Origin of the sequence: Mycolicibacter sp. MU0083 (assembly GCF_963378075.1) — a bacterium.
Taxonomy (GTDB): domain Bacteria; phylum Actinomycetota; class Actinomycetes; order Mycobacteriales; family Mycobacteriaceae; genus Mycobacterium; species Mycobacterium kokjensenii.
Genome location: NZ_OY726394.1, coordinates 2349694 through 2407096, shown reverse-complemented (window position 1 = coordinate 2407096; position 57403 = coordinate 2349694). Strand labels below are relative to the sequence as shown.

Sequence of the window (57403 nt, the reverse complement as noted above, 5' to 3'; positions counted from 1 at the left end):
GGGGTGGACCAGGCCGAAGACGACCTGGCCGAACGCTCCACCCCGCTGACCATCCCGCGTCGGGACCGCCACAACGACGACGTCGGCGTCGCGGTGCCCGGGGCCACCGGGGTGCTGACCAAACTGGCCAAGTGCTGCACCCCGGTGCCCGGCGACGAGATCATGGGCTTTGTCACCCGGGGCGGCGGGGTCAGTGTGCACCGCACCGACTGCACGAACGCCGACTCGCTGCGGCAGCAGGACGAGCGGCTGATCGAGGTCAAGTGGGCGCCGTCGCCGTCGTCGGTGTTCCTGGTCGCCATTCAGGTCGAGGCGCTGGATCGGCACCGGTTGCTGTCGGACATCACCAAGGTGCTCGCCGACGAGAAGGTCAACATCTTGTCCGCGTCGGTCACCACCTCCAGGGACCGGGTGGCGATCAGCCGGTTCACCTTCGAGATGGGCGACCCGAAGCACCTGGGCCACCTGCTCAACGTGGTCCGCAACGTCGAGGGCGTCTACGACGTGTATCGGGTGACCTCGGCGGCCTGAGGACTGCCGCGGCGCGGATGCCCTCGCGTTGAGACGTCATCGCCTCGACGACGCGGTTCGGGGCGGGGTCACCCCGATGCCTTGAGCCGAATATTTTCTGGACTTGCCGGTCCATTTTTGGATCGGCACCATCGCAGTTGCCGGGGTACCGCAACAGGAGGTCGCGATGAATCTGGGAAAATTCGGCGTCTGGCAACCGGGCTATGCCACCACGCCGGCGATGGCGAATCAGCTGGAAAATCTGGGCTATAGCGCGTTGTGGCTGGGTGGCCCGCAGCCCGACCTGGCCGGCATCGACGAACTTCTGGCCGCAACCGACCGGTTGGTGATCGCCAGCAGCATCTACAACATTCACAGTGCCGACGGGGCCGTCGCAGCCGCCGCCTACCGACGGATCGCCGAGACGTACGGCGATCGCTTCCTGCTCGGCATCGGGGTCGGCCACCGCGAGCAGGTCGACGGATACCGGGCACCCATGGCGTCGATGAACGGCTTTCTCGACGAACTCGACGCCGGCGGTGTGCCCGTCGACCGCCGGGTACTGGCTGCGCTGGGGCCGAAAATGCTTGCCACCGCGCGTGATCGGACAGGCGGCGCTGTGCCCTATCTGGTGACGCCGGAACACACCCGTCGTGCCCGCGCCGTTCTCGGTGCCGGCAAGCTGTTGGCGCCCGAACAGAAAGTCGTCGTCGAGCCGGATCCGCATCGGGCGAGAGCCCTGGCCCGGCCACGGATCAAGCATCCCTATCTGGGGTTGGTCAACTACACCAACAACCTGCGTCGGTTGGGATTCGGCGACGACGACCTGGCCGGTGACGGCAGTGACCGGTTGATCGACGAGTTGGCCGTCCACGGCGATGCGGAATCGGTGGCCGACGGTCTGCCGGCCCACTTCGCCGCGGGCGCCGACCACGTCCAGATCCATTTGATCGGTGCGGATTCCACGCCGCACCCCACCATGCCCGGCGTCCTGCTGCAGGACTACGGCGAGGCCGCTTTCCGCAGCTACGAGGTGCTGGCCGATGAGCTGGGCTTGTGACGGGGACGGCCCGCGCCCCCTCCCGCGACGTGGCCACTCGATTCGGGGAGGATGTCGCCGGACTCACCGACGAACTCGCGCGGATAGCGCGTGGGTACGTGCGGCAACCGGGTGATGTCGAAGATCTGGTGCAGGAGACACTCACGCGCGCGTGGAAGGCCTATCCGGCGCTCGGTCCGGACGTCAATGTGCGCGCCTGGTTGATAACGATCATGGTCAACACCTGGGTCAGTGCCCACCGTGCCAGAAAGCGACGCCCGGCGGAAACGCTGGTCGGTGACCGTGTAGACGGCTATGCCCCCAGGCAGGCGGCGCCCTCGGCGGAAGCCCAGGCGTTCAGCGGTATTTATGCGCGCGAAGTCTGGTCGGTGTTGGCCTCGCTACCCTCGGCGCAGCGGTCGGTCGCCTACTACGCGTTCGTGGCGGAACTGTCGAACAAGGAGATCGCCGTTCGGCTCGGGATACCGCCGGGCACCGTGATGTCACGTCTGTATCGGGCCCGGCGCACGTTGCGGGCCGGTCTGGGGAAGGCCGCGGTCCGGGCCGCGTAGTGCCCGCGAACCGCGGCCTTCCCGGCACGGTCAGGACGCCAGTAATAGCTCCGCGCCGCGCTCGGCGATCCCATACACGGTGGCCAGCGGGTTATTGGACGGCAGTGACGGCATCACCGAAGCATCGACCACCCGCAATCCGGTAACGCCGCGAACGCGCAATGCGCTGTCGACCACGGCTTGATCGGTCTCGCCCAGCGCGCAGGTTCCGACCGGATGGAAATAGGAACTGGCAGTCGCTTTGATGTACTCGCGGAGCGCCGTCTCATCGGTGGTGGTCGGCCCGGGGGAGATTTCCGCCCCGCGCCATCCGTCCAGTGCCGGGGCAGCCCCGATCTCCCGGGCGACGGAAAGGCCGTGCAGCATCGTGCGCATATCGCGTTCGTCGGCAAGATAATTGGGGTCGACGACGGGTGCCAGGTCCGGCTCCGGGCCGGCCAGGCGCACCGTCCCGCGACTGAACGGCTGGATCGCGGAGAACCCGACGAGATACGTATCGGGGGCGTCGAGCCCGATCACCGTCGCGGAATCGACGAGGATGATCTGCAAGTCGGGTGCGCCGGCGTCGCCGGTGGTCTGGATCAGGCCCAGGACTTCGCCGTGATTGTTCTGCGCCGGTGGCAGCGGTTGTGCGGCGCGGTAAACCAGGCCGGTCAGCGCGTGATCCTGCAGGTTTGCGCCGACCGCGGGCAGATTGGCCACCACGTCGATTCCCATCGAGCGCAGCTGATCGGCCGCCCCGATACCGGACAGCATCAGCAGCTGGGGTGAACCGATCCCGCCGGCGGACACCACTACTTCGCGGGTGGCGTATTGCTGCACGACTTCACCGGTCCGGTCACGGTACTCGACACCCAGCGCCCGCCCACCGGCCAACAGGACCCGGTGAACCAGCGCCTCGGTGACCACCTCGAGATTCGGTCGGCTCAGGGCCGGAATCAGATAGGCGTCCGCCGCGCTGATCCGACGGCGGTCCGCGATCGTCAGATCGGTAGGGCCGAAACCGATCTCCAGGCCGCTGCTGACGTCGGTCGCCCGGCGGTATCCGACCTGCTCTGCGGCGCTGAGGCCCGCGGACAGCACCGGATGGGGCGACGACGCAGGTGCTACCCGCAGCGGGCCGGTCCGCCCCCGATGATCCGGATCGCCGTGTGGGGCCGTCTCGCTGCGCATCAGATAGGGCAGCAGGTCGTCAAAGCTCCACCCGACGGCGCCGAACTGTGACCAGTCGGCGTAGCTGTCGCGATGTCCGCGGGCGAACACCATCGCGTTGATCACCGACGATCCGCCGATGCCGCGCCCTCTGCCCAAGTGCATGGAGGTACCGGTCGCAGTTTGCACGGTGGTCGGTACGCCCCAATCGGCCGTTCCGTGAAGCAGTCGCGGCCAGTCCGGCGGATTGCCGCTTTGGGACGGTGGACTCGCGCCGCCCGCTTCGACGAGGAGTACCCGCACGTCCGGGTCTTGTGAAAGGCGTGCGGCGAGAACGGATCCCGCTGTACCGCCGCCCACCACGACGTAGTCGTATGACATCTGATCACCCTCTTATTCTCGAAGGACACGCGAGCTTGTTGCATCGCTCGCAGGAGAAGACGCCTAAGGGCGCGGTGTCATTCGGTGGATGTGGTGAGGGTCACGTCGACGAACGGTGGGGAGAGCGGGCGCGAACGTGCGCAGTTGCACGCTGATCGCGGCGTGTCGCGGTGCAGACACGCACGCTCGCGCCAGAGGAAGGGGCTCGCGCCAGGTGGGCCGAACTTAGTCGGCGCGCACCGACTTGACGGTCACCTTGGTCACCGGGGTGCCGTCCTCGCCGCCGCCCTGCACACCGGCCTCGGCGATCTTGTCCAGGGTGGCCAGGCCGTCGTCCTGGATCTTGCCGAACACCGTGTACTGCGGCGGCAGCATCGAATCCCGGTAGACCAGGAAGAACTGGCTGCCGTTGGTGCCCGGGCCGGCGTTGGCCATCGCGACGGTGCCGCGCGGATAGACGACCGGCTGCTGGGCGGCGGGGTCGGTGGAGGCGTACTGGTCGGTGGGGTACTCGTTGTCGAACTCGTAGCCCGGGCCGCCGGTGCCGTCGCCGGCGGGGTCACCGCACTGCAGGACACTGAGCGTCTGCGAGGTGGTGAGCCGGTGGCACTTGGTGTCGTTGAAGAAGTCCTTGGCGGCCAGGCTAATGAAACTGTTGACGGTGCAAGGGGATTGACCGTTGGTGAGCATCAACCCGATCGGCCCCTGATCGGTCATCATCGACACGCTGACCTCGGCCGGATCGGTCGGCACCTTGCCGGACCGCGGCAACTCGACGGCCTTGGTGGCCGAGCGCGGCGTCTTCTGGTACTGGCAGTCGGCGCCCAGCTGCGGTGACGCGGTGAACGTCGGCAGCTTGCCGACCGAACCCGCCGGGAACGCCTCCGAGTCCGCGGACTCCGAGGTGTCGGTGGTCGCGTCCTTGGCGTTGACGTTGCCCGGGTCCTTGTCGTGCAGCACCACGAACCCCACACCCGCGAGCACCACCACCGCCACCAAGGCGCCGACCAGCATCAACAGGTTGCGTTGCTTGCGGGCCGCCTGGGCACGCTGCTCCACCTGCTGGTCCAGCGCGCGCTTGGCGGCGGCGCGACGTTCTGAGTTCGTGGACACCGGCGGTAACCTCCCTGGCTCGTCGATCAAGTCGGCCTCCAAGTCTGCCAGAGCGCGCCCGGGCCGCCCGCGTCACCGCCGCACGGTCGGCCAATGGGAAACTGGTGGACGTGTTGGTCACCGGATTCCCCGCTGGAATGCTGGCGTGCAACTGCTATGTACTGGCGCAACGGCAGGGTGCCGACGCGATCGTCGTCGACCCGGGCCAGCGCGCCATGTCCCGGTTGCAGCGGGTGCTCGACGAGAATCGGCTGACCCCGTCGGCGGTATTGCTCACCCACGGCCACATCGACCACATCTGGTCGGCGCAGAAGGTCTCCGACACCTACGGCTGCCCCACCTACATCCACCCCGAGGACCGCTTCATGCTCACCGACCCGCTGCGCTCATTCGGCACGGTCCCGGGGCAGGCGTTGTTCGGGATGCTGAGCAAGGTGATGTTCGCCGAGCCCAAGCAGCTGATCGAACTCGATCGCGACGGAGACAAGCTCGGTCTGGGCGACACCACCGTCACCGTCGACCACACCCCCGGGCATACCCGCGGCTCGGTGGTCTTCCGGGTGGAAGGGGACGCTGCCGAGGTGGTCTTCAGTGGCGACACCCTGTTCCAGAACTCGGTCGGACGCACCGACCTGCCCGGCGGCAGCGGGCGTGATCTGATGAACTCGATCGTCGACAAACTGCTGTGCCTCGACGACGGATGCGTGGTGCTGCCCGGCCACGGACCCCAGACCACCATCGGCGCCGAGCGCCGTAACAACCCATTCCTGGAAGGGCTTAGTGCGTGAGCACGTTCACCGCACCCAAAGGGGTGCCTGACTACATTCCCGGCGTACCGCCGATGTCCTCGGCCGGCTTCGTCGCGGTGCGTGACGGGCTGCTCGCGGTGGCTCGCCGCGCCGGCTACGGCGACATCGAACTACCGATCTTCGAAGACACCGCGTTGTTCGCCCGCGGAGTGGGGGAGTCCACCGACGTCGTCTCCAAGGAGATGTACACCTTCGCCGACCGCGGTGACCGCTCGGTGACGCTGCGGCCGGAGGGCACCGCGGGAGTGATGCGCGCGGTGATCGAGCACGGCCTGGACCGCGGCCAACTGCCCGCCAAACTGTGCTATGCGGGGCCGTTCTTCCGCTACGAGCGCCCGCAGGCCGGCCGCTACCGGCAGCTGCAACAGGTCGGGGTGGAGGCGATCGGCGTCGACGACCCCGCGTTGGACGCCGAGGTGATCGCGGTGGCCGATGCCGGCTTCCGATCCCTGGGCCTGGACGGCTTCCGGCTGGAGATCACCTCGCTCGGCGACGACACCTGCCGGCCGGCGTATCGAGAGTTGTTGCAGCAGTTCCTGTTCGGGCTCGACCTCGACGAGGAGACCCGCCGGCGCGCGGAGCTCAACCCGTTGCGGGTGCTCGACGACAAGCGCCCGGCGGTGCGTGAGATGACCGCTGATGCCCCGCTGATGCTCGATCACCTCTCCGAGGGCGCCCGCACCCACTTCGACACCGTGCTCGCGCACCTCGATGCCCTCGGCGTCCCGTATGTGGTCAATCCGCGGATGGTGCGCGGCCTGGACTACTACACCAAGACCACCTTCGAGTTCGTGCACGACGGGCTCGGCGCCCAGTCCGGGATCGGCGGCGGCGGCCGCTACGACGGGCTGATGCGTCAACTCGGCGGCCAGGACCTGTCCGGGATCGGCTTCGGGCTGGGGGTGGACCGCACCCTGTTGGCGCTGGCTGCCGAGGGCAAGACGGTGGGCAGCACCAGTCGCTGCGACGTGTTCGGGGTGGGCCTGTCGGAGGCGGCCAAGCTGCGGTTGGCGGTGATCGCCGGCCAGTTGCGGGCCGCCGGGGCGCGGGTCGACCAGGCCTACGGAGACCGCGGGCTCAAGGGCGCGATGCGCGCGGCCGATCGCTCCGGGGCGGCGCTCGCCCTGGTCGCCGGGGACCGCGACCTGGAGGCCCGCACCGTCGGCGTGAAGAACCTGGCCACCGGCGAGCAGGTAGACGTGGCGTTCGACGACGTCGTCGCCGAAGTCCTGCGCCGAGTGTCGACTTGATGCGCGGTTATCCACAGAACGCGTGAGATAAGCCGACACTCGGCACACGGGCGTCGGTCCGCGACGGCAATGTGACGGTCATGTCGGAGTCCGCGTGGCCATTCCTGGGTACCGAGGCGTTGGCCGTCGGACGCGTGACCCGGCGGACATTGCGCAGTCGACATCAGATGATCTACCGCAATGTCTATCTGCCGAACGGCCACGAACTCACTCCGGTCACCCGCGCCGTGGCCGGCTGGTTGTGGTCGGGCCGGACTGCGACGGTGTCGGGGCTCTCCGCAGCGGCATTACACGGATCGCGTTGGCTTGATGCGCGGACGCCGGCCGAACTGAACCGCGAAGCCGCCTCCGACGCCGACGGCATCGTCATCCATCGTGAGCGATTGGGCCCCGATGAAACGTGCGTGATCCGTGGGATGCAGACCACCACCGCCGCACGGACCGCTTTCGATCTGGGCCGCAGGAAGGGACTGGTCACCGCCGTGATCAGGCTCGATGCGCTGGCACGCGCGACGGGTGTGGCCGCAGACGACGTAGCCGCGGTGGCCGAGCGGCATCGGGGTGTCCGCGGCCTGGTGCAGCTGCGGCGCGCGATCACGTTGATGGATGCCGGCGCTGAATCCCCTCAGGAATCGCGGACGCGGTTGTTGCTGATCCGCGGTGGCCTGCCCGCTCCGACGACCCAGATCGTGGTGCGCGACGATTTCGGCCGTCCCTTCGCCCGGATCGACATGGGCTGGCCCGAATACCGGGTCGGGGTGGAATTCGACGGGGCCCAGCACTGGACCGATCCGCGGCAGCGGAGCGCCGACATCGATCGTTACGCCGAGTTGACCGCACGTGGCTGGGTGATCGTTCGGGTCAGCAGTGAGCTGCTTCGGTATCGGCCCCAGGTGGTGCTGGCACGGGTCAGGGCTGCGTTGCTAGACGCGACCGGGGTGTGTCCCGACTCCAATGTCGTGTTGTGGCACGCCCAGCGTGCCGGGGCGTGAGATAAGACGACAGTCGACAACGCCTGGTGCTCCGGTAGCGTGACTCGATATGACGATCATTCGGAAAGCGACAGCCGGCCTGGGTGCGATGCTGCTGATGACGGCGGCCGGCGCGCAGGCACCGGTGTGGGCGGCCCCGGAACCCTCGACGGAATCGTCGGCGCCGACTCCGACGGAGAACCCGACCGAGCCGGCCACCGAGACCCCGGCCGAGACCCCGGCGGCCGCCGACGCCACCGAGCCGACCACCGAGGCCCCGGCGTCGGAGACTCCGGCTTCGGAGGCGCCGAAGAAGACCGCCGCCGGCGGCCACGAGGTCACCTACACTGTCACGGCGACCAGTGAGCTCAATGTCGACGTGCAGTACATCGCCACCGATCCGCCCAGCAAGGCCGCCTACAACGCCGACGCCGACAAATATCTCGTGACGCAGCGCCGGACCCCGCTGAGCCCCGGGGCCCCGCTGGTCTACACCGCCACCCTGGAAACCCCGGGCCAGTGGGCGCTGGTCACTGCGAGCGGGGGACTGCGGATCAACCCCGAACTGCACTGCGAGATCGCCGTCGACGGCGAGGTCGTGGTGTCGCAGCAGGGCGGCAGCGGCGTGACCTGCTCGACGCAGCCCTGGTGAGACTCGGCTAGGAGCCACCGTGGACACGCCATTCGACGGGTTCGACGCATCCAAATCCGAACTGATGCGGCGCGCCCAGCAGCAATTGGCCCAGGACGTCGAGCCGAGCCGGTGGTCCACCCGGCAGAAGCTGGCGCTGACCTGCCGGGCGCTGTTCGACCGCGGCCACGACTCGGGCCTGGCCGGGCAGATCACCGCACGCGCCGAAGCCCCGGGGACCTACTACACCCAGCGGCTCGGCTTGGGCTTCGATGAGATCACCGACGCCAACCTGCTGCTGGTCGACGACGATCTCAACGTCCTGGACGGCCCCGACGCCACGGCCATGGCCAACCCCGCCAACCGGTTCCACAGCTGGATCTACCGGGCCCGGCCGGACGTGCAGTGCATCGTGCACACCCACCCGTTCCACGTCGCGGCGCTGTCGATGCTGGAAACCCCGCTGGTGGTCTCGCATATGGACACCACTCCGCTCTACGACGACTGCGCGTTCCTGGCGAACTGGCCCGGAGTGCCGGTCGGCAACGAGGAGGGCGAGATCATCACCGCGGCGCTCGGCGACAAGAAGGCGATCCTGCTGGCCCACCACGGCCAGATCGTCGCCGGGGCCAGCGTGGAGGAGGCGTGCTCGCTGGCGGTGCTGATCGAGCGGGCCGCCGCCCTGCAACTGGCCGCCATGGCCGCCGGGACCATCAAGGAACTCCCCGAGCAGTTGGCCCGGGAAGCCCACGACTGGACGCTGTTGCCCAACCGCAGCCGGGCCAACTTCGCCTACTACGCCCGCCGCGCACTGGCCGGGCACCCAGACGCGATCACCGGATAACCAAGGAGCATCTCGTGGCAGCACCGTTGCACGGCGTCATCGGCTATCCGGTGACACCGCTGACCGAGGACGGCATCGACACCGCGGCGTTGACCACGGTCGTCGAACGCCTTGTCGACGCCGGCGTGCACGCCATCGCCCCGCTGGGCAGCACCGGTGAGCTCGCCTACCTCGACGAGGGGGAGTTCGACCTGGTCGTGGACGTCTCGATCGCGGCGGTGGCCGGACGGCTACCGGTACTGGTGGGCGTCTCCGACCTGACCACCGCGCGTACCGTGCGACGCGCCCGCTACGCCGCACAGGCCGGCGCCGATGCGGTGATGGTCTCGCCGGTGTCCTACTGGAAGCTGACGGACCGCGAGGTCGCCACCCACTACCGGGCGGTCTCGGATGCCGTCGGCATCGACATCGTCGCCTACAACAACCCGGCGACCTCCGGGGTGGACATGAGCCCGGAGTTGCTGGTGACGATGTTCGAGGGCATCGACCACGTCACGATGGTCAAGGAGTCCACCGGGGATCTGACCCGGATGCGGCGGATCGCCGCGCTGTCGGGCGGGCGGCTGCCGTTCTTCAACGGCAGTAACCCGCTGGTGCTCGACGCGTTGAAGGCCGGGGCCGCCGGTTGGTGCACCGCAGCACCCAACCTGCGCGCTCAGCCCTGCCTGGACCTCTACGCCGCGGTCACCGCGGGGGATCTGGCCACCGCGCAGGCCCGCTATGACGACCTCAAACCGCTGCTGGAGTTCATCGTGGCCGGGGGACTGCCCACCACCGTCAAAGCCGGCCTGCAGCTACTCGGGGTGCCCGCCGGTGAACCCCGGCGCCCGCTGCTGCCGCTCGACGAGGTCGGCCGCAGCGAGCTACGCCGTCTGCTCGCGCTTTAGCCGAGGTCGCGGGCGGCGAAGGTGTCGCACCGGTTGGGGTCACCGGTCTGGTAGCCCACGGTGAACCAGTGCTGGCGCTGTGCGGAGGCGCCGTGCGTCCAGGCTTCGGGGTTGACCCGGCCGGTCGCGGCCTGCTGGATGCGGTCGTCGCCCACCGATGCCGCCGCCGACAACGCGTCGCGGATGTCGTCGTCGGTCAGCGGCTCCAGGAACGGCACCCCGGTGCTCTTCTGCTTGGTGATCGAGGCGTAGTGCGCCCACACCCCGGCGTAGCAGTCGGCCTGCAGTTCGGTGCGCACACCGGCGCCGGTGGGGCCCTGCGCGCCGCTCTGCGCCCGTCCGAGCACCCCGAGCAGGTTCTGCACGTGGTGGCCGAACTCGTGGGCGACCACATACTCCTGGGCGAGCGGTCCGCTGCTGGACCCGAACCGGGTGACCAGTTCGTCGAAGAAGTCGGTGTCGAAGTAGGCGGTCTGGTCGGCGGGGCAGTAGAAGGGCCCGACGGCACTGCTCGCGGTGCCGCAGCCGGTGGCGGTCTGTCCGCTGAACAGTTTCACCTGCGGGCGTGTGTAGCCGTTCAGCAGCTCCGACCAGACCGCGTCCACGGAGTTGGCGGTGGCGACCACCCGGCACTGCACGTATTTGTTGGCGTCGCCGCCGGTGCGGCACTTGTCCAGTTGAAAGCCGGGGGCCGAGTACTGTCCGGTGTCCACCGGTTGCTGGCTGAGCACATCGCCGGGGTCGGCGCCCAACAGCAGTGCCACCACCAGGATCACCAGGCCGGCGACACCGCCGCCGATGGCCATGCCACGGCCCCCGCCGCCCGACGTGGTGGTGCTGGTATCGATCTGCATGCCTTCGTTGAAGGTCATCGCACACTCCGTGGGGTAGTCCGTAGGTTGCTGCTGGCCCGCGGTCCGGTTTGGGCCACCCTAGCTTTGCACACCGGCACCGGCCGTCAGGCCGGGTTTGGCGGGGTTAACCGTGACGAATCCCGGTAGTTAATGAGGCGTCTCAGCCCCAATCTGACCGGATGCCAAACCTTTACTGAATGTTTGTGGCGGTGCTGTACCCGCAGTTGGGAGTGGTGTTACGTTCTGCATTCGGCCGCTCCGGAGGAAAAATCTCCGCAACGGCCGCTAAAGCTATCCGCTCAAGCGCGCAAGAGAGGTTGTCTGCGAGATGAAGGCGTCGACTCGTCACCCGCTGGCCAGGCGGGGTGCTGGGCGTGAGTTCCCAGCCGTCTCGACTGCCACAGCTTTATCAGACCGTTATTACAACGGTCCGCTAGAGTGACGTGCGTCAACTACTGACCCAGACTTTCCGCCCCCACCATTACACCGCTACGCCTGTACGCCCCCAGGAGGAACAATGTCGTTCGTTACCGCTCAGCCAGAGGTTCTGACGGCTGCTGCCGGAAGCCTGTCCGGCATCGGGGACTCGATGACGGCGGGGATGACGGCCGCCGCTGCTCCGACCACCGGTGTGATCGCGCCGGCCTCGGACCTGGTCTCGGCGCTGACCGCTGCACAGTTCTCCGCGCACGGAACCCTTTTCCAGCAGGTCAGCGCGCAGGCCGCGGCCGTCCACCAGCAGATCGTGGCCACGTTGGGCAGCAACGCGAGCGCCTACGCCTACACCGAGGCCGTCAACGCCTCCGCAGCGGGCTGAGGCAGGGGCTAGATGAGTTTCAGTATCTTCCCGCCGGAGATCAACTCCGAGTTGATCTATACCGGCCCGGGCTCGTCGCCGCTGCTTGAAGCAGCGGCGGCGTGGGCCAACCTCTCCGCGGAGATGATGACGGCCGCGACATCCACCCAGTCGGTGATCACGAACCTGGACTCGACCTGGACCGGTGCCGGTTCGGCCGCCGCGACCACCTCCGTCGCCCCCTATGTGGCGTGGCTGGAGCAGGCCGCCGCCAACGCCGCGCAGAACGCGGCGCTGGCCACCCAGGCGGCGTCACTGTTCGAGGCGGCGCGCGCGGCCTCGGTGCCGCCTGCGGTGATCGCCGCCAACCGGGCGATGCTGCTGGCGCTGGTCTCCACCAACTTCTTCGGGCAGAACACCCCGATGATCCAGGCCACCGAGCACGCCTACGAGGTCATGTGGGCGACCGACGGCGCCGCGATGGACACCTACAGTGCATCGGCCCAGGCCAACAGCAATCTGATGGTGGAGCAGGCACCGCCGCCGCAGTCCGCTCACAGCGCGACGCCGGGGGCCGCCGATGCCAGTGGGGCACCGGTCCCGCCGCCGCCCGGCGGAGTCACCCCGCCCGCGGGCTACGACATGGCCACCATCGGCGGGCTGCTCAACGCGCTGCAGATCCCGACGGCGGGGATGGACCCGCAGTTGATGGCCACCTCGATCACCTCGATGATGACCCCCGTCAACGCGGTCAGCTCGCCGCTGCTGATGGCGGTCCGCATCCTGCCGATGCTGCTGATGCAGCTGGCCCGCATGGGCGGTATCGGCGGTGCCAGCGGTGCCCTGGCCAGCCAGGCCGCCGGCGCCGGCGGCACCGGAACCCTGATGACCCAGATCGGCAACTTCGTCAACGACAAGCTGCAGGGCGCGGTCGGGGTGCTCTCCGGCCACTTCAGCTCGGCCACCAACGCCATCTCCGCCAAGCTCGGCCAGGCGGCGTCGATGGGGCAGCTCAAGGTGCCGCAGGCGTGGTCGATGGCGGCCGACGGGATGGTCCGTGCCGCCCCGGTGCTGCCGTCCACCACGGTTAGCGCGCCGGTCCAGATGATGTCGGGATCGGGCGGTATTCCCGGCGGTCCGTTCGGCAGTGCGCTGATGGGCGCGATGGCCGGCCGCGGCATGGGCGCCATCGCCGCCAAGGCCCCCAAGGTGATGCCCCGTTCGCCGGCCGGCGGGTAGCGGAGGGGGCCACAACACACGTGTCCGCCGGGCCGGCGCCCGGCACCACAAAGAATTTCGAGCGAGAAGGAGAAAACAATGGCACGTTTTATGACGGATCCGGATGCGATGCGCGCGATGGCGGGTCGTTTCGATGTGCATGCGCAGACGGTGGAGGATGAGGCGCGTCGGATGTGGGCGTCGTCGACGAACATCTCCGGTGCGGGCTGGGGTGGTCTGGCCGAGCGGACCTCGATGGACACCATGGGGACGATGCAGACGGCGTTTCGCAACATTGTGACGATGTTGCACAGCGTGCGTGATGGGTTGATTCGGGATGCGAATCACTACGAGCAGCAGGAAGCTGCGTCGCAGCAGATCCTGTCGGGCAGCTAGAGGCGAGAGGGAGTCCAGAGATGTCGATCAATTACCAGTTCGGTGATGTCAATGCCCATGGTGCGTTGATTCGTGCGCAGGCGGCGTCGTTGGAGGCCGAGCATCAGGCGATCGTGCACGATGTGATGGCTGCCGGTGATTTCTGGGGTGGTTCGGGTTCGGTGGCGTGCCAGGAGTTTGTGACGCAGTTGGGTCGCAACTTCGCGCTGATCTACGAGCAGGCCAATGCTCACGGTCAGAAGGTGCAGACCGCCGGCAACAACATGGCCAACACCGACGCCTCGGTGGGTTCCAGCTGGGCCTGATCCCAGCCTGACTCGAACAACGGACCGGTACAGCCCAGCAGGGCGGTACCGGTCCGTTGCGTTGTGGGGCGTGCGGTGCCGCCGCGGGCTACCGGACCGGCGCCGATCGAAGGATCGAACGACAGCGGCCGGGGTGATCACCACCCCGGCCGCTGTCGCGACGCCTGACCGGCGCGGTGACTAGCCCGCGGTCGCCGCGGACTGGCATCCACCGAGCACCGTGGTGGACAGGAAGGTCGCGGCGTTGGCCAGGTGGTTGTCGGTCGGGTCGTAGGTGGGCAACGCCAGCACGAACGCCCGCCGGTACTGCGCGGACAACTCCGCGAAGTCTTGCAGGGTGGGGTTGTTGCTGCGCCGGCCCAACTGCTGCATCTTGTTGGCCAGGCTGATCATGACCGGCCCCACCGCAAGGTTGATCGCCTTCTGCTGCGGGTTCCAGTAGGTGCCCGGGATGCTCGGGTCGATCCCGTGCCAGTCGGCGGCGTCGGCACCGAACTTGTCCAGGGTGGCCTTCCAGTCGGCGCACACGGAGTTCGGGCCGGTCAGGTAACGCTGGGGATTGGTCGGGTTGCCCGGCGAGGCGGTCTTGGTCGGCGCCGACTGCGGTTCCACCAGCGGCCCGCGGGCCGCGGCAGAACCGTTGTTGGCGGCCGCGCAGATCGCGGCCAGCGCCGATGCGGCACTGTGCGCGGTGCCGGCCAGAGCCGCATCGCGCTCGGTGTAGTTCGGGATGTGCTCGACGAAGGTACGGGCGTAGGCGATGAACTGTTCGTAGAGTTCGCGCATCACCCGGTGCGGGGTCAGTTTCACCAACCCGACGGTCTGCGCGGCAGCATTGCGGACCACCTGTCCGGCGGCCAGGTACTGCTTCTTCTGTTCGTCGGTCCACGCCGAGGCCGGAATCGACTGGTCGCGCTCGTTCCACTGGCCGTGCCCCAGCAGCGACAGCGTGTTGGACAGGTTGCCGCTGATCGATGCCCACGCCGTGCAGGTGGGGTCGTTGATGATAATGGCGACCGGGCCGACATCGTCCGCGCTGGCGATCCCCGACGCGGCGCTACGGCTGGACGCCGAACTGTCCAGCGAACTCTTGCCGGGGTCGCCACCCAGCAGCACCACGGCGACCAGCACGAGTGCGACGACCGCCAGCAAGACGACCGCGGCAAGCCCCCATTTGAGACTCTTGTTCTGTTTTGGCGCACCGACGTCGGTGGTGTCGTCGTCGTAGTCCTCGCCTTCGTCGTCGAAGTCAAAGTCGAGGTCATCGGTGCCATTAGTCACAGTGAGCCAGCTTAAAGCACCGACCGCCGCGGGGCAGCGCGGCAGCAGGCCTCTAGACTTGGCGACCGTCGAACCGTTACTTCGGGCATTCATTCCTCAAAGGGGGTATTCCGTGCTGCGCAGCCACGACGCCGGCTCATTGCGGGCAACCGACGCCGGGCACAGCGTCACGCTTGCCGGTTGGGTGGCGCGGCGACGCGACCACGGCGGTGTCATCTTCATCGACCTGCGTGACGCCTCCGGAGTGGCCCAGGTGGTGTTCCGGGACACCGAGGTGCTCGAGCAGGCGCACCGGTTGCGCGCCGAGTTCTGTGTCGCGGTCACCGGCGTCGTCGAGGTCCGTCCCGCCGGCAACGAGAACCCCGACCTGCCCACCGGCGCGATCGAGGTCAATGCGACGGCGCTGACGGTGCTCAACGAGGCCGCCGCCCTGCCGTTCCAACTCGACGAGTCCGCCGGTGAAGAGGCCCGGTTGCGGCACCGCTACCTGGATCTGCGTCGTGAAGACGGCCCCGGCGCTGCGCTGCGGCTGCGCTCCAAGGTCAATGCGGCCGCCCGCGCGGTACTCGCCGAGCGGGACTTCGTCGAGATCGAGACCCCCACGCTGACCCGGTCGACTCCGGAGGGCGCACGCGACTTCCTGGTTCCGGCACGGCTGCAGCCCGGTTCGTTCTACGCCCTGCCGCAGAGCCCGCAATTGTTCAAGCAGCTGCTGATGGTGGCCGGTATGGAGCGTTACTACCAGATCGCCCGCTGCTATCGCGACGAGGACTTCCGCGCCGACCGGCAGCCGGAGTTCACCCAGCTGGACCTGGAGATGAGCTTCGTCGATTCCGAAGACGTCATCGGTGTGGCCGAGCAGATCCTCAAAGCCCTGTGGGCGTTGATCGGCTACGACCTGCCACTGCCGTTGCCCCGGATGACCTACGCCGACGCGATGCGCCGGTTCGGCTCCGACAAGCCGGATCTGCGGTTCGGGCTGGAACTGGTGGAGTGCACGGAGTTCTTCTCCGACACCACCTTCCGGGTCTTCCAGGCTCCCTACGTGGGTGCGGTCGTGATGCCGGGCGGGGCGTCGCAGCCGCGACGGACCCTGGACGGCTGGCAGGAATGGGCCAAGCAGCGCGGGGCCAAGGGCCTGGCGTACGTGCTGATCGGTGAGGACGGTGAGCTGGCGGGTCCGGTCGCCAAGAACCTCACCGACGCCGAGCGCGCCGGGCTGGCCGGGCACGTGGGCGCGGCACCGGGGGACTGCATCTTCTTCGCGGCCGGCGCGGCCAAGCCGTCCCGGGCGCTGCTGGGTGCGGCCCGCGGCGAGATCGCGCGGCGTCTGGACCTGATCGACCCCGACGCCTGGGCGTTCACCTGGGTCGTCGACCCGCCGCTGTTCGAGCCGGCCGGTGACGCGACCGCCGCGGGCGACGTCGCGGTCGGTTCCGGGGCGTGGACGGCGGTGCATCACGCCTTCACCTCGCCGAAGCCCGAGCATGCGGGCAGCGTGGAGTCCGACCCCGGTGCGGTGCTCGCCGACGCCTACGACGTGGTCTGCAACGGCAACGAGATCGGCGGCGGTTCTATCCGTATCCACCGCCGCGATGTCCAGCAGCAGGTCTTCAAGGTGATGGGGATCGACGAAGCGGCCGCGCAGGAGAAATTCGGGTTCCTGCTGGACGCCTTCAGCTACGGCGCACCCCCGCACGGCGGGCTGGCGTTCGGCTGGGATCGCGTGGTGGCGTTGCTGGCCGGGGTGGACTCCATCCGCGAGGTCATCGCGTTCCCGAAGTCCGGCGGCGGTATCGACCCGCTGACCGACGCCCCGGCGCCCATCACCGCCGCGCAGCGCAAGGAAGCCGGAATCGACGCCGCACCCCAGCCCCGCTGAGCCGCGGCCGCTGGACAGCGGCGGGTCGGCGGGGCGAGGCTGTCAGATATGGATTCGGCGGAGTTCGCCCGACTGGTCGTCGCCAACATGCCGTTCGCGGCCGCCTTGCAGATCGAGGTCGATGACCTGACACCGCAGCAGGTGTGCGCGACCATGCCGTGGGCGCCGGAGCGCTGTACCACGGGCGGCATCCTGCACGGGGGAGCGTTGATGGCGTTCGCCGACACCGCCGGTGCCCTGTGTGCCGTGGCGAATCTGCCGCACGGCGCCAGCACGTCGACCATCGAGTCGAAGACGAACTTCTTCCGGGCCGTGCGGGGCGGTGTCGTGACGGCGACCAGCGTGCCGCTCCACGTCGGACGCACGACCATCGTGGTGCAGACCGATCTCAGCGACGAGCACGGTACGTCGGTCGCCAGGATCACCCAGACGCAGGCGGTGCTGGCGCCGAAACCGGGGTAGCCGCGCTCACCAGAATGGTTTGAGCAACTGGCGCATCGCCGGCGGCACCCAGCCCTTTACCGAGGACGGGAATACCTTTCCCGGACCGCATTTCGGCCAGGCGTACGGGCCCTGCTCGTCGAGTACCCGATTGGCGACGGCGATCTGCTCTTCGCGAGACGCCTTCGCCGGTGACCCCACGCCGCCGAATGCACGCCACGTCGACGGTTTGAACTGCAGTCCGCCGTAGAAGCCATTGCCGGTATCGGCGGCCCAGTTACCGCCCGATTCGCATTGTGCGACGGCATCCCAGCCCATCAACATGGTGTCCGCTCGTGCGACACCCGCCGGCGCCAGCAGCGCGCCGACGATCCCCCCGGTGACCAGCCCGGACACGGCCCAGTCGAGGCGCCGCTTCCCAGCCTGCACGACACGCCGTGTCGTGTTCCGGTGCATATCACGACCTCCGTGATAGTTGTGTATCAGTGAGGTTTCCGAGCATAACGCGATTAATGATGAAATTGCACATTTTGGTCATCTAACGATGCAAATGAGCTGTTTGATTTTATTGAGATAAAAGTAAACAATTGATGCTTGAGTTAATTAAGTTGTTATTGTTACGTATGTTGCGAGAGATCTCTTAGAAATTAAGATGTAATTAAGTGATTGATGTTTCTGGTGTTACTAATGTGACCAGAGTGGCTAATGGGTTTTTCCGAGCCGGGTCCACGGATGCGACGGGTTCGCCCGGGAAAATCGCCAGAGCCGTCCATCCGGGTCCGCGGCGGCACGCTCGGGCGGCTTCGGTCTGATCGCGGCACCCCGCGGCGCGCTGCCCGGTTGGGCGCCGCCATCGCCGTTAGGCTGCCTCGGGTGGCCGACCGCTATGGAACCGACATCCTCGCCAACAACCCGCACTCCGCCCGCAAGGTCCGCTCCGTGGAGGTGCCCCTCGAACGCGGCATGGTGGTCGAAGACGCCCAGACCGGCTTCGTCGGCGCCGTGGTGCGGGTGGCCTACGGCCGGATGGACCTCGAAGACCGGCACGGCCGTACCCGGGGGTTCCCGGTCGGTCCCGGCTATCTGATCGACGGCAGACCCGTCATCCTCGTCGAGCCCAAGCCCGCCGCGCCCAAGGCGCCCGCGCGCACCGCGTCGGGCTCGGTCGCCGTGGCGGGCGCACGCGCCAAGGTCGCGCTGGCCAGCCGGATCTACGTGGAGGGCCGGCACGACGCCGAACTCGTCGAGCAGGTCTGGGGTGAGGACCTCCGCCTGGAAGGCGTGGTGGTCGAATACCTCGGCGGCATCGATGACCTGGCCGGCATCGTGGCCGATTTCCGGCCCGGGCCGGGACGACGCCTCGGGGTACTGGTCGACCACCTGGTCGAGGGTTCCAAGGAGACTCGGATCGCCGAGACGGTGCGGCGCGGTCCGGGCGGTGCGCACACACTGATCGTCGGGCATCCCTACATCGACATCTGGCAGGCGGTGAAGCCGGGGCGGCTCGGGATGCAGGCCTGGCCGAAGATCCCGCGCAACGTCGAGTGGAAACACGGCATCTGCGCCGCGCTCGGTTGGCCGCACGCCGAACAGGCAGACATCGCCGCGGCCTGGCAGCGCATCCGGGGCCGGGTGCGCGACTGGACGGACCTGGAGCCGGCGCTGATCGGCCGGGTCGAGGAACTGATCGACTTCGTCACGCAATCCGGCTGAATCGGGTTCGTGCACCCACCCGAGCCGGTTGGATGGCGACATGAAGACGATCGCCGCCGTGGCACATGCGCCCAACCAGCCGTTCGAGATCATGGAGCTCGACCTGGACGGTCCCGGCCCGGGCGAAGTGCTGATCAAATACACCGCTGCGGGACTGTGCCATTCGGACCTGCACCTGGCCGACGGCGACTGGCCGGCACGCTTCCCGATCGTCGGCGGGCACGAGGGCTCCGGGATCATCGAGGAGGTCGGACCCGGGGTGACCAAGGTGGCCCCCGGCGATCACGTGGTGTGCTGCTTCATCCCCAGCTGCGGCTCCTGCCGGTACTGCTCGACCGGGCGGCAGAACCTCTGCGACATGGGCGCCACCATCCTGGAGGGCAGCATGCCCGACGGCACCTTCCGATTCCATCGTTCCGGATCCGGCGGAGTCGTCGACTACGGCGGGTTTTGCATGCTGGGCACCTTCGCCGAGCGTGCGACCGTCTCCCAGCACTCGGTGGTCAAGGTCGACGACTGGCTGCCGTTGGAGACCGCGGTCCTCGTCGGCTGCGGTGTGCCCACCGGGTGGGCGACCGCCAACTACGACGGCGGGGTGCGCGCCGGGGACACCGTGGTGGTCTACGGCGTCGGCGGGGTCGGCATCAACGCAGTGCAGGGCGCCGCGCACGCCGGCGCCAAGTATGTGGTGGCCGTCGACCCGGTGGCGTTCAAGCGCGACACCGCGCTGACACTGGGGGCCACCCATGCGTTCGCCACCGCCGAGGAGGCGATGGCCAAGGTCGCCGAACTCACCTGGGGTCAGATGGCCGATCAGGCGCTGATCACCGTCGGCGACCTCGACGAGGCGGTGACGACCGCGGCGTTCAACACCATCGGCAAGGGTGGCACCGTCGTCATCGCCGCCCTGGCGCGCCTGGAGAACCTCGACGTGCACGTCTCGGGTTCTCATCTGGCGCTGTTCGGCAAGACCATCAAGGGCACCCTGTTCGGCGGGGCCAACCCGCAGTACGACATCGTGCGACTGCTGCGCCTCTACGACGCCGGCCAGCTAAAGCTCGACGAACTGGTCACCCGCCGCTACACGCTGGAGCAGATCAACGAGGGCTACCAGGATCTGCGGGACGGCAAGAATATCCGTGGCGTGATCGTGCACCGCTGAGCCGCGGCAGCCCAGGGTGGGTGAGGGCGAACGTCGGCTGCGCGTGGTATGCCTGAAACCGTGTCCGATGGCCTGTTCGACCTGACCGGTGCCCCCGCGCCGGAGCCGACCGGGTCCGGCGCGCCCGCATCCACGCCGCTGGCGGTGCGGATGCGTCCGGCGACGCTCGACGAGGTGGTCGGCCAGGACCATCTACTGGGGCCGGGTTCGCCGTTGCGTCGGCTGGTCGACGGGTCCGGGGCGGCGTCGGTGATCCTCTACGGTCCGCCCGGCACCGGCAAGACCACGCTGGCCTCACTGATCTCCGGCGCCACCGGGCGGCGGTTCGAGGCGCTGTCGGCGTTGAGCGCCGGGGTGAAGGAAGTGCGCGCGGTGATCGACACCGCGCGCCGTGCGGCCGCCTACGGCGAGCAGACCGTGCTGTTCATCGACGAGGTGCACCGCTTCTCCAAGACCCAGCAGGACGCGCTGCTGGCGGCGGTGGAGAACCGGGTGGTACTGCTGGTGGCGGCCACCACCGAGAACCCGTCGTTCTCGGTGGTCGCCCCGCTGCTGAGCCGCTCACTCATCCTGCAACTGCGTCCGCTGGGGCCCGACGACATCACCGCGGTGGTGCGCCGCGCCCTCGACGACGAGCGCGGATTCGGGGGGCGGGTGACGGTGGCACCCGATGCGGTGGAGCTACTGGTCCGGCTGGCGGCCGGGGACGCACGCCGGGCCCTGACCGCGCTCGAGGTGGCCGCCGAGACGGTGGGGACGACGGGGGAGCCGGTGACCGTCGAGGTCGTCGAGGGCTCGCTGGACCAGGCCGCGGTGCGTTACGACCGCGACGGCGATCAGCACTACGACGTGATCAGTGCGTTCATCAAGAGTGTGCGCGGCTCCGACGTCGACGCCGCGCTGCACTATCTGGCCCGGATGCTGGTCGCCGGCGAGGACCCGCGGTTCATCGCCCGCCGGCTGATGATCCTGGCCAGCGAAGACATCGGGATGGGCGATCCCACCGCGCTGCAGACCGCGGTCGCCGCCGCGCAGACCGTCGCCCTGATCGGCATGCCCGAGGCGCAGCTGACCCTGGCGCACGCCACCGTGCATCTGGCGACCGCCCCGAAATCCAATGCGGTCACCACCGCGCTGGGTGCGGCGATGGCCGACATCCGCGCCGGCAAGGCCGGGGCGGTACCGGCGCACCTGCGCGACGGCCACTACGCGGGCGCGCAGTCGCTGGGCAATGCGGTCGGCTACCGCTACGCCCACGACCATCCGGACGGTGTTGTGCCGCAACAATATCCGCCCGACGAGCTGGTGGGTGTGGACTACTACCAGCCGACCGGCCGGGGCGCCGAACGCGAGATCGCCGGGCGGCTGGGCAAGCTGCGGGCCATCATCCGCCGGCGGGGCTGAGTCGGCCGGTCTGGCCAAGCCAGTCGGCCAGGGAGCGTCCGGCGTCCAGCACGTGCTGCTCGGCGATGCTGCGCGCGGTGTCGGCGTTCCCGTCGGCCAGCGCGGCGACCAGCCTGCGGTGGTCTTCCAGTGAGTGGCGTTCGTGTTCGGGGAACACCGTCAGGAAGTTCGTGGGCACCACCCGGGCGGCGTGCCGGATCTGGATGAGCAACCGCGGTGAGTGCGCGGCCCGGTGAATCTCCTGATGGAACTGCCAATTGGCGTCGCCGATGGTCTCCGAGCCGCGCAATGCTTCCACCTCGGCATCCAGCGCGCGCAGGTGCTCGACTTCGGGCGGGGTGATCCGTTCGGCGGCCCACGCGGCGGCCTGTCCGGTCAGCACGCCCAGGATGGTGAAGCTGTCCAGCACGTCCTCGGGCCGGATGCCGATCACCGTGACGCCGCTGCGCGGCGCAACTTCCACCAGGCCCTCGTAGGACAACTCCAGCAGTGCCTCGCGTACCGGTGTGCGGCTGGTGGCGAACTCGGTGGTGATGGCGTCCAGATCCAGCCGGCTGCCGGGCGCCAACTCGCCGGTGAGGATCCGGTTGCGCAGTTCGCGCGCCGCGCGCTCGCGCACGGTGCCACCGATGTCGACATTGTTGGCCGCCACGGGATGCATGGTACACATCACAAAATTCAATAGTTGATACCTGATATATCAGATGGTAGATATTTAGGCATGACGAAACGCACCGACAAGATGGCGCTGGTCGCCTTCATGCAAGCCGGCAACGCCTCGGTCTACGCCGGATCGTGGCGCCACCCGGCCACCGAGCACGGGTACCTCGACGCGTCCTACTACGCGCACATCGGTCGGCAACTCGAAGCGGGCTGTTTCGACCTGATGTTCTTCGACGACCGGTTGGCCATGCCGGGCATCTACGGCGGGTCGGTCGCCGAAGCGGTGCACTACGGGGCGCGGCCGGTGAAGCTGGACCTGTCGGTCGTCCTCGGGGTACTGGCCCAGGCCACCTCCAAGATCGGGCTGGGCGCCACCTACTCGACCACCTACTACCAGCCCTTCCACGTGGCCCGAACCTTCGCCAGCCTCGATCACCTCTCGGGTGGCCGGGCGGCGTGGAACGTGGTGACCTCGGTCAACGACAGCGAAGCCCAGAACTACGGCCTGGCCAGCCACCTCAGCCACGACGAGCGCTACGACCGCGCCGACGAATTCCTCGACGTCGTCGCCGGACTCTGGGACAGCTGGGAAGACGGTGCGATCGTCGCCGACCGGGCGGCCGGGATCTTCGCCGACCCGACCAAGGTGCACGAACTCAACCATGTCGGTGAGTACTTCTCCGCCCGCGGCCCGCTGACCGTGCCGCGCACCCCGCAGGGCCGGCCGGTGATCCTGCAGGCCGGATCCTCGGGCCGGGGCCGTGACTTCGCCTCCCGCTGGGCGGATCTGATCTTCACCGGCGACCCGGGATTCGAGGTGGCGCGGGCCCACTACGCCGACCAGAAGCAGCGCATCGGCGACTCCGGACGGGACCCGGCCACGGTGAAGATCTGCCCGATGGCCTATGCGGTGGTCGGCGAGACCGAAGCGCAGGCCAAAGACCGCGAGCAGATCCTGCTCAACGATCTGGTGCACCCGATGGCGTCGTTGACACTGCTGTCGGAGCTGATGAACTACGACTTCGCCCGGCACGACCTCGACGACCCGATCACCGACGAGCTGATCGCCTCGGTCTCGGGTATCCGCGGACTGGTGCAGAACCTGCGCGCCCACATCGGCGGCGATACCGTCACACTGCGCGACCTGGCCGGCCACCGCGCCACCCTGCTGCAGGGGCCGCGCTTCGTCGGCACCGGGGCTCAGGTCGCCGATCAGATGGAGGAGTGGTTCAACGGCGGCGCCTGCGACGGATTCGTCTTGGCCGCAACGCATTCCCCGGGCTCCTACGAGGACGTGGTCCGGATGGTGGTCCCGGAGCTGCAGCGCCGCGGGCTGTTCCGCACCCGTTACGAGGGCAGCACCCTGCGCGAGCACCTGGGTCTACCCCGGCCCGCGGCAGCGACTGCTGTGCCGGCATGACCGGCGCGATGCTCGACGGGGTGCGGGTGCTGGACCTGGCCACCCTGGCGGCGGCCCCGCTGGTCGCCACCTACCTGGGCGAATTCGGCGCCGACGTCATCAAGGTCGAACAACCCGGAACCGGTGACCCGATCCGCGGCTGGGGTAATCAGCGCGACGGCATCGGGCTGATGTGGAAGTCGGTGTCGCGCAACAAGCGTTCCGTGACCGCCGATCTGCGGGTGGTCGAAGGCCAGGAACTGGTGCGCAAGCTGGTGGCGCACGCCGACGTGGTGATCGTCAACACCCGTCCGCAGACCCTGCGCGGGTGGGGCCTGGACTACGAGGCGCTGCGGGCGGTCAACGACCGCATCGTGATGCTGCACATCACCGGCTTCGGGCTGTCGGGTCCCAAGAGCGAGCGGCCCGGGTTCGGCACCCTCGGCGAGGCGATGAGCGGGTTCGCCAACATCACCGGCGAAGCAGACGGCCCGCCCACCCTGCCGCCGTTCATGCTGGCCGACGGGGTGGCCTCGCTCAACGCCGCCTACGCGGTGATGATGGCGCTGTATCACCGCGACGTACACGGCGGTCCCGGCCAGTTGATCGACGTCAACCTGATCGACCCGCTCGCCAGGCTGCTGGAGCAGACCCTGCTCGGCTACGACCAGCTCGGGCTGGTGCCGACCCGAGCCGGCAACCGGTGGGACATCTCCGCACCGCGCAACACCTACCGCACCGCCGACGGCCGCTGGCTGGCCATGTCCGGCAGCTCACCAGCATTGGCGCTGCGGGTGTTTCGCGCGATCGGGCGCGCCGACCTGGTCGACGACGCCGATTTCTCCGACCCGCAGCGCCGACTGGCCCGCGCCCGCGAGGTCGACCGGGTGGTCGCCGACTGGGTGGCGACCAAGACCCTGGCGGAGGCCATGGCGGTCTTCGACGCCGAGCAGGTCGCCGCCGCCGCGGTCTACGACATAACCGACCTGGTCGCCGACGAACAACTGGCCCACCGTGAGGTCTTCGTCAAGATCGGCGACGACGAACTCGGGGCCATGACCGTGCAGGCACCGGTGCCACGCTTCTCCGACGCGACCGGTCGTGTCGATCATCTCGGCCCGCGGCTGGGGGAGCACAACGCCGAGGTCTACGCCGAACTGCTCGGCCTCACCCAAACCGATATCGACGACCTGCACGCCCGCGGCGTGCTCTGACCACCGATCCGAGGAGAACCATCCGATGAGCTCTGTCCTGCGTCGTTCCGAACTGGCCGTGCCGGCCGCCAACGACAACATGTTCGCGCGTGCCGCCGCATCCGAGGCCGACCTGGTCTTTCTGGACCTCGAAGACGCGACCGCGCCCGCCCAGAAGGTCGGTGCCCGCGCCAAGGTCATCACCGCCCTCAACGACCTGGACTGGGGGCGCACCGCGCGCGCGGTCCGGATCAACGGACTGGATACCGCGTGGTGCCACGACGACATCATCGACGTCGTCACCCATGCCGGGGCGAACCTGGACACCATCGTCGTGCCCAAGGCCTGCACCGCCCGCGACGTCTGGTGGGTGGATCTGCTGCTGACCCAGCTGGAGGACAAACTCGGGCTGGAACGCCGGATCCGCCTCGAGGTGCTCATCGAGGAGGTCGAAGGCCTGGCCAACGCCGAGGAGATCGCCAAGGCCAGCCCGCGCATGGACGCACTGATCTTCGGCGTCGGCGACTTCTCGCTGTCGCAGGGCGCCCGGGTGGACACCAACTTCGTACCGGTCTGGGACTACCCGGGCGACTTCTGGCACTACGCCCGAAACAAGGTGATGGTCGCCGCGCGCATCGCGGGCATCGCCGCCATCGACTCGCCCTACCCCGACTACGGCGACCTGGCCGGCTACGAGGCCGAGGCCCGACGCTCCTCGCTGTACGGCTACACCGGCAAGTGGGCGATCCACCCCACCCAGATCCCGGTGGCCAACGCGGTGTTCTCGCCGACACCGGAAGAGGTCGCGCTGGCCGAGCGCAACATGGCCGCTTATCGCGAGGCCGAGGCCCGCGGGCTGGGCGCGGTGGGGGTCGACGGCGTCCTGGTCGACGCCGCCCACGTGAAGATGGCGCAGCGCACCCTGGACCGGGTCGCGCTGATCAACGGGGGGTAGGGGCCTTCCCGCGGGGGGAACGGGGCCGGTATCGACCGAGGCTCCTTGCCTGCACGGCGTCCGCCGGGCAGCCCGGTACTGTAGTGCCGTTAAACGGGCGCGACGGCGGGAAGCGATAGACAGTGCAGACACACGAGATCAGGAAACGCTTCCTCGATCACTTCGTGAAGGCGGGCCACACCGAGGTGCCGAGCGCGTCGGTGATCCTGGACGACCCCAACCTGTTGTTCATCAACGCGGGCATGGTGCAGTTCGTACCGTTCTTCCTGGGGCAGCGCACCCCGCCCTACGCCACCGCCACCAGCATCCAGAAGTGCATCCGTACCCCGGACATCGATGAGGTGGGCATCACCACCCGGCACAACACCTTCTTCCAGATGGCGGGCAACTTCTCGTTCGGCGACTACTTCAAGCGCGGCGCGATCGAGCTGGCCTGGACACTGCTGACGGGCAGCGTCGCCGACGGTGGCTACGGCCTGGATCCGGAACGGCTGTGGGCCACCGTCTATCTCGACGACGATGAGGCCATCGCCCTGTGGCAGGAGATCGCCGGACTGCCGATGGAGCGCATCCAGCGTCGCGGCATGGCCGACAACTACTGGTCGATGGGAATCCCCGGGCCGTGCGGCCCCTCATCGGAGATCTACTACGACCGGGGTCCCGAGTTCGGCATCGACGGCGGTCCGGTCGCCAACGAGGACCGCTACATCGAGATCTGGAACCTCGTGTTCATGCAGAACGAGCGCGGCGAGGGCACCTCCAAGGACGACTACGAGATCCTCGGGCCGCTGCCGCGCCAGAACATCGACACCGGCATGGGCGTCGAGCGGGTCGCCTTCCTGCTCCAAGGTGTGCAGAACGTCTACGAGACCGACCTGGTGCGTCCGGTGATCGATGTGGTGGCAGCGCGGGCGCCGCGCGGCTATGACACCGGCAACGCCGCCGACGATGTGCGCTACCGGATCATCGCGGATCACTCCCGCACCGCGGCCATCCTGATCGGCGACGGGGTCAACCCCGGCAACGACGGCCGGGGCTATGTGCTGCGGCGGTTGCTGCGCCGGGTGGTGCGGGCGGCCAAACTGCTCGGCATCGACACCCCGATCGTGGGGGAGTTGATGGCGTGCGTCCGCGACGCGATGGGTCCGTCGTACCCGGAACTGGTCACCGACTTCGACCGGATCAACCGGATCGCGGTCGCCGAGGAGGCCGCCTTCAACCGCACGCTGGCCTCGGGTTCGCGGCTGTTCGACGACGCGGCGACCGCGACGAGATCATCCGGTTCCACGGTGCTGTCGGGTACCGATGCGTTCACCCTGCACGACACCTACGGATTCCCGATCGAGTTGACCCTCGAGATGGCGTCCGAAGCCGGCCTGACCGTCGACGAGGGCGGCTTCCGGGAGTTGATGGCCGAGCAGCGGGCCCGCGCCAAAGCCGACGCCGCCGCCCGCAAGCATGCCCACGCGGACCTGAGCGCCTACCGCGAACTGGTCGACGCCGGCCCGACCGAGTTCACCGGATTCGATGAACTGTCCTCCGAGGCAACGGTTCTGGGAATCTTTGTGGACGGCAAGCGGGTTCCGGTGGTCTCCCACGAGGACGGCGCCACCGCCGATCGCATCGAGCTGGTGCTCGATCGCACCCCGCTCTACGCCGAGTCCGGTGGCCAGATCGCCGACACCGGCAGCATCAGCGGCGCCGGTGGAGCCGCCAGAGCCGCGGTCAGCGACGTCCAGAAGATCGCCCAGACGCTGTTCGTGCACCGCGTCACCGTCGAGTCCGGCGAATTCGTCGAGGGCGACGGCGTGATCGCCGCCGTCGATCAGGCCTGGCGCAAGGGCGCCACCCAGGGGCATTCGGGCACGCACATGGTGCATGCGGCGCTGCGACAGGTGTTGGGGCCCAACGCGGTTCAGGCCGGATCGCTGAACCGTCCGGGTTACCTGCGGTTCGACTTCAACTGGCAGGGCGCGCTCAGCGACGACCAGCGCCGCCAGATCGAGGAGGTCACCAACGAGGCGGTGCTGGCCGCGTTCGACGTGCACACCTCCATCGAAGACCTGGAGAAGGCCAAGGCCATGGGCGCGATGGCGATGTTCGGCGAGAAGTACCCGGAGAAGGTCCGGGTGGTCGAGATCGGCGGCCCCTTCTCCCTGGAACTGTGCGGCGGCACCCACGTGACCAACTCGGCGCAGATCGGGCCGGTCACCATCCTCGGCGAATCCTCGGTCGGCTCCGGGGTGCGGCGCGTGGAGGCCTACGTCGGACTGGACTCGTTCCGGCACCTGGCAAAGGAGCGTGCACTGATGGCCGGCCTGGCCTCGTCGCTCAAGGTGCCCTCGGAGGAGGTCCCCGCCCGGGTGGCGAACCTGGTGGACCGACTGCGCGCCGCGGAGAAGGAACTGGACCGGGCCCGGCTGGCAAACGCGCGCGCGGCCGCCGCAAATGCCGCCGCAGGCGCCGAACAAGTCGGTAACGTGCGACTGGTGGCGCAACGGATGGCCGGTGGTATCGGCGGCGGCGACCTGCGCTCGCTGGTCGGCGACATCCGCGGCAAGCTGGGCGAGCAGCCCGCGGTGATCGCATTGATCGCCGACCCGCCGTCGGACGGGCAGGGCGGCGTTCCCTATGTGGTCGCCACCACCGCCGCGGCCCAAGACCTCGGGCTGCGCGCCGACGCTCTGATCAAGGACCTGGCGGCGGCGGTAGCCGGCCGCGGGGGCGGCAAAGCGGACCTGGCGCAGGGCTCCGGCAAGGACTCCGCCGGGATCGACGCCGCATTGGCGGCGGTGCGTGCGGCGGTCGCCCGGAGTGCCCCGGCGTGACCTCACCCCACCATCGCACCCCGGATCGACCAGGCGGGCCGGACGATCCCGGCCGTGGCCGCCGACTCGGAGTGGATGTGGGCAGCGTGCGCATCGGGGTGTCGTGCTGTGATCCCGACGGCCTGCTGGCGACTCCGGTGGAGACCGTCCGCCGGCACGGATCCGGATCGCACCTGCGCCGACTGGCCGACCTGGCCGACGAATACGACGTCGTCGAAGTGGTGGTGGGACTGCCGCGGACGCTGGCGGACCGGGCCGGGTCGGCGGCCGAGGACGCGATCTCGGTGGCCGACGAACTGGCCCGCGTGCTGAGGGCCCGCAAGCGGCACGCCCCGGTCCGGCTCGCCGACGAGCGACTGAGCACCGTCAGCGCGGCCCGGGACCTGCACGCGGCGGGGATGCGGTCCAAACGCCAGCGTTCGGTGATCGACCAGGCCGCGGCGGTGACGATCCTGCAGAGCTGGCTCGACCAGCGCCGGGCGGTGGCCCCGGCGGCTCGCACGGAGGACGACGATGTCTGACGACGGACCCAGTACGAGGGCGAAACCCGAAGCGATCGGGCCGCCGCGCCGGCGGATGAGCCGGACCGAGCGTGCCCGGGAGAACCGGCGCCGTCGCCAGTTCACCCGGCGCCGTCGTGCGGTCGGCGTCCTCGGTGCCGTGCTGGTCACGTTGGCGGTGATCGGGGCGGTCTTTCTCGGTTCGAAGCTCTGGCATGCCGACGGACCACCGGTCGACTTCACCGGGGACGGTGGCCAGCAGGTGCTGATCGAGGTGCACGAGGGTGACTTCACCACCGCGATCGCCGAGACCATGCTCGAGGCCGGGGTGATCGCCAGCGTCGCCACCTTCCTCGATGCGGCCGACGGCAACGCCGCCATCGCCGCCATCCAGCCCGGCTTCTATCGGTTGCGTGCCGAGATCCCGGCCGCCACCGCGGTGGCGCAGCTGATCGACCCGCAGAACCGGGTGGGCAAACTGGTGATCCCCGAAGGACGCCAACTCGACGACACCACCGACATGAAGACCGATCGGGTCACTGCGGGCGTCTTCTCCCTGATCGCCGACGCCAGCTGCCTCGATCTCAACGGTGAGCGGCACTGTCTCAGCGCAAAGGACCTCAAGAGGGCGGCCGAGACGGAGTCGCTGGAGACCCTGGCGGTGCCCGAGTGGGCCGTCGGCCCGGTCACCAAGATGGGACGCGACCACCGCCGCATCGAAGGACTGATCACCGCGGGCACCTGGAACGTCGACCCCACCGCACCGGCCGCCACCGTGCTGGCGAAGCTGATCCGCCAGAGTGCCGCGGAACTGGACCGGTCCGGGCTGCCGGCCACCGCCGAACAGCTCGGCATGACCCCCTACGAGCTGCTGGTGGTGGCGTCGCTGATACAACGCGAAGCCCTCCCACACGACTTCGCCAAGGTGGCCCGGGTCATCGACAACCGGCTGGGTGAGCCGCAGCGGCTGGAGTTCGACTCCACGGTCAACTACCCGCTGGACCGCCAGGAAGTGGCGACCACCGACGCCGACCGAGCCAAGGTCACGCCGTGGAACACCTACGCCTCCGACGGACTGCCGGCCACCCCGATCTGCTCACCGGGTACGGAGGCGTTGCACGCCGCAGAACATCCCGAGCCCGGGGACTGGCTGTACTTCGTGACCATCGACAAGGACGGCACCACCTTGTTCACCCACAACTATCAGCAACACCTGAACAACATCGAGATGGCGTTGGACAACGGTGTCCTCGACAGTTCCCGCTGACCCGGCCGCGCGCCGCGCCGCGGTGCTGGGTTCGCCGATCGCGCACTCCCGCTCGCCGCAGCTGCATCTGGCCGCCTACCGGGCCCTCGGCCTGCCGGGCTGGACCTATGACCGCATCGAGTGCACCGCCGAAGACCTGCCGGCGCTGGTCGCCGGATTCGGGCCCGAATGGATCGGCGTCTCGGTCACCATGCCGGGCAAGTTCGCCGCCCTGGCCTTCGCCGACGAACGGACCGGGCGCGCCGAACGCGTCGGATCGGCCAACACGCTGGTGCGGACCGCCTCCGGTTGGTTGGCCGACAACACCGACGTCGACGGGGTGAGCGGAGCGTTGGGGTCTGCCGGCCCGCTGTCGGGGTCGGCGATCGTGGCGGGTTCGGGCGGCACGGCCCCCGCCGCGGTGGTGGCGCTGGCCGAGTTGGGCATCGACCACATCACGGTGGCCGCCCGCAACGCCGACAACGCGGCCCGGGTGGTGGCGTTGGCCACCGAATCCGGCATGAAAGCGCAGTTCTGCGCGCTCGACAGCCCCGCGCTGGAGGAGGCCGCCGCGGCCGCCGCGGTGCTGGTCAGCACGCTGCCGGCCGATGTCGCAGCCCGCTACGCGCCGTTGCTGGCCGGAGTCCCGGTACTGCTGGACGCGATCTACGATCCCTGGCCCACGCCGTTGGCCGGCGCGGTCGGCGCTGCCGGTGGCACGGTCATCAGCGGCCTGCAGATGCTGTTACATCAAGCCTTCGCTCAGGTGGAGTTGTTCACCGGTCGGTCCGCTCCGCGCGAGGCGATGACTTGCGCGGTCGCCGACCTCGGCTGAGCATGGCCCCATGGTGGGGGCGGTCGGGCTGCTGGTGGCGGGCTGGCTGGTGCTGCTCAGCGGCTATGACATCCGGCAGCGCCGACTGCCCAACCGGCTGACGCTGCCCGCGGCGGCGGCGGTGCCGGTCGCGGCGGCGGTTGCCGGACACGGTCTGGCGGCGCTGGCCGGCGGGGCCGCCCTGAGCGGGGCATATCTGCTGGTCCACCTGATCGCGCCGGCCGCGCTGGGGGCCGGGGACGTCAAGCTCGCCGCCGCGCTCGGGGCGCTGACCGGTGCCTTCGGGGCCGACCTGTGGGTGCTGGCCGCGGTGAGCGCGCCGCTGTTGACCGGGGTGTGGGCCCTGGTCTCGGTGGGCGCGGGCCGCGGACGGACGGTGCCGCACGGGCCGGCGATGTGTCTGGCCAGCGCAGTGGCGGCGGTGCTGGGGATGTGCTGAGTAGACGTAAATTAATGCCTAATGTGACATTGCCAGAAATGGTTTGCCGCTCAGCACATTTTTAGGTAATATTCCACTATTGAACTGATGACTGGGGTGTAGACAAAACGGGGGGTGACCGTGAAGCGAGCTGTAATCGGGGGTTTCGTCGCTGCTGCGGTCGTTGGGAGCGGCGCCTTACTGGCGGAGCGCATGGCGTCACCGTCGCTGCCCGACGTGCAGGTTTCGGCGGTGCAATTGTCCAGCGTGGCGGGGAGTGACTCCGACGTGCAGTGGTTGGACCTGTTTGCGCAGGTCTCGGCCAACGGCGACGCCTTCGGCGCGTATCTGCTGGACCCGAGCGAGTCGACCGGGCAGGGCGATGCCGCGCTGGTGCTGATCGATGCGCCGGCCTCGGCGCAGGACTTCGAGTCGATCCTCGACGGCGTGGTCGGCAACGCGGGCAGTCAACTCAATGCGGTGACCTCGCCGAGCAACGGCCGGGATGCGGTCACCTACCTGATCCGCAACAACGGTTCCTGAACCTGGTCGCAGGACTGCGGGCCGCAGCGAATTTCGTCTGGCGCGGCCCCGACCGGCGTGCGGTGCGCAACCGTAACGTCCTCCAAGCCCGGGCGGGCATGACGGGCATGGGAAGATGGGACACGTGTTGCGTTGGATAACCGCCGGGGAATCACACGGTCGTGCATTGGTGGCCATGGTCGAGGGCATGGTCGCCGGAGTGGACATCACCTCTGCTGACATCGCCGCCCAACTCGCCCGTCGGCGACTGGGCTACGGGCGTGGTGCCCGGATGAAGTTCGAGGCCGACGCGGTGACCGTGCTCTCCGGCGTACGGCACGGGGTCACGCTGGGCGGGCCGATCGCGGTCGAGATCGGCAACACCGAATGGCCCAAGTGGGAGACCGTGATGGCCACCGACCCGGTCGACCCGGCCGTGCTGGACAGTGAAGGCGGTGCCCGCAATGCGCCGCTGACCCGGCCGCGTCCCGGCCACGCCGACTATGCCGGGATGCTCAAATACGGCTTCGACGACGCCCGCCCGGTACTGGAGCGGGCCAGCGCGCGCGAGACGGCGGCCCGGGTCACCGCGGGAACCGTCGCGCGGGCGTTCCTCGACCAGGCACTGGGTGTCCAGGTGATCTCCCACGTGATCTCCATCGGTGCCTCCGAACCCTACGACGGGCCGCCGCCGCAGCCGTCGGATCTGGCCGCCATCGACGACAGCCCGGTGCGGGCCTACGACCGGGCCGCCGAGGAATCCATGATCGCCGAGATCGAGGCCGCCAAGGCCGACGGCGACACTCTCGGCGGGGTGGTGGAAGTGGTGGTCTCGGGCCTGCCGATCGGATTGGGTTCCTTCATCAGCGGGGATGACCGGCTCGACAGTCAGCTGGCCGCCGCGATCATGGGCATTCAGGCGATCAAGGGCGTCGAGATCGGCGACGGTTTCACCACCGCACGGCGACGCGGCAGCGCGGCGCACGACGAGATGTATCCGGGCCCGGACGGAGTGGTGCGTTCCACCAACCGGGCCGGTGGGCTCGAAGGCGGCATGACCAACGGGCTGCCGTTGCGGGTGCGCGCGGCGATGAAGCCGATCTCGACCGTTCCGCGGGCCCTGGCCACCGTCGACATGGCCACCGGTGAGGAGGCGGTCGCCATCCACCAGCGCTCCGACGTGTGCGCGGTGCCGGCCGCGGGGGTGGTCGCCGAGGCGATGGTGGCGCTGGTGCTGGCCCGCGCCGCGCTGGCCAAATTCGGCGGCGACTCGCTGACCGAGACCCGACGCAACATCGAGGCCTACCGTCGCGCCGTGGCCGAGCGCGGACCGCTGGGCGACCGGGCCCGGGCATCGGGGTAACAGCGCATGCCCCCCAGAGCGGTTCTCGTGGGGTTGCCCGGAGCGGGCAAGTCCACGATAGGACGGCGGCTGGCCAAGGCCCTCGACGTCGACATGCTCGACACCGATGCGGCCATCGAGGCCCGCACCGGCCGCAGCATCGCCGATATCTTCGCCACCGACGGCGAAGCGGAATTCCGGCGGATCGAAGAAGAGGTGATCCGGGCGGCCCTGGTCGAACATTCCGGGGTGCTGTCGCTCGGCGGCGGCGCCGTCACCACACCCGGGGTCCGCGAGGCGCTGGCCGGACACACGGTGGTGTTCTTGGAGATCAGCGCCGCCGAAGGCGTGCGACGCACCAGCGGCAGTACCGCGCGTCCCTTGCTGGCCGGGCCCGGCCGGGCCGAGAAGTTCCGTGAGCTGATGTCGCAGCGGGTGCCGCTGTACCGGCGGCTCGCGACGATCCGGGTCAACACCAACCGGCGTAACCCGGGTGCGGTCGTGCGCTATATCGTGGCTCGGCTGGACGCCGGCCCGACCGAGGACAGCGCTGACCGACAGGCCGCACCACCTACTCCCGCGGGCATGCCGCCCACCCCCGCCACACTGGCGGCACGACAGACCGGAGGACGCAAGTGACCGAGATTCCCGACCCGATCACCGTGACGGTGGCCACCGATCCGCCCTACCCGGTGGTGATCGGCAAAGGCCTGCTCGGTGATCTCGCCGGGTTGCTCGCCGGGCGCAACAAGGTCGCGATCCTGCACCAGCCGACGCTGGAGGCCACCGCCGAAGGCGTCCGAGAGTTCTTGGCCGACAAGGGGATCGAAGCGCATCGCATCGAGATCCCGGACGCCGAGGACGGCAAGTCGCTGCAGGTCCTCGGATTCATCTGGGACGTGCTCGGCCGCATCGGCCTGGACCGCCGCGACGCCCTGGTCAGCCTCGGCGGCGGCGCCGCCACCGATGTGACGGGGTTCGCCGCGGCCACCTGGCTGCGCGGCATCTCGGTGGTGCACGTACCCACCACCTTGCTGGCGATGGTCGACGCCGCCGTCGGCGGCAAGACCGGCATCAACACCGAGGCGGGCAAGAACCTGGTCGGCGCCTTCCACCAGCCCGCCGCCGTCGTCGTGGACCTCGCCACCCTGGAGACCCTGCCCAAACGCGAGATCGTCGCGGGCATGCCGGAGATCGTCAAAGCCGGCTTCATCGCCGACCCGGTCATCCTGGATCTGATCGAAGCCGACCCGGTGGCGGCGATGGACCCCGAAGGCGAGGTACTCGGCGAGCTGATCCGCCGGGCCATCACCGTCAAGGCCGAGGTGGTCGCCGCCGACGAGAAAGAGTCGGACCTGCGGGAGATCCTCAATTACGGACACACCCTGGCGCACGCGATCGAAGCCTTGGAGCACTACCAGTGGCGGCACGGCGACGCGGTCTCGGTCGGTCTGGTGTTCGCGGCCGAACTGGCCCGCATCACCGGGCGCCTCGACGACGCCACGGCGGACCGGCACCGGTCGATTCTGCTGTCGCTGGGACTGCCGGTCAGCTACTACGAGGACGCGCTGCCCGCCTTGCTGGATTACATGGTGGGGGACAAGAAGACCCGCGCCGGTGTGCTGCGGTTCGTGGTGCTCGACGGACTGGCCAAGCCGGGCCGGCTGGAAGGACCCGACCCGATGCTGTTGGCCGCCGCCTACGACGAGGTGGGTCGGCGATTCCGATTGGAGCGGCGATGAACCGGATCAACGTCATCAACGGCCCCAACCTGCAGCGGTTGGGCCGGCGTGAACCGGCCGTCTACGGCAGCACCGGCTATGCCGACCTGAAGGCGATGATCGAACGCGAAGCGGCGGCCCTCGGCGTCGAGGTTCTGGTACGGCAGAGCGACAGTGAAGCCGAACTGCTCGAGTGGATCCATCAGGCCGCCGACGACGCCGAACCGGTGATCCTCAACGCCGGTGGCCTGACCCACACCTCGGTCGCGTTGCGTGATGCGTGCGCCGAACTGACGGCGCCGCTGATCGAACTGCACATCTCCAATGTGCATGCCCGCGAAGACTTTCGGCGGCACTCCTACCTGAGCCCGATCGCCGACGGGGTGATCGTCGGACTCGGGGTGCGCGGTTACCTGCTGGCGCTGCGCCACCTGGCCGAGTCGACCGGCTAAGCCTGCGACCCGTCGTCCTTGATCACCGGGAACTCGGTGGTGGATTCGGTGTCGGACGGAAACTCCTCGGTGGTGAATCCCGCGGCCGGTGCGGCCAGCGTCGCGTCCGCGGCGGCACCCGCATCGGTCGGCGCCGCGGCGGTGGCATCTTCGGCGACCGCAGCGGGAGCGCCGACGGTGGCGAACACATCGGTCTCCGGTGCCGCCTCGCCGTCGGCGGCCAGGCCGTGGTGGCGCACCGGCATCTTCTCGTACTCCTTGTCGACGCGGCGACGGCCCACCGCCACCGCGGCCACCGCGGTCGCGAAGATCAGCAGTGCGGTGAACGCCGCGAAGCTGGTCATCTCGTTGTAGAACTCGGCGATGTAGAGCGCCTTGTCGAACTGGCCGATGATCCAGGAGACGAAACCGCTGAGCAGTCCCGCGACCAGCCCGGCACCCAGCCACGTCATCGCGAGGTCGTCGCGGCGGTCCGGGTCGGGGTTGGCCTTGGCGTCCGCCCGGCCGTCCGAGTAGCCCCACACCGCCACGCCGATCGCGAACAGCAGCATCAGCGTCAGGCTGATCAGACCGACGTGCGATTCGAAGGCGTTGATCAGCACACCTTGGATGAGGCGGCACACGACCATCAGTGCAGCGAAGACCAGCCCGCGCAGTAACCACTTGCTCATGGACGCACAGCGTAGCGAGTACCGTCGGGCCGTGTGACACATTCCTCCCGTCGGGCGAGTCTGAGTGCTGCGCTACACGCCGCCGACCTGGACGCGATGTTGGTGACCGACCTGGTCAACGTGCGTTATCTGTCCGGATTCACCGGATCGGCCGGAGCGCTGCTGGTCTACGCCGACGACCGGCCGGCGCTGCTGGCCACCGACGGTCGCTACCGGACCCAGGCCGCCCGGCAGGCCCCGGATCTGCAGGTCGCCATCGAACGTGCCGGCGCCCGCCACCTGGCCGAACGGGCCGCGGCCGGGGCGGACCGGATCGGCTTCGAAGCCCACGTGGTGACCGTGGACGGCTTCGACGCGCTGTCGGCCGCGGTGGCGCCGGGGGAGTCCGGCACCGGCGGTGCCGAACTGGTGCGGGCGTCGGGCATGGTGGAGGCGCTGCGCGAGGTCAAGGACGGCGGCGAGGTGGCCCTGTTGCGGCGCGCCTGCGAGGCCGCCGACGCGGCGCTGACCGACCTGGTGGAACGCGGCGGGCTGCGGCCGGGCCGCACCGAACGCGAGGTGAGCCGCGAACTGGAGGCGCTGATGCTCGACCACGGCGCCGACGCGCCGTCGTTCGAGACGATCGTGGCCGCCGGGGCGAACTCGGCGGTACCCCATCACCGGCCCACCGATGCCGTGCTGGCCGCCGGCGACTTCGTCAAGATCGACTTCGGTGCGCTGGTCGCGGGCTATCACTCGGACATGACCCGGACCTTCGTGCTGGGGGCCGCCGCCGACTGGCAGCGCGAGATCTACCAGGTGGTCGCGGCCGCGCAGCAGGCCGGCCGACAGGCGCTGCACCCGGGTGCGCGGTTGTGCGAGGTCGACGCCGCCGCACGCGCGGTGATCGCCGAGGCCGGCTACGCCGAGACCTTCAGTCACGGGCTCGGCCACGGCGTGGGCCTACGGATTCACGAAGCGCCGGGAATCAATGCGGCGGCCGACGGTACACTGCTTGCCGGTGCTGTGGTGACCGTGGAACCCGGCGTCTATCTGGCTGATCGTGGCGGGGTCCGTATCGAGGACACGCTCGTGGTCGGCGGTGGACCTTCGGCACCCACCGGGTTTCCCCCGGAACTGCTGACTCGGTTCCCCAGGGAACTGACCATTTGCTAGGAGACGGACAAGACCGTGGCTTCAACCGCTGACTTCAAGAACGGGCTGGTACTGGTGATCGACGGCCAGCTGTGGCAGATCACCGAGTTCCAGCACGTCAAACCGGGCAAGGGCCCGGCCTTCGTGCGCACCAAGCTCAAGAACGTGGTGTCGGGCAAGGTCGTGGACAAGACCTACAACGCCGGCGTCAAGGTGGAGACCGCCACCGTCGACCGGCGCGACGCCACCTACCTGTACCGCGACGGCAACGACTTCGTGTTCATGGACAGCGAGGACTACGAGCAGCACCCGCTGCCCGAGGCGCTGGTCGGTGACGCGGCGAACTACCTGCTGGAGAGCATGCTGGTGCAGATCGCCTTCCACAACGGGGTGCCGCTGTACCTGGAGATGCCGGTCAGCGTCGAGCTGGAGGTCACCCACACCGAGCCGGGTCTGCAGGGCGACCGGTCCAGCGCGGGCACCAAGCCGGCCACCGTGGAGACCGGTGCGCAGATCAACGTGCCGCTGTTCATCAACACCGGGGACCGGCTGAAGATCGACACCCGCGATGGCAGCTACCTGGGACGGGTCAACTCCTGACCATGCCCGCCGGTAAGCCGGTAAAAGGCCGACACCAGGCCCGCAAGCGTGCGGTCGATGTGCTCTTCGAGTCCGAGGCCCGGGGACTGACCCCGGCGCAGGGTGCCCAGCTGCGGATGACGCTGGCCAGTGAGCAGTCCGAGGTGACGCCGCTGCAGGCCTACACCATCACCGTGGCCAACGGGGTGACCGAACACGCCGCCCACATCGACGACCTGATCACCTCGCATCTGCAGGGCTGGAAGCTGGAGCGCCTGCCGGCCGTGGACCGGGCGATCCTGCGGGTCGCGATCTGGGAGCTGCTGCACGCCGAGGACGTTCCCGAACCGGTCGCCGTGGACGAGGCGGTGAAGCTGGCCAAGGAGTTGTCCACCGACGACTCACCGGGCTTCGTCAACGGCGTACTGGGGCAGGTGATGTTGGTGACCCCGCAACTACGGGCGGCATCGCTGGCGGTCCGGGCGGCCGGAGCGCCGGCTCGCAGCGTCGACGACGAGATCGACGAGCACGCCGGGTCGGACGCCGACTCGCAGGACTGAATCGGCCCCACGCCGATGCAATACGGGCACACTGGCCCCATGAATGCGAGCTGGGACCTACGAGATCGGCGGTTGCGGGTATCGGCGCTGGCGGCGGTGGCCAACCCGTCCTACTCCCGGGTCGACACCTGGAACCTGCTCGACGACGCCTGCCGGCGCCTGGCCGAGGCCGACCGCGGCGGCCTGGACACCACCCACGACGTCGGCCGGGTGAAACGCCTGCTGGACCGGATCGGCACCTATGAGCGGTACTGGCTGTTCCCGGGCGCGGCGAACCTGGCGGCGTTCCGTGAAGACCTGGAGGCCATGGCGACGGTGTCGCTGAGCGAGCAGGTCTCCCTGGTGGTGCGGCTGCTGTCGGATTACGGCGACCGGGCGGCGTTGTTCGACCTCTCCTCGCCGCTGTCGGATCAGGAACTGGTGGCCCGGGTGCGCCAGCAGCAGTTCTACACCGTGCTGCTGGCCGATGATTCACCGCCGGACGCATCCGAGAGTCTGGTGGAGAGCCTGCGCGGCCTACGCAACCCCGACGACGAGGTGCAGATCGAACTGCTGGTGGTCTCCAGCGTCGAGGACGCCGTCACCGCGGTGGCGCTCAACGGTGAGATCCAGGCCGCGATCGTGCGGCACGATCTGCCGTTGCGGTCCCGCGACCGGGTTCCGCTGATGAACACGCTGCTGGGTGCCGCCGACGACGCCGGGGCGGTCGGAAGCGGCCACGACGCCATCGAATGCGGCGAGTGGATGCGCCTGCTGCGACCGCACATCGACCTGTATCTGCTCACCGACGAATCGATCGCCGCCGACACCGCGGACGAACCGGATGTCTACGACCGCAGCTTCTACCGGCTCAACGACGTCACCGACCTGCACAGCACCGTGCTGGCCGGCATCCGCAAGCGTTACGCCACACCGTTTTTCGATGCCCTGCGGGCCTACGCCGCCGAGCCGGTCGGACAGTTCCACGCGCTACCGGTAGCCCGCGGCGCCAGCATCTTCAACTCCCGTTCGCTGCAGGACATGGGGGAGTTCTACGGCCGCAACATCTTCATGGCCGAGACGTCGTCCACCTCCGGCGGGCTGGATTCGCTGCTGGACCCGCACGGCACCATCCGGGAGGCGATGAACAAAGCCGCCAAGACCTGGAACGCCGACCACACCTACTTCGTCACCAACGGGACCTCGACGGCGAACAAGATCGTCGTGCAGGCCCTGACCCGCCCCGGTGACATCGTGCTGATCGACCGGAACTGCCACAAGTCGCATCACTACGGGCTGGTGCTGGCCGGGGCGTATCCGATGTACCTGGACGCCTACCCGCTGGCGCCGTATGCGATCTACGGCGCGGTGGAGTTGCAGACCATCAAACGCGCCCTGCTCGATCTGGAGGCCGCCGGCCAGCTGCACCGGGTCCGGATGCTGCTGCTGACCAACTGCACCTTCGACGGCGTCGTCTACAACCCGCAGCGGGTGATGGAGGAGATCCTGGCCATCAAGCCGGACATCTGCTTCCTGTGGGACGAGGCCTGGTACGCGTTCGCCACCGCGGTGCCGTGGGCCCGGCAACGCACCGCGATGGTCGCCGCGGAGCGGCTGCAGGCCAAACTGGGCACCGCCCGCTACGCCGAGGAGTATCAGGCCTGGCAGGACGCCATGGAGGGGGTGGACCGCGACCAGTGGAGCCGGCATCGCCTGCTGCCGCATCCCTCGGCTCGGGTGCGCGTCTACGCCACCCACTCGACCCACAAGTCGCTGTCGGCGCTGCGGCAGGCGTCGATGATCCACGTCCGAGACCAGGACTTCAATGCACTGGCCCGCGAATCGTTCGCCGAGGCGTTTTTGACCCACACCTCCACCTCGCCCAACCAGCAACTGCTGGCATCGCTGGATCTGGCCCGGCGACAGGTGGACATCGAGGGATTCCAGATGGTCCGGCGGGTCTACGACATGGCGCTGGTGTTTCGCCACCGGGTCCGCAAAGACCGGCTGATCAGCAAGTGGTTCCACATTCTCGACGAGAACGACCTGGTGCCCGAACGATTCCGGGAGTCCACGGTCAGCTCCTACCGGGAGATCCGCCAGGGCGCACTGGCGGAATGGAACGAGGCGTGGCGTTCCGACGAGTTCGTGCTCGATCCGACCCGGGTCACGCTGTTCGTCGGCAAGACCGGGATGAACGGCTACGACTTCCGCGAGAAGATCCTGATGGAGCGGTTCGGAATCCAGATCAACAAGACGTCGATCAACTCGGTGCTGTTGATCTTCACCATCGGCGTCACCTGGTCCAGCGTGCACTACCTGCTCGACGCGCTGCGCCGGGTCTCCGGCGAACTGGACCGCGAATGGGATGCGGCCAGCACCGACGACCGGGCGTTGCAGCAGCGCCGCACTCTCGAGATCACCGAAGACCTGCCGCCGCTCCCGGATTTCAGTGCGTTCGCGCCGGCGTTCCGGCCCGGCGGTGCAAGCACGTTCGGGGATATGCGGTCGGCGTTCTACGGCGGCTATGAGGAGTCCGACCGCGAGCACGTGCTGCTCGGCGACGCCGGCCGCCGCATCGCCGACGGCCGGGTGCTGGTGTCGACGACGTTCGTGGTGCCCTACCCGCCCGGATTCCCGGTCCTGGTGCCCGGGCAGATGATCTCCAAGGAGATTCTGTACTTCCTGGCCGAACTCGACGTCAAGGAGATCCACGGCTACAACCCCGACCTGGGCCTGGCGGTGTTCACCCAGGAGGCACTGGAGCGTTATGCCGGCTCGCCGACACCCGGGTAGGGGTCAGCGACGGTGGGCTTCGTGCCAGGCCTGCAGAACGGTCTTGGGGACGCGACCCCGATCCGAGACGGCGAATCCGTTGTCGGTGGCCCATGCCCGCAACTCGGCGCTGCTCGGTTGTGCCGACGGAGCGAACACCTCCGCGGCGTCGGCGTCATCGCCGAACCAGCTGTGGGCGGCCGCCAGGTAACGGTAGGTGTACTCCTGGGCCAGTTTGCGGGTCTGGCAGAACACGATCGGCACCGTGGGGAAGCTGATCTGCACCTCGGCCAATCCGTCGGCGACCTTGGCCGGGTTGCCGAAGGTGAGGGTGAACACCTCCGAGTAGCGGTCTTCGACCACCACGGCGGCTCGGGGTAGTGCTGATAGCTCGGTCAACTGGTATTTGAGTGTTCCCTTTGACAGGCTGGAAACCAAGTCGGGCAAGGATTTTCGTTCCACCGATGCGATCAGGTCCTCGCCGATGTAGAGCACGTAGTCGCCGCACGGCAGTGCTTTGCGGGTGGTCGTCACCGGCTTGTCGGCGAACGTATACGGATATCGTTCGTGGGCGTCGACCGTGACGGCAAGGTCGGCGATGCCCGCGGCCCGCGCGGTCGGAGTGCGTACCCCGGGTCGGGACTGCTTGCGGGTCTTGGGGCTCTGCCAGAACACCATCTGCCGGCGGCGGGCCATGGTGTGCACCAGTTGCGAGCGATTCTCGCGGGAGCGCGCGGCGACGACGTCGATCGCGGCACCCCGTCGGGTGCAACTGCTCAGTGCGACCCGGTCGACGATCACCGGCTCGGCGGGCCAGTCGGCGATGTCGAGGCGGTGGCAGTACAACCCTTTGGTGCGCGGCCAGGTGTCCGATGTCGCGAACACCAGACCGCCGCCCAACGGCAAGCGGATCAGGTAGGGCAGTCGGGAATCCGGGTCGGGGTTGGCGACGACGAGCAACTCCACAGCGGCGAGGCTAGGGCAACGGCGGCTCATCCGTTAGTGGGGCGGGTTGCGAGTTCCGGCGCGAGGGTCCGATGCCGAGGTGGTTTACCTCACCGCGATTGTTAACCGGGTGGTGGGCGAGCCTGCGGCGCAATGCGCGTGCGGCCGTGAATATCCGCAGGCAGCCACAAGGTTCCCGGTGGCGCAATGAATGCAGCCGTCGATCATCGGAATTCGCCGCGCTGTCGTCGGAGGTTGTCGCGCCTTTAGCGTTTCCGCATGGCCCAAGCCCGTGTATCACCGCAACCGCTTCGCCGGGCCGACCGGTCCCGGCAGGTCGCCGACCTGCTGCGTCATCAGATCCACGCCGGCGCATACGGGGACGAGCTTCCCGGTGAGGCGGAGCTTGCCACGGAGTTCGTGGTTTCCCGCAACATCGTTCGCGAGGCCCTGGCCGGGCTGAAGGCTGAAGGGCTGATCCATCGCGGTCCCCGGACCGGCACGCGCGTAGCGCAACACAAGTACGACCACGGACTGGACGCATTGCGAGGCCTGCAGGAGACATTCGATGGGTACGCCGAGATACGCAACGAAGTGCGGGCGGCCGCGACCGTGGCCGCCCCGCCGTCGGTGGCCCGACGGCTGGGGCTGGCCGCCGGAGCCGACGTGGTGTTCATCGAACGACTGCGCTACCTCGGTGACCTACCGCTGAGCCTGGACCAGACCTACCTGGTACCCGACATCGGTATGGCTGTATTGGCCCATCCGCTGGAGTTTCGAGACGTGTTTCCGCTGATCGAGCAGATCAGCGGGCAACGCCTGGGCGATGCCACTCTGGCGCTGGAGGCGATCCCGGCGGACCCGCACGCCGCGGCCCTGCTGCAGCTGCCCGGCGGCGCGGCACTACTGATGCTGGAGCGGCTCACCGGCCTCGAAGACGGCCGGCCCGTCGACCTCGAATACATCCGATTGCGCGGTGACCGCGTCACCATGCGCGGCACCCTGACAAGGAGTGATCCATGACACTGGTCAACAACCGTTCCGATGTTCCGGTGACGATCGACGAGTCGCTGTGCATCCAGGGCTGCACGCTGTGCGTCGACATCTGCCCGCTGGATTCGCTGGCGATCAACCCGGACAACGGCAAAGCCTTCATGCATGTCGACGAGTGCTGGTACTGCGGCCCGTGCGCGGCCCGTTGTCCGACCGGCGCGGTTACCGTCAACATGCCTTACCTCCTTCGCTAAAAGCCCTGATCTACAAGGTGTTTCATGAAGAAGTTCTTGATTCTGCTAACCACGACGGTCCTCGTCGTGGCCGGCTGCTCGCTGGAATCCGCCCCGGCGGGTGATTCCGTCGACGTGGTGATCGGTTACCAGTCGAAGACCATCAACACCGCCACCGCCGGTACGCTGTTGCGCGCTCGCGGCTACCTGGAACGTCGGCTCGCCGACATCACCGGCCGTACGGGTACCCGCTACCGGGTCGACTGGCAGGACTACGACACCGGGGCTCCGATCACCGCGCAGATGCTCGCCGAGAAGATCGACATCGGCTCGATGGGCGACTACCCGATGCTGATCAACGGCGTCCGGACCCAGGGCAACGAGCAGGCTCGGACCGCGATCGTGTCTCTGACCGCGTACCACCGGGCCGGGGCACTGAACATGGTGGTGGTCAGGCCCGACTCGGACGCCGGTACCTTGGCCGACCTGGCCGGCGCCAAGGTGTCGGCCAGCGTCGGCTCGGCCGGCCACGGCACCTTGATGCGGGCCCTGGCCGGTACGGGTACGACGGGGGTCGAGGTCCTCAACCAGCAGCCTCAGGTCGGTGCCGCGGCATTGGAATCCGGTCAGATTCAGGGCCTGTCGCAGTTCGTGGCCTGGCCGGGCCTATTGGTATACCAGGACCGAGCGCGACTGCTCTACGACGGTGCCGAACTCGATTACCCGACGCTGCACGGTGTGGTGGTTCGTCGTGGATACGCGCAGGCTCACCCGGAGGTGCTTGACGCGTTCCTGCAGGCTCAGCTGGATGCAACGGAATTTTTGAACCGTAAACCTTTGGAGGCGGCCCGCATCGTCGCCGAGGGGAGCGGTCTGCCGCAGGAAGTCGTCTATCTCTACAACGGTCCCGGCGGTACCTCGTTCGACACCACCCTCAAACCGGAGCTGGTCGCGGCATTGAAGAACGACGTGCCCTACTTGAAGTCGATCGGCGACTTCGATGGCCTCGGCGACTTCGATGTGGACGGATTCGTCGAGGACGGACCGCTACGGGCGGTATTCAGGGATCGGAAGCTGGACTACGACAAGGCATCAGCTGCACTGGACAAGCCCGTCACGAACGGCGGGGAACTCTGGCTCGACGGATCCGAAACCACGGTGCCCGTGGCCGATTCCAATGGGTTACTCGACGCTGTGCGGGCCGCCGAAGCACGCGGCGATGGGATCCGCGCGGCTTATGTGCACGATGCCGAGCTGGGTACCCGCTGGTTTGCCGACAAGTCGGCCTGGGTTCGCGACGGGGTCAGATACCTGGCATTCGACACCGCCTCGGGGGCTCGACGCTACGCTGCCGGCCACCCCGGCGCCGTGGTGCTGGACTACCGGCAGGCACTGGCAGGTGGGGTGTGACCGCGGTGGTAACCGGGGCACAGCCGGTGTCGGCGACATACGATGCGGTGGCGCGCCCCCGGAAATCCGGGCACTCATGGTTGGTCCGGTTGATGTCGGTGGCCTTCGCGGTCGGCGTGTGGCAGTTGCTGACCGTCGCCGACGTGCGCTGTTGGCTGCGCTTCGACACCCTGCCCACCGTTGGTGAGATATCCGCCACCTTGCTGAACCGGCTGGGCACCGAGGCGTACTGGTTGGATCTGGCCCAGTCGCTGGTCCGGATCCTCACCGGATTTGGTCTGGCCGCGGGGGCCGGCGTGGCCACCGGAATTCTCTTGGGTCGCTCCCGACTGGCCGCCGACGTGCTGGGCCCACTGACCGAACTGGTTCGGCCGATCCCGGCGATAGCGTTGGTTCCGGTAGCTATCCTGCTGTTCCCGGCCGGCGAACAGGGCATCGTGTTCATTACCTTTCTGGCCGCGTTCTTCCCGATTCTGGTCAGTACCCGCCACGCGGTACGTGCGTTGCCGACGCTGTGGGAGGACTCCGTGCGCACGCTGGGCGGTGGGCGATGGGATGTGTTGAGCCAGGTGGTGATTCCTGGAATCCTGCCCGGCGTGTTCGGCGGCCTGTCAGTCGGAATGGGTGTGTCGTGGATCTGCGTGATCTCCGCGGAGATGATCTCCGGGCGGCTGGGCATCGGGTACCGGACCTGGCAGGCCTACACAGTGCTGGCCTATCCGGAGGTCTTCGTCGGGATCATCACCATCGGTGTCTTGGGCTTCGCCACCTCGGCGGCCGTGGAGGTTGTCGGGCGGCGGCTGACTCGCTGGCTACCCCGTAGCGCACTGGACGCGCGATGACCGCCGGTATGAGCCTGGCACTGGATCGGGTTCGGCTGTCCTACACCGAAACCGCCGTGATCGACGACCTGAGTCTGGCCGTGTGCCCCGGCGAGATCCTGGTACTGACCGGCCCGTCCGGATGTGGCAAGTCGACGGTGCTGCGTGCGCTGGCCGGACTGCTGGCGCCTGATCGAGGGCAGGTGCTGGCGGACGGCGCCGCGGTGCGGACCACCTCCGGGGACCGGGGTGTGGTGTTCCAGGACAACGCACTGTTGCCGTGGCGATCGGTGCGCTCCAACATCGAACTGGCGTTACGGCTGCGTGGCGTACCGCGCAGCGGCCGCCGACTCCAAGCCGACCGGTGGATCGTCGAGCTGGGACTGACCGGTTTCGGCGACTACCTGCCAAACAACCTCTCCGGGGGGATGCGGCAACGGGTGCAGCTGGCACGGGGGCTGGCCGGTGCGCCGCGCGCGGTAATGATGGACGAACCGTTCGGCGCTCTGGACAGCGCGACTCGCACCGCCATGCAGGCACTGCTGATCGAGACCTGGCGGTCGCATCCCACCACGATCGTGTTTGTCACCCACGACGTCGATGAGGCATTGGCATTGGGGGACCGGGTGGCGGTGCTCGGGCGCGCCGGGCAGCCGCTGCGAGCACTCATCGACGTACCCGAACCACGCAGCGCGCGCGCCGAACCCGAGTTGCGCGCCGCCATCCTCACCGCATTGGAGCACCCATGACCCAGTCGTTCATGCAGATTCCCGACGTCACGGCGCCGCAGCGGTTGGACTGTGACGTGTTGGTGATCGGGGGCGGAACCGCCGGAACGATGGCCGCACTCACCGCCGCCGAGCACGGCGCGCGGGTGCTGTTGTTGGAGAAGGCCCATGTCCGTCACTCCGGGGCACTGGCGATGGGCATGGATGGTGTGAACAACGCCGTGATCCCCGGCAAAGCGGAACCCGGGGATTACGTCGCCGAGATCACTCGCGCCAACGACGGCATCGTCAACCAGCGCACGGTATATCAGACCGCGACCCGCGGATTCGCCATGGTGCAGCGGTTGGAGCGCTACGGCGTGAAGTTCGAGAAGGATGAACACGGCGAATACGCCGTACGCCGGGTGCACCGCTCCGGCTCCTACGTGCTGCCGATGCCGGAGGGCAAAGACGTCAAGAAGGCGCTCTACCGCGTGCTGCGGCAACGCAAGATGCGGGAGAAGATCCGCATCGAGAACCGGCTGATGCCGGTCCGGGTGCTCACCCGAGAGGGCCGGGCAGTCGGTGCGGCCGCCTTGAACACCCGAACCGGTGATTTCGTCGCGGTCGGGGCCAAGGCGGTGATCCTGGCCACCGGGCCGTGTGGTCGGCTGGGTCTGCCCTCGTCGGGTTATCTGTACGGCACCTACGAGAATCCCACCAACGCCGGTGACGGCTATTCGATGGCCTATCACGCCGGAGCTGAGCTGTCCGGCATCGAATGCTTTCAGGTGAATCCGCTGATCAAGGACTATAACGGTCCGGCCTGCGCGTATGTGGCCAATCCGTTTGGCGGGTATCAGGTGAACGCACTGGGCGAGCGTTTCGTGGACTCCGACTACTGGTCCGGGCAGATGATGGCCGAGGTCAAATCTGAGATCGACTCCGCGCGGGGGCCGATCTATCTGAAGGTGTCGCACCTGCCCCACGAGACGCTGTCGGCGCTGGAGAGCATCCTGCACACCACCGAACGCCCTACCCGCGGCACCTTTCATGCCAATCGCGGCCACGACTACCGGACGCATGATATCGAGATGCACATCTCCGAGATCGGTTTGTGCTCAGGGCATTCGGCGTCGGGAGTATGGGTGGACGAGCACGCTCGCACCACGGTTCCGGGGTTGTACGCGGCCGGTGATCTGGCCTGCGTCCCGCACAACTACATGATCGGAGCATTCGTATTCGGCGATCTGGCCGGGGCGCACGCGGCGTCTACGCTGGCCGGGCTGGAAGCGCCGGGGGAGCTGCCCCACGAGCAGCTCGCCGACGCCCATGAGTTGATCTATCGTCCGCTGCGTCATCCGGACGGCCCACCTCAGCCGCAGGTCGAGTACAAACTGCGACGATTCGTCAACGACTATGTGGCGCCGCCGAAATCCGCTGCCAAGCTGTCACTGGCGGTGCAGACCTTCGAGCGGATGCGCGGCGAGATTGCCGAGATGGGCGCCCGAACCCCGCACGAACTGATGCGTGCCGTCGAAGTGTCGTTCATCCGGGACTGCGCTGAGCTGGCCGCACGGTCGTCACTGACCCGCACTGAATCCCGATGGGGCCTCTATCACGAGCGAGCCGATCTGCCCGGGCGCGACGACGAGCTGTGGGGCTACCACCTCAATGTGCGTAAGCGGGACAACGGCGCCATGGAATTCCTCAAGCGGCCGGTCGCGCCGTATATCGTTCCGGTTCCCGAGTTCGATGGGCTACCGCCGGTGGATCAGACCGTGCGCGCGGTGGCCCAGCCGCCGCTGGCCGGCAGCCAGGCACCGGCGAATGCGCGATCGCGGGTCACCGGCTCGGCCGAGGTGCAGCCACCGTCCCCGCGGATCGCAGCCGTGGTCGCGCTGGACGAGCCGGACCTGGCGGATCTGGCCGGGTTCCTCGCCGATCCCGATCCGGCGGTACGACGCACTGCGGTCGCCGCACTGACCGAACACACTCCGGACGGCTACGCCGCCGCGCTCTACGGCGCGCTCGCCGACGCCGACGCCGCGGTGCGCCGGACTGCGGCCGACGGGGTACGCGAACTGGTCGAGGTCGTGGCAGATCCGGCATTGGTTGTTGCGCAACGAGATTCGCCGGACCCGGTGGTACGGGCATGTGTGCTCTATCTGCTGTCCAGCAGGCGTGCCGGGGATAGGGAACACTACCGGGCCGCTCTGGCAGATCCCGACCACCGTGTGCGCATCGAAGCGGTGCGAGCCCTGGTCTCGGTCGATGACGCCGAGACGGTGGCCACCGCCGTCGGCGACACCAATCGCGAGGTGCGTATCGCCGTGGCCAACGCGTTGGCCACGCTGCGTAGCGGAGCCGAGGCCGTTCGGTGTCTGATCGGCGATCCGGATCCGCTGGTGCGGGCGGCGGCTCTGGCCGCGCTCGGCGAGATCGGCAGTGACTCGGGCGATATCACGGTCATCGAGACAGCCCTGCGTGATTCGGCCTGGCAGGTACGGGTGGGCGCTGCCCGGGGACTGGCCGGTTCGCCTGCCGCGACTGCGGTGCCGCTGTTGACGGGTGTGCTCGCCGACCCGCATCTCGATGTACGCAAGGCCGCCGTACTGGGACTGACCCACTGGGCGCAATGCGATATGGCTGCCCGGGAGGCGTTGGGTGTTGCCATCGAGGACAATGACGCCGACGTCCGTGCGTATGCGCGCCGTGCACTACACCAGGCGGCCGGGTCACTACGCTGACTCGGCATGGCAACCACGTCGGCACCCGGGGTGACCGAAGAATTCATCGCCCGGCTGGCCGAACGGGCCGCCGAAGCCGAGGAACTGCGCCGGCTGCCGGCCGCCACCGTCGAGGAGTTCCGCGACTCCGGGCTGGCCGGCCTGCTGCTGCCGGAGCGCTACGGCGGCCGGCAGGCCGACTTCCCGGAAATCCTGGACCCGATCCGGTGCATGGCGCACGGCTGCGCGTCGAGCGCCTGGACGCTGGGCTTCTACATGCTGCACAACTGGATGCTGGCGCTCTTCGGTGAACAGGCCCAGGACGAGGTGTTCGGCGCCGGGCCGGTGCTGTGCCCGGCACCGCTGGCACCCACCGGCCGCGGAGTGCCGCACGGTGACGGTATCCGGTTGTCCGGGCGCTGGTCGTGGGCGACCGGGGTGGCCGACGCCGACTGGATCATGGTCGGCGCGATCTGCGGGCCCGACCAGGCGCCGTATCCGGCGCTGGTGCTGCTGCCGGCGGCCGACATCCGCATCGAAGACGTCTGGCACACCGCGGGAATGCGGGCCACCGGCTCCAACGACGTCGTCATCACCGACGCGGTGGTGCCGGGGCACCGGGTCGTCGGTGTCCTCGACATCTATTCCGGCACCGCGCCGGGCGCTGCGCTGCACGACGGGTCGGCCTACCGCTGGCCGATGGTGCCGGCGCTGGCACTGGTGGCCGCGATGCCCGCCCTGGGATCCGCGGAACGGGTCGCCGACCTGTTCGCCCAACGCCTCGCCGACCGGGTGCTGGCCTATTCCGGTGTGGCGCAGAAGAATCAGCCGGCCGCGCAGATCCGGCTCGCCGACGCACGCGTCCGGTTGCGTGCGCTGCACGGGTTGCTCGACCATACTGTCGGCCGCATCCAGGCCGCGGTGGACGCCCGGGAACGGATCGGTCGCGCGGTTCGCGCCGACGCCCGGGCGGCGGCCGCGCACATCGTGCACGAATCCCGCGCCGTCATCGCCGATCTCCTGGAAGCCTCCGGCGCCAGCGCGCAGTTCACCGCCAACCCGCTGCAGCGGGCCAAACGCGACGTCGACGTGATCTGCGGACACGTGGTCTTCGACTACGACACCGCCCGGGAACTGGCCGGTGCGCTGGAAGCCGGGGTGAAGATCTCACCGATCGCGATGATCTGAGCTGGGCTCACAACCCCAGCGCGGAGTAGGTGCGACGCACGAATTTCGGTTGCGCCACCCGCAGTTTCGCGACCGAGGTATTGCCGGCCACCGCCGCGGCCGCCTCGGTGGTCAGCGTCGGGGCGTTCTGGACCAGATAGATCAGGATCAGATCCGCGGCCGGATCGGCCTGCCACCAGGTGCCGTAGGCGCCCGGCCAGCCGAACGAGCCCGCACCGCCGGGCCCGAACAGGGTCTGCGACTTCGCCGGATCGGTGACCACCGACAGGTTCAGCCCGAATCCGCGGCCGATCCAGAACGGCGCGCCCAGGAAGGGGCGCTGCTTCTGCTCGTCGGTGAGCCGGTCGGCGCGCATCGCCCGCGCCGACTCCGGGGACAGGATCCGGGTGCCGTCGACCACGCCGTCGGCCAGCAGCATCCGGGCGAACGCCAGGTAGTCGTCGGCGGTGGACATCAGCCCGCCGCCGGCGTTGGGGAAAGCCGGTTGGCTGATCGGCACCGGACCCATCGCGTCGTCGCGCAGCGTGTCGCCGTCGAGGCGATACATCGTGGCGCTGCGGCGGCGCACCTCGGGGGAGACACAGAACCCGGTGTCGGTCATCGCCAGCGGCCCCAGGATCCGTTCGTCGAGCACCTGCGGCAGCGGCTTGCCCTCGATCCGCGCCAGCAGCACCCCGAGTACGTCGGTGCCGTGCCCGTAGGTCATCCGGTCGCCGGGTTGATCCACCAGCGGCAGTGCGGCCAGCGCGGTGAGCCAGGCGTCGGGGCCGCGCCCGAACGGCAGCCGCTGGTATTCGCGGGAGATCGGCCCGGAGACGGAGAATCCGTAGCCGATCCCGCAGCGGTGCGTCATCAGGTCTTCGACGGTGAGTGCGCGCCGGGCCGCCACGGTGGCGCCGTCGGTCGGCCCGGTCGGATCGACCAGCACCCGCGGTGCGGCGAACTCGGGCAGCCACCGGGCGATCGGGTCGGTCAAGCGCAGCCGGCCCTCGTCGACGAGGGTCATGGCGGCGGCCACGGTGATCGGTTTGGTCATCGAGGCGATGCGGAACACCGTGTCGCGGGTCATCGGAAGTCCGGCGCCGACGTCGCGATGGCCGATGGTGTTGACCTGCCGTACCGCGCCGTCCTGCCAGACCAGCGTCACCACACCGGAGAGCAGGCCGGTGTCACACGCTTCGCGCAGCGGGGCCTGGTTGAGGTCGAGGTTCACCGGATCAGGCTAGCGGTCACGGCCTTCGGGGCGAGTGTGCGTGTCTGCGCCCGACACGCCGCGGTCGCGCGTACATCGGCGCACGCTCGCACCGGAGAACCCGCGAACGGATGCTAAGCTACCCGGCAGTTAGACGTCCTTTAAAGAGCCGTCCCGTGAGGCGGAGAAGGAGGTCCTGCGGTTTCGCATGGGCGCTGCCGGTAATTCCAGCACCGACCGGGAATTGATGTCCTCGGCGGATGTGGGTCGCACGGTTTCTCGGATCGCACATCAGATCATCGAGAAGACCGCTTTGGACGACCCCGATAGTCCCGATGCACCCCGGGTGGTGCTGTTGGGGATCCCCACCCGCGGCGTCACACTGGCCCAGCGGCTGGCCGCCAAGATCGGCGAATTCTGCGGCGTGCAGATCGGCCACGGCGCGCTGGACATCACCCTGTACCGCGACGACCTGATGCGCCAGCCGCCGCGGCCGCTGGAATCCACCTCGATCCCCGCCGGCGGCATCGACGACGCCTGCGTGATCCTGGTCGACGACGTGCTGTTCGCCGGCCGGTCGGTGCGCGCCGCCCTCGACGCGCTGCGCGACGTCGGGCGGCCCCGGATCGTGCAGCTGGCGGTGCTGGTGGACCGCGGCCACCGGGAACTGCCGATCCGCGCCGACTACGTCGGCAAGAACGTGCCGACCGCCCGCGGGGAGAGCGTGCACGTGCTGCTGGCCGAACACGACGGACGCGACCAGGTGGTGATCACCCGATGAGTACCCGACACCTGCTGGCGGCCGGCGACCTGAGCCGCGACGAGGCCACCGCGATCCTCGACGACGCCGACCGCTTCGCCGAGGCGTTGGTGGGACGCGAGGTCAAGAAGCTGCCGACGCTGCGCGGGCGCACCGTGATCACCATGTTCTACGAGAACTCCACCCGCACCCGGGTCTCCTTCGAGGTGGCCGGCAAATGGATGAGCGCGGACGTGATCAACGTCTCCGCGTCGGGGTCCTCGGTCAACAAAGGGGAGTCGCTGCGCGACACCGCCCTGACGCTGCGGGCGGCCGGCGCCGACGCGCTGATCATCCGGCATCCGGCCTCGGGTGCGGCGCATCTGCTCGCCGAATGGACCGGGAACGCCGAGGACGGCGGGCCGGCGGTGATCAATGCCGGTGACGGCACCCACGAACACCCCACCCAGGCGCTGCTGGACGCGCTCACGCTGCGGCAGCGGCTCGGCGGCATCGAGGGCCGGCGGGTGGTGATCGTCGGCGACATCGTGCATTCTCGGGTGGCCCGCTCCAACGTGCGACTGCTGTCGACGCTGGGCGCCGAAGTGGTGTTGGTGGCGCCGCCGACCCTGCTGCCGGTCGGCGTGGCCGACTGGCCGGTGACCGTCACCAGCGACTTCGACGCCGAACTCCCGGCCGCCGACGCGGTGCTGATGCTGCGGGTGCAGGCCGAACGGATGACCGGCGGATTCTTCCCGTCGCCGCGGGAGTATTCGGTGCGCTACGGATTGAGTGAGAAGCGTCGGGCGCTGCTCTCCGACGACGCGGTGGTCCTGCACCCGGGTCCGATGTTGCGCGGCATGGAGATCTCGTCGTCGGTGGCGGATTCCTCGCAGTCGGCTGTGCTGCAACAGGTTTCCAATGGTGTTCACGTGCGGATGGCGGTGTTGTTCCATCTGCTGGTGGGCCGCGAGTCGGCGGGGGCGGCCGGAGAGGAAGCGGCGCTGTGAGTGTTCTGATCCGCGGAGTGCGGTGCTACGGCGAAGGCGATCGGGTCGACGTGCTGGTCACCGACGGCCAGATCTCCGGGATCGGGACCGGACTGGCCGCACCCGAGGGCTGCGAGGTCATCGACGCGCCCGGTCAGGTGCTGCTGCCCGGCTTCGTCGACCTGCACACCCACCTGCGCGAACCGGGCCGGGAATACGCCGAGGACATCGAGACCGGTTCGGCGGCCGCGGCACTGGGCGGCTACACCGCGGTCTTCGCGATGGCCAACACCGATCCGGTCGCCGACTCGCCGGTGGTCACCGACCACGTCTGGCAGCGCGGGCAGCAGGTCGGGCTGGTCGATGTGCACCCGGTCGGGGCGGTCACCGTCGGACTCGGCGGCACCCAGTTGACCGAGATGGGCATGATGGCGGCCGGTACCGCCGGGGTCCGGATGTTCTCCGACGACGGTCTCTGCGTAGCCGACCCGCTGGTGATGCGCCGGGCATTGGAGTACGCCACCGGGCTGGGCGTGCTGATCGCCCAGCACGCCGAGGAGCCCCGGCTGACCGTCGGCGCGGTCGCCCACGAGGGCCCCAACGCCGCCCGGCTGGGGCTGGCCGGCTGGCCGCGGGTGGCCGAAGAGTCGATCGTGGCGCGCGACGCGCTGCTGGCGCGGGATGCCGGGGCACGCCTGCACATCTGCCACGCATCCACCGCCGGAACGGTCGAGCTGCTCAAATGGGCTAAGGGGCAAGGTATCTCGGTGACCGCCGAGGTGACGCCGCACCACCTGCTGCTCGACGACAGCCGGTTGGCCGACTACGACGGCGTCAACCGGGTCAACCCGCCGCTGCGCGAGGCCAGCGACACCGCCGCGCTGCGTCAGGCCCTGGCCGACGGGGTGATCGACTGCGTGGCCACCGACCACGCCCCGCACGCCGAGCACGAGAAGTGCTGCGAGTTCTCCGTCGCCCGGCCCGGGATGCTGGGCCTGCAGACCGCGCTGTCGGTCGTGGTGGAGACGATGGTGCAGACCGGCCTGCTGACCTGGCGCGACGTGGCCCGGGTGATGAGCGAACGGCCGGCGCAGATCGTCGGCCTGCCCGATCAGGGTCGCCCGCTGGAGGTCGGCGAACCGGCCAACCTGACCGTGGTCGACCCCGACGCGACCTGGGTGGTCACCGGTGCGCAACTGGCCAGCCGCTCGGACAACACGCCCTATGAGGCGATGACGCTGCCCGCGACCGTCACCGCGACCCTGTTGCGCGGCCGGATCACCGCCCGGGACGGGAAGAGCCCGGCATGAACACACCGACGCTGATCGGCTCGCTGATCTTCGCGTTCGTGCTGGCGGTGCTGATCGGCGTGGTGATCCGGTCGATGATGCGCGGCTGGCAGCGCCGGGGTGAGCTGCAGCTGGCGGTCATCGGGACGTTGCCCGCGGTTCCGGACACGGTGGGGGCACCCACCGTCGCCGCCACCCGCGGCCAGTACCTGGGCTGCACGCTGGCACCGAAATGGAACGAACGGGTGGTGGTCGGGGACCTGGGGTACCGCACCAAGGCGGTGCTGACCCGCTACCCCGAGGGAATCATGGTGCAGCGCAGTGGTGCTCGGCCGATCTGGATACCGCAGGACGCGGTGTTAGCGGTCCGCACCGAGCGCGGCATCGTGGGGCGCGCCATTCCCACTCTGCCCACCCGGCCCGACGACGGAGTGCTGGCGATCCGCTGGCGGCTGCCGTCGGGCACCGAGATCGACACCGGGTTCCGTGCGGATGACCGCACCGAACACACCCGCTGGCTGGAAGGCGACAACGAGTAATGAACGCACATGCGGTGCTGGTCCTCGAAGACGGTAGGACGTTCACCGGAACCTCCTTCGGGGCGGTGGGACACACCCTGGGCGAGGCGGTGTTCTCCACCGGCATGTCCGGCTACCAGGAGACGCTGACCGACCCCAGCTTCCACCGGCAGATCGTGGTGGCCACCGCCCCGCAGATCGGCAACACCGGCTGGAACCCCGAGGACTGCGAGAGCCGCGACGGAAAGATCTGGGTTGCCGGTTATGCGGTCCGTGACCCGTCGCCGCGGGCGTCGAACTGGCGGGCCACCGGCACCCTCGAAGACGAACTGGTGCGGCAGGGGATCGTCGGCATCGCCGGCATCGACACCCGCACCGTGGTGCGCCACCTGCGCAACCACGGCTCCATGAAGGCCGGGGTGTTCTCCGGTGCCGCGCTCGCGTCGCCGGAGGAGATGGTCCGCCGGGTGCGCGAACAGCCGGCGATGCTGGGCGCGGACCTGTCCGACGAGGTCAGCACCGATGCCGAGTACGTGGTGGAACCCGAAGGTGCGCGCCGGTTCACCGTGGCCGCCCTGGATCTGGGGATCAAGATCAACACGCCGCGGAATTTCTCCCGGCGCGGTATCCGCACCCACATACTGCCGGCGTCGACCGACTTCGCCCGGATCGCCGAGCTGAACCCGGACGGGGTGTTCCTGTCCAACGGCCCCGGTGACCCCGCCACCGCCGACCGGCTGGTCGCGCTGACCCGCGAGGCGCTCAACGCCGGGATCCCGCTGTTCGGCATCTGCTTCGGCAACCAGATCCTGGGCCGGGCCCTGGGACTGAAGACCTACAAGCTGACGTTCGGCCACCACGGCATGAACGTCCCGGTGATCGACCACGGCACCGGCCGGGTGGCGATCACTGCGCAGAACCACGGATTCGCCCTGGAAGGCGAGGCCGGCCAGCGGTTCGAGACCGACTTCGGGCCGGCGGTGATCAGCCACACCTGCGCCAACGACGGTGTGGTCGAGGGGGTCAAGCTCGCCGACGGGCGGGCCTTCTCGGTGCAGTACCACCCCGAGGCCGGCGCCGGACCCCACGATGCGGAATGCCTGTTCGACCAGTTCATCGACCTGATGGCGGGGGAGAAGTGAGCACCATCGCCACCCCCAACCCCAACCCTTCTCGCGCGAGCGTGCGTGTCTGTACACGACACGCCGCGCCTGGGCGTACATCTGCGCACGCTCGCGCAGTGAGTAAAGGAGACTGCTAGTGCCGCGCCGCACCGACCTGAGCCACGTCCTGGTGATCGGCTCCGGGCCGATCGTGATCGGCCAGGCCTGCGAATTCGACTATTCGGGAACCCAGGCCTGCCGGGTGCTGCGGGCCGAAGGCCTGCAGGTGAGCCTGGTCAACTCCAACCCGGCGACCATCATGACCGACCCGGAATACGCCGACAACACCTACGTCGAGCCCATCACCTGGGAATTCGTCGAGAAGGTGCTGGCTCAGCAGGCCGAGCGCGGTAACAAGGTCGACGCCCTGCTGGCCACCCTCGGCGGGCAGACCGCGCTGAACACCGCGGTCGCGCTGCACGAGAACGGGGTGCTGGAACGCTACGGCGTCGAGCTCATCGGGGCCGATTTCGAGGCCATTCAGCGCGGTGAGGACCGCCAGCAGTTCAAGGACATCGTCGCGCGGGTCGGCGGCGAGTCGGCCCGCTCGAGGGTCTGCTACACCATGGCCGAGGTCGAGGAGACCGTCGCCGAACTGGGCCTGCCGGTCGTCGTGCGCCCCTCCTTCACCATGGGTGGCCTGGGCTCCGGGCTGGCCTCCAGCCTCGAGGAGGTGGCCCGGATGGCCGGCGACGGCCTGGCCGCCTCGCCGACGGCCAACGTCTTGATCGAGGAATCCATCTACGGGTGGAAGGAATTCGAACTCGAGCTGATGCGCGACGGCAACGACAACGTCGTGGTGGTCTGCTCGATCGAGAACGTCGACCCGATGGGTGTGCACACCGGTGACTCGGTGACCGTCGCCCCGGCGATGACGCTGACCGACCGGGAATACCAGAAGATGCGCGACCTGGGCATCGCGATCCTGCGCGAGGTCGGCGTCGACACCGGCGGCTGCAACATCCAGTTCGCGATCGACCCCAAAGACGGCCGGCTGATCGTCATCGAGATGAACCCGCGGGTGTCGCGGTCGAGCGCTCTGGCCTCCAAGGCCACCGGCTTCCCGATCGCCAAGATCGCGGCCAAGCTCGCCATCGGCTACAC

At 68.7% G+C, this 57403-nt stretch carries 57 protein-coding genes (2 of these 57 running past the window's edge); 48 read left to right on the top strand and 9 right to left on the bottom strand.

The genetic code is table 11. The annotated features are described in order from the left end of the window. From RCP38_RS11075 to RCP38_RS11065, 3 genes are all read left to right on the top strand, one after another. Positions 1-531, top strand: partial view of a RelA/SpoT family protein gene (locus RCP38_RS11075; protein WP_308477214.1) — the 3' end only. It extends 1791 nt beyond the left edge of the window; only the last 531 of its 2322 coding nucleotides appear in the window; the start codon falls outside the window, past its left edge; the stop codon is at positions 529-531. Between the two features lie 166 nt (positions 532-697). Further along, positions 698-1570, top strand: a complete 873-nt coding sequence (locus RCP38_RS11070; protein ID WP_308473019.1) for a TIGR03620 family F420-dependent LLM class oxidoreductase — start codon at positions 698-700, stop codon at positions 1568-1570. Next, complete coding sequence (locus tag RCP38_RS11065; protein ID WP_308473018.1) at positions 1567-2121, top strand: RNA polymerase sigma factor; 555 nt, start codon at positions 1567-1569, stop codon at positions 2119-2121. The genes RCP38_RS11070 and RCP38_RS11065 overlap by 4 nt, the downstream gene beginning before the upstream one ends. Before the next feature lie 30 nt (positions 2122-2151). Here the strand turns inward: RCP38_RS11065 and RCP38_RS11060 are convergent, their stop codons facing one another. Beyond that, entirely contained in the window at positions 2152-3654 is a 1503-nt protein-coding gene (locus tag RCP38_RS11060; RefSeq protein WP_308473017.1) for a GMC family oxidoreductase, read from the bottom strand. Between the two features lie 225 nt (positions 3655-3879). Further along, positions 3880-4767 carry a peptidylprolyl isomerase gene (locus RCP38_RS11055; RefSeq protein ID WP_308473016.1) on the bottom strand — a complete coding sequence of 296 codons (888 nt, stop codon included), beginning with the start codon at positions 4765-4767 and terminating at the stop codon, positions 3880-3882. A 110-nt stretch (positions 4768-4877) separates the two neighbouring features. On the opposite strand from RCP38_RS11055, the gene RCP38_RS11050 reads away from it, so the two are divergent. The 6 genes from RCP38_RS11050 to RCP38_RS11025 all read left to right on the top strand — a co-directional run bounded on the left by RCP38_RS11050 (position 4878) and on the right by RCP38_RS11025 (position 10159). Then, positions 4878-5555: an MBL fold metallo-hydrolase gene (locus tag RCP38_RS11050; protein ID WP_308477213.1), complete on the top strand. Its 678-nt coding sequence runs from the start codon at positions 4878-4880 to the stop codon at positions 5553-5555. Then, the gene (hisS, locus tag RCP38_RS11045; protein ID WP_308473015.1) at positions 5552-6826 is read left to right on the top strand and encodes a histidine--tRNA ligase; all 1275 of its coding nucleotides are present in this window, start codon (positions 5552-5554) and stop codon (positions 6824-6826) included. The genes RCP38_RS11050 and hisS overlap by 4 nt, the downstream gene beginning before the upstream one ends. A gap of 80 nt (positions 6827-6906) precedes the next feature. Next, entirely contained in the window at positions 6907-7818 is a 912-nt protein-coding gene (locus tag RCP38_RS11040) for an endonuclease domain-containing protein (protein ID WP_308473014.1), read from the top strand. A gap of 49 nt (positions 7819-7867) precedes the next feature. Further along, positions 7868-8449 carry an RAD23 family protein gene (locus tag RCP38_RS11035; protein WP_308473013.1) on the top strand — a complete coding sequence of 194 codons (582 nt, stop codon included), beginning with the start codon at positions 7868-7870 and terminating at the stop codon, positions 8447-8449. Between the two features lie 19 nt (positions 8450-8468). Continuing rightward, positions 8469-9272: an aldolase gene (locus tag RCP38_RS11030; RefSeq protein ID WP_308473012.1), complete on the top strand. Its 804-nt coding sequence runs from the start codon at positions 8469-8471 to the stop codon at positions 9270-9272. 14 nt (positions 9273-9286) lie between these two features. Next, complete coding sequence (locus RCP38_RS11025) at positions 9287-10159, top strand: dihydrodipicolinate synthase family protein (protein ID WP_308473011.1); 873 nt, start codon at positions 9287-9289, stop codon at positions 10157-10159. Here RCP38_RS11025 and ypfJ read toward each other — a convergent pair. Next, positions 10156-11031, bottom strand: coding sequence for a KPN_02809 family neutral zinc metallopeptidase (gene ypfJ, locus RCP38_RS11020; RefSeq protein ID WP_308473010.1), 876 nt, complete (start codon positions 11029-11031; stop codon positions 10156-10158). The two genes, RCP38_RS11025 and ypfJ, sit on opposite strands and share 4 nt — an antisense overlap. 499 nt (positions 11032-11530) lie before the next feature. Here ypfJ and RCP38_RS11015 point away from each other — a divergent pair, with 499 nt between their 5' ends. The 4 genes from RCP38_RS11015 (at position 11531) to RCP38_RS11000 (ending at position 13728) form a co-directional block, all read left to right on the top strand. Further along, a complete protein-coding gene (locus tag RCP38_RS11015) occupies positions 11531-11830 on the top strand; it encodes a PE family protein (RefSeq protein ID WP_308473009.1) in 300 nt (99 codons plus the stop codon). 12 nt (positions 11831-11842) lie between these two features. Next, positions 11843-13048, top strand: a complete 1206-nt coding sequence (locus RCP38_RS11010) for a PPE family protein (RefSeq protein ID WP_308473008.1) — start codon at positions 11843-11845, stop codon at positions 13046-13048. Between the two features lie 78 nt (positions 13049-13126). Further along, positions 13127-13423, top strand: coding sequence for a WXG100 family type VII secretion target (locus RCP38_RS11005; RefSeq protein WP_308473007.1), 297 nt, complete (start codon positions 13127-13129; stop codon positions 13421-13423). Positions 13424-13443: 20 nt separating this feature from the next. Beyond that, entirely contained in the window at positions 13444-13728 is a 285-nt protein-coding gene (locus RCP38_RS11000) for a WXG100 family type VII secretion target (RefSeq protein WP_308473006.1), read from the top strand. A gap of 180 nt (positions 13729-13908) precedes the next feature. Here the strand turns inward: RCP38_RS11000 and RCP38_RS10995 are convergent, their stop codons facing one another. Further along, positions 13909-15009, bottom strand: coding sequence for a hypothetical protein (locus RCP38_RS10995; RefSeq protein WP_308473005.1), 1101 nt, complete (start codon positions 15007-15009; stop codon positions 13909-13911). A gap of 112 nt (positions 15010-15121) precedes the next feature. Between RCP38_RS10995 and aspS the strand changes: the two genes are divergently transcribed. Both aspS and RCP38_RS10985 read left to right on the top strand, forming a co-directional pair. Next, complete coding sequence (gene aspS, locus RCP38_RS10990) at positions 15122-16891, top strand: aspartate--tRNA ligase (RefSeq protein WP_308473004.1); 1770 nt, start codon at positions 15122-15124, stop codon at positions 16889-16891. A 48-nt stretch (positions 16892-16939) separates the two neighbouring features. Then, complete coding sequence (locus RCP38_RS10985) at positions 16940-17353, top strand: PaaI family thioesterase (RefSeq protein WP_308473003.1); 414 nt, start codon at positions 16940-16942, stop codon at positions 17351-17353. 6 nt (positions 17354-17359) lie between these two features. On the opposite strand, the gene RCP38_RS10980 is transcribed toward RCP38_RS10985, so the two are convergent. After that, a complete protein-coding gene (locus RCP38_RS10980) occupies positions 17360-17788 on the bottom strand; it encodes a transglycosylase family protein (RefSeq protein WP_373692338.1) in 429 nt (142 codons plus the stop codon). 417 nt (positions 17789-18205) lie between these two features. Between RCP38_RS10980 and RCP38_RS10975 the strand changes: the two genes are divergently transcribed. The 3 genes from RCP38_RS10975 to RCP38_RS10965 are packed head-to-tail and all read left to right on the top strand — an operon-like array spanning position 18206 to position 21611. Further along, positions 18206-19045 (top strand): DUF3097 domain-containing protein, encoded by an 840-nt coding sequence (locus RCP38_RS10975; protein WP_308473002.1) that lies wholly within the window; start codon positions 18206-18208, stop codon positions 19043-19045. A 40-nt stretch (positions 19046-19085) separates the two neighbouring features. Further along, complete coding sequence (locus tag RCP38_RS10970) at positions 19086-20207, top strand: NDMA-dependent alcohol dehydrogenase (protein WP_308473001.1); 1122 nt, start codon at positions 19086-19088, stop codon at positions 20205-20207. A gap of 48 nt (positions 20208-20255) precedes the next feature. Then, positions 20256-21611 (top strand): replication-associated recombination protein A, encoded by a 1356-nt coding sequence (locus tag RCP38_RS10965; RefSeq protein WP_308473000.1) that lies wholly within the window; start codon positions 20256-20258, stop codon positions 21609-21611. On the opposite strand, the gene RCP38_RS10960 is transcribed toward RCP38_RS10965, so the two are convergent. Next, positions 21592-22263 (bottom strand): GntR family transcriptional regulator, encoded by a 672-nt coding sequence (locus RCP38_RS10960; protein WP_308472999.1) that lies wholly within the window; start codon positions 22261-22263, stop codon positions 21592-21594. The two genes, RCP38_RS10965 and RCP38_RS10960, sit on opposite strands and share 20 nt — an antisense overlap. A 69-nt stretch (positions 22264-22332) precedes the next feature. On the opposite strand from RCP38_RS10960, the gene RCP38_RS10955 reads away from it, so the two are divergent. From RCP38_RS10955 to aroQ, 13 genes are all read left to right on the top strand, one after another. Further along, positions 22333-23694 carry an LLM class flavin-dependent oxidoreductase gene (locus RCP38_RS10955; protein WP_308472998.1) on the top strand — a complete coding sequence of 454 codons (1362 nt, stop codon included), beginning with the start codon at positions 22333-22335 and terminating at the stop codon, positions 23692-23694. 8 nt (positions 23695-23702) lie between these two features. Then, positions 23703-24887, top strand: a complete 1185-nt coding sequence (locus tag RCP38_RS10950; RefSeq protein ID WP_308477211.1) for a CaiB/BaiF CoA transferase family protein — start codon at positions 23703-23705, stop codon at positions 24885-24887. 25 nt (positions 24888-24912) lie between these two features. After that, positions 24913-25821, top strand: a complete 909-nt coding sequence (locus tag RCP38_RS10945; protein ID WP_308472997.1) for an HpcH/HpaI aldolase/citrate lyase family protein — start codon at positions 24913-24915, stop codon at positions 25819-25821. Positions 25822-25943: 122 nt separating this feature from the next. Further along, positions 25944-28649 carry an alanine--tRNA ligase gene (alaS, locus tag RCP38_RS10940; protein ID WP_308472996.1) on the top strand — a complete coding sequence of 902 codons (2706 nt, stop codon included), beginning with the start codon at positions 25944-25946 and terminating at the stop codon, positions 28647-28649. Continuing rightward, positions 28646-29170 (top strand): Holliday junction resolvase RuvX, encoded by a 525-nt coding sequence (ruvX, locus tag RCP38_RS10935; RefSeq protein WP_308472995.1) that lies wholly within the window; start codon positions 28646-28648, stop codon positions 29168-29170. Before alaS ends, ruvX begins: the two co-directional genes overlap by 4 nt. Continuing rightward, positions 29163-30416, top strand: coding sequence for an endolytic transglycosylase MltG (locus RCP38_RS10930; protein WP_308472994.1), 1254 nt, complete (start codon positions 29163-29165; stop codon positions 30414-30416). The genes ruvX and RCP38_RS10930 overlap by 8 nt, the downstream gene beginning before the upstream one ends. Beyond that, positions 30394-31230, top strand: a complete 837-nt coding sequence (locus RCP38_RS10925) for a shikimate dehydrogenase (RefSeq protein ID WP_308472993.1) — start codon at positions 30394-30396, stop codon at positions 31228-31230. The genes RCP38_RS10930 and RCP38_RS10925 overlap by 23 nt, the downstream gene beginning before the upstream one ends. Positions 31231-31240: 10 nt before the next feature. Further along, positions 31241-31669, top strand: coding sequence for a prepilin peptidase (locus RCP38_RS10920; RefSeq protein ID WP_308472992.1), 429 nt, complete (start codon positions 31241-31243; stop codon positions 31667-31669). Positions 31670-31861: 192 nt separating this feature from the next. Further along, entirely contained in the window at positions 31862-32191 is a 330-nt protein-coding gene (locus RCP38_RS10915) for a hypothetical protein (RefSeq protein WP_308472991.1), read from the top strand. 124 nt (positions 32192-32315) lie between these two features. After that, complete coding sequence (gene aroC / locus RCP38_RS10910) at positions 32316-33533, top strand: chorismate synthase (protein ID WP_308472990.1); 1218 nt, start codon at positions 32316-32318, stop codon at positions 33531-33533. A 6-nt stretch (positions 33534-33539) separates the two neighbouring features. Then, positions 33540-34151 (top strand): shikimate kinase, encoded by a 612-nt coding sequence (locus tag RCP38_RS10905; RefSeq protein WP_308472989.1) that lies wholly within the window; start codon positions 33540-33542, stop codon positions 34149-34151. Positions 34152-34156: 5 nt separating this feature from the next. Next, positions 34157-35254, top strand: a complete 1098-nt coding sequence (aroB, locus tag RCP38_RS10900; RefSeq protein WP_308477209.1) for a 3-dehydroquinate synthase — start codon at positions 34157-34159, stop codon at positions 35252-35254. Further along, positions 35251-35685 (top strand): type II 3-dehydroquinate dehydratase, encoded by a 435-nt coding sequence (gene aroQ / locus RCP38_RS10895; RefSeq protein WP_308472988.1) that lies wholly within the window; start codon positions 35251-35253, stop codon positions 35683-35685. Before aroB ends, aroQ begins: the two co-directional genes overlap by 4 nt. On the opposite strand, the gene RCP38_RS10890 is transcribed toward aroQ, so the two are convergent. Then, complete coding sequence (locus tag RCP38_RS10890) at positions 35682-36356, bottom strand: B-4DMT family transporter (RefSeq protein ID WP_308472987.1); 675 nt, start codon at positions 36354-36356, stop codon at positions 35682-35684. The genes aroQ and RCP38_RS10890 overlap by 4 nt on opposite strands. Positions 36357-36389: 33 nt before the next feature. Here RCP38_RS10890 and RCP38_RS10885 point away from each other — a divergent pair, with 33 nt between their 5' ends. Genes RCP38_RS10885 through RCP38_RS10870 form a run of 4 tightly spaced genes read left to right on the top strand, consistent with a single transcriptional unit; the run spans position 36390 to position 41404 of the window. Beyond that, the gene (locus RCP38_RS10885) at positions 36390-37511 is read left to right on the top strand and encodes an aminopeptidase P family protein (RefSeq protein ID WP_308472986.1); all 1122 of its coding nucleotides are present in this window, start codon (positions 36390-36392) and stop codon (positions 37509-37511) included. Between the two features lie 15 nt (positions 37512-37526). Next, entirely contained in the window at positions 37527-38090 is a 564-nt protein-coding gene (gene efp, locus RCP38_RS10880; protein ID WP_308472985.1) for an elongation factor P, read from the top strand. Positions 38091-38092: 2 nt separating this feature from the next. Next, on the top strand, positions 38093-38629 hold the full coding sequence (nusB, locus tag RCP38_RS10875; protein ID WP_308472984.1) for a transcription antitermination factor NusB: 537 nt from the start codon (positions 38093-38095) through the stop codon (positions 38627-38629). A 39-nt stretch (positions 38630-38668) separates the two neighbouring features. Continuing rightward, entirely contained in the window at positions 38669-41404 is a 2736-nt protein-coding gene (locus RCP38_RS10870; protein ID WP_308472983.1) for an aminotransferase class I/II-fold pyridoxal phosphate-dependent enzyme, read from the top strand. A gap of 3 nt (positions 41405-41407) precedes the next feature. On the opposite strand, the gene RCP38_RS10865 is transcribed toward RCP38_RS10870, so the two are convergent. Next, positions 41408-42349: an ERCC4 domain-containing protein gene (locus RCP38_RS10865; protein ID WP_308472982.1), complete on the bottom strand. Its 942-nt coding sequence runs from the start codon at positions 42347-42349 to the stop codon at positions 41408-41410. A gap of 258 nt (positions 42350-42607) precedes the next feature. Here RCP38_RS10865 and RCP38_RS10860 point away from each other — a divergent pair, with 258 nt between their 5' ends. Genes RCP38_RS10860 through RCP38_RS10830 form a run of 7 tightly spaced genes read left to right on the top strand, consistent with a single transcriptional unit; the run spans position 42608 to position 50409 of the window. Next, positions 42608-43351 (top strand): GntR family transcriptional regulator, encoded by a 744-nt coding sequence (locus RCP38_RS10860; RefSeq protein ID WP_308472981.1) that lies wholly within the window; start codon positions 42608-42610, stop codon positions 43349-43351. Continuing rightward, complete coding sequence (locus RCP38_RS10855) at positions 43348-43575, top strand: 4Fe-4S dicluster domain-containing protein (protein WP_308472980.1); 228 nt, start codon at positions 43348-43350, stop codon at positions 43573-43575. The genes RCP38_RS10860 and RCP38_RS10855 overlap by 4 nt, the downstream gene beginning before the upstream one ends. A 24-nt stretch (positions 43576-43599) precedes the next feature. Beyond that, positions 43600-44964 carry an ABC transporter substrate-binding protein gene (locus RCP38_RS10850; RefSeq protein ID WP_308472979.1) on the top strand — a complete coding sequence of 455 codons (1365 nt, stop codon included), beginning with the start codon at positions 43600-43602 and terminating at the stop codon, positions 44962-44964. Between the two features lie 26 nt (positions 44965-44990). Beyond that, on the top strand, positions 44991-45806 hold the full coding sequence (locus tag RCP38_RS10845) for an ABC transporter permease (protein ID WP_308472978.1): 816 nt from the start codon (positions 44991-44993) through the stop codon (positions 45804-45806). Further along, complete coding sequence (locus RCP38_RS10840) at positions 45803-46534, top strand: ABC transporter ATP-binding protein (protein ID WP_308472977.1); 732 nt, start codon at positions 45803-45805, stop codon at positions 46532-46534. The genes RCP38_RS10845 and RCP38_RS10840 overlap by 4 nt, the downstream gene beginning before the upstream one ends. A gap of 11 nt (positions 46535-46545) precedes the next feature. Beyond that, positions 46546-49242, top strand: coding sequence for a fumarate reductase/succinate dehydrogenase flavoprotein subunit (locus RCP38_RS10835; protein WP_308477207.1), 2697 nt, complete (start codon positions 46546-46548; stop codon positions 49240-49242). Positions 49243-49248: 6 nt separating this feature from the next. After that, positions 49249-50409, top strand: a complete 1161-nt coding sequence (locus tag RCP38_RS10830) for an acyl-CoA dehydrogenase family protein (protein WP_308472976.1) — start codon at positions 49249-49251, stop codon at positions 50407-50409. 7 nt (positions 50410-50416) lie between these two features. Here the strand turns inward: RCP38_RS10830 and RCP38_RS10825 are convergent, their stop codons facing one another. Continuing rightward, positions 50417-51622: a serine hydrolase domain-containing protein gene (locus tag RCP38_RS10825; protein WP_308472975.1), complete on the bottom strand. Its 1206-nt coding sequence runs from the start codon at positions 51620-51622 to the stop codon at positions 50417-50419. Between the two features lie 187 nt (positions 51623-51809). Here RCP38_RS10825 and pyrR point away from each other — a divergent pair, with 187 nt between their 5' ends. From pyrR to carB, 6 genes are all read left to right on the top strand, one after another. Further along, positions 51810-52382 (top strand): bifunctional pyr operon transcriptional regulator/uracil phosphoribosyltransferase PyrR, encoded by a 573-nt coding sequence (pyrR, locus tag RCP38_RS10820; RefSeq protein ID WP_308472974.1) that lies wholly within the window; start codon positions 51810-51812, stop codon positions 52380-52382. Beyond that, entirely contained in the window at positions 52379-53350 is a 972-nt protein-coding gene (locus RCP38_RS10815; RefSeq protein ID WP_308472973.1) for an aspartate carbamoyltransferase catalytic subunit, read from the top strand. The genes pyrR and RCP38_RS10815 overlap by 4 nt, the downstream gene beginning before the upstream one ends. Then, positions 53347-54639, top strand: coding sequence for a dihydroorotase (locus RCP38_RS10810; RefSeq protein WP_308472972.1), 1293 nt, complete (start codon positions 53347-53349; stop codon positions 54637-54639). Before RCP38_RS10815 ends, RCP38_RS10810 begins: the two co-directional genes overlap by 4 nt. Further along, positions 54636-55157 (top strand): PH-like domain-containing protein, encoded by a 522-nt coding sequence (locus tag RCP38_RS10805; protein WP_308472971.1) that lies wholly within the window; start codon positions 54636-54638, stop codon positions 55155-55157. Before RCP38_RS10810 ends, RCP38_RS10805 begins: the two co-directional genes overlap by 4 nt. Beyond that, complete coding sequence (carA, locus tag RCP38_RS10800; RefSeq protein ID WP_308472970.1) at positions 55157-56278, top strand: glutamine-hydrolyzing carbamoyl-phosphate synthase small subunit; 1122 nt, start codon at positions 55157-55159, stop codon at positions 56276-56278. The genes RCP38_RS10805 and carA overlap by 1 nt, the downstream gene beginning before the upstream one ends. 118 nt (positions 56279-56396) lie before the next feature. After that, on the top strand, positions 56397-57403 hold the 5' portion of the coding sequence (carB, locus tag RCP38_RS10795; protein WP_308472969.1) for a carbamoyl-phosphate synthase large subunit. It continues 2335 nt past the right edge of the window; the window shows 1007 of its 3342 coding nt (coding positions 1-1007); it begins with the start codon at positions 56397-56399; its stop codon lies off the right edge, out of view.

Coding starts and splice junctions, on each gene's coding strand:
- nusB (WP_308472984.1), top strand. CDS start 38,093: ATGCCCGCCGGTAAGCCGGTAAAAGGCCGACACCAGGCCCGCAAGCGT.
- RCP38_RS10950 (WP_308477211.1), top strand. CDS start 23,703: ATGCTCGACGGGGTGCGGGTGCTGGACCTGGCCACCCTGGCGGCGGCC.
- RCP38_RS11070 (WP_308473019.1), top strand. CDS start 698: ATGAATCTGGGAAAATTCGGCGTCTGGCAACCGGGCTATGCCACCACG.
- RCP38_RS10915 (WP_308472991.1), top strand. CDS start 31,862: ATGGCGTCACCGTCGCTGCCCGACGTGCAGGTTTCGGCGGTGCAATTG.
- pyrR (WP_308472974.1), top strand. CDS start 51,810: ATGGGCGCTGCCGGTAATTCCAGCACCGACCGGGAATTGATGTCCTCG.
- RCP38_RS10970 (WP_308473001.1), top strand. CDS start 19,086: ATGAAGACGATCGCCGCCGTGGCACATGCGCCCAACCAGCCGTTCGAG.
- RCP38_RS10920 (WP_308472992.1), top strand. CDS start 31,241: ATGGTGGGGGCGGTCGGGCTGCTGGTGGCGGGCTGGCTGGTGCTGCTC.
- RCP38_RS11040 (WP_308473014.1), top strand. CDS start 6,907: ATGTCGGAGTCCGCGTGGCCATTCCTGGGTACCGAGGCGTTGGCCGTC.
- RCP38_RS11035 (WP_308473013.1), top strand. CDS start 7,868: ATGACGATCATTCGGAAAGCGACAGCCGGCCTGGGTGCGATGCTGCTG.
- carA (WP_308472970.1), top strand. CDS start 55,157: ATGAACGCACATGCGGTGCTGGTCCTCGAAGACGGTAGGACGTTCACC.
- RCP38_RS10965 (WP_308473000.1), top strand. CDS start 20,256: ATGCCTGAAACCGTGTCCGATGGCCTGTTCGACCTGACCGGTGCCCCC.
- RCP38_RS10860 (WP_308472981.1), top strand. CDS start 42,608: ATGGCCCAAGCCCGTGTATCACCGCAACCGCTTCGCCGGGCCGACCGG.
- RCP38_RS10805 (WP_308472971.1), top strand. CDS start 54,636: ATGAACACACCGACGCTGATCGGCTCGCTGATCTTCGCGTTCGTGCTG.
- RCP38_RS11010 (WP_308473008.1), top strand. CDS start 11,843: ATGAGTTTCAGTATCTTCCCGCCGGAGATCAACTCCGAGTTGATCTAT.
- RCP38_RS10830 (WP_308472976.1), top strand. CDS start 49,249: ATGGCAACCACGTCGGCACCCGGGGTGACCGAAGAATTCATCGCCCGG.
- RCP38_RS10985 (WP_308473003.1), top strand. CDS start 16,940: ATGGATTCGGCGGAGTTCGCCCGACTGGTCGTCGCCAACATGCCGTTC.
- RCP38_RS10980 (WP_373692338.1), bottom strand. CDS start 17,788: ATGCACCGGAACACGACACGGCGTGTCGTGCAGGCTGGGAAGCGGCGC.
- RCP38_RS11000 (WP_308473006.1), top strand. CDS start 13,444: ATGTCGATCAATTACCAGTTCGGTGATGTCAATGCCCATGGTGCGTTG.
- ypfJ (WP_308473010.1), bottom strand. CDS start 11,031: ATGACCTTCAACGAAGGCATGCAGATCGATACCAGCACCACCACGTCG.
- RCP38_RS11005 (WP_308473007.1), top strand. CDS start 13,127: ATGGCACGTTTTATGACGGATCCGGATGCGATGCGCGCGATGGCGGGT.
- RCP38_RS10850 (WP_308472979.1), top strand. CDS start 43,600: ATGAAGAAGTTCTTGATTCTGCTAACCACGACGGTCCTCGTCGTGGCC.
- RCP38_RS10945 (WP_308472997.1), top strand. CDS start 24,913: ATGAGCTCTGTCCTGCGTCGTTCCGAACTGGCCGTGCCGGCCGCCAAC.
- RCP38_RS10930 (WP_308472994.1), top strand. CDS start 29,163: ATGTCTGACGACGGACCCAGTACGAGGGCGAAACCCGAAGCGATCGGG.
- RCP38_RS11015 (WP_308473009.1), top strand. CDS start 11,531: ATGTCGTTCGTTACCGCTCAGCCAGAGGTTCTGACGGCTGCTGCCGGA.
- RCP38_RS10840 (WP_308472977.1), top strand. CDS start 45,803: ATGACCGCCGGTATGAGCCTGGCACTGGATCGGGTTCGGCTGTCCTAC.
- RCP38_RS11060 (WP_308473017.1), bottom strand. CDS start 3,654: ATGTCATACGACTACGTCGTGGTGGGCGGCGGTACAGCGGGATCCGTT.
- RCP38_RS10955 (WP_308472998.1), top strand. CDS start 22,333: ATGACGAAACGCACCGACAAGATGGCGCTGGTCGCCTTCATGCAAGCC.
- RCP38_RS10815 (WP_308472973.1), top strand. CDS start 52,379: ATGAGTACCCGACACCTGCTGGCGGCCGGCGACCTGAGCCGCGACGAG.
- RCP38_RS10855 (WP_308472980.1), top strand. CDS start 43,348: ATGACACTGGTCAACAACCGTTCCGATGTTCCGGTGACGATCGACGAG.
- aroQ (WP_308472988.1), top strand. CDS start 35,251: ATGAACCGGATCAACGTCATCAACGGCCCCAACCTGCAGCGGTTGGGC.
- RCP38_RS10890 (WP_308472987.1), bottom strand. CDS start 36,356: ATGAGCAAGTGGTTACTGCGCGGGCTGGTCTTCGCTGCACTGATGGTC.
- RCP38_RS10905 (WP_308472989.1), top strand. CDS start 33,540: ATGCCCCCCAGAGCGGTTCTCGTGGGGTTGCCCGGAGCGGGCAAGTCC.
- RCP38_RS10835 (WP_308477207.1), top strand. CDS start 46,546: ATGCAGATTCCCGACGTCACGGCGCCGCAGCGGTTGGACTGTGACGTG.
- RCP38_RS10870 (WP_308472983.1), top strand. CDS start 38,669: ATGAATGCGAGCTGGGACCTACGAGATCGGCGGTTGCGGGTATCGGCG.